Source organism: Streptomyces sp. NPDC107471, from assembly GCF_055582845.1.
On the sequence record NZ_JBVJPC010000006.1, the window covers coordinates 393937 to 451607 of the forward strand.

The 57671-nt window shown below is 72.1% G+C and carries 47 protein-coding genes (2 of these 47 only partly in view); 27 read left to right on the forward strand and 20 right to left on the reverse strand.

Annotated elements, in window-relative coordinates; all coding sequences use genetic code 11:
• From ACZ66S_RS22925 to ACZ66S_RS22945, 5 genes are all read left to right on the forward strand, one after another.
• On the forward strand, positions 1–45 hold the end of the coding sequence (locus ACZ66S_RS22925; protein ID WP_469903372.1) for an ABC transporter permease. It extends 984 nt beyond the left edge of the window; only the last 45 of its 1029 coding nucleotides appear in the window; its start codon lies beyond the left edge, outside the window; it ends in the stop codon at positions 43–45.
• Between the two features lie 79 nt (positions 46–124).
• Positions 125–1792: an ABC transporter substrate-binding protein gene (locus ACZ66S_RS22930; protein WP_469903373.1), complete on the forward strand. Its 1668-nt coding sequence runs from the start codon at positions 125–127 to the stop codon at positions 1790–1792.
• A gap of 88 nt (positions 1793–1880) precedes the next feature.
• Complete coding sequence (locus ACZ66S_RS22935) at positions 1881–2873, forward strand: ABC transporter permease (RefSeq protein ID WP_469903374.1); 993 nt, start codon at positions 1881–1883, stop codon at positions 2871–2873.
• A 26-nt stretch (positions 2874–2899) separates the two neighbouring features.
• Entirely contained in the window at positions 2900–3976 is a 1077-nt protein-coding gene (locus tag ACZ66S_RS22940) for an ABC transporter ATP-binding protein (RefSeq protein ID WP_469903375.1), read from the forward strand.
• The gene (locus tag ACZ66S_RS22945; RefSeq protein WP_469903376.1) at positions 3973–5094 is read left to right on the forward strand and encodes an ABC transporter ATP-binding protein; all 1122 of its coding nucleotides are present in this window, start codon (positions 3973–3975) and stop codon (positions 5092–5094) included. Before ACZ66S_RS22940 ends, ACZ66S_RS22945 begins: the two co-directional genes overlap by 4 nt.
• Here ACZ66S_RS22945 and ACZ66S_RS22950 read toward each other — a convergent pair.
• From ACZ66S_RS22950 to ACZ66S_RS22960, 3 genes are all read right to left on the reverse strand, one after another.
• A complete protein-coding gene (locus ACZ66S_RS22950; protein ID WP_469903377.1) occupies positions 4995–6101 on the reverse strand; it encodes a protein kinase family protein in 1107 nt (368 codons plus the stop codon). The genes ACZ66S_RS22945 and ACZ66S_RS22950 overlap by 100 nt on opposite strands.
• Positions 6047–6748 carry an MBL fold metallo-hydrolase gene (locus ACZ66S_RS22955; protein ID WP_469903378.1) on the reverse strand — a complete coding sequence of 234 codons (702 nt, stop codon included), beginning with the start codon at positions 6746–6748 and terminating at the stop codon, positions 6047–6049. Before ACZ66S_RS22955 ends, ACZ66S_RS22950 begins: the two co-directional genes overlap by 55 nt.
• A gap of 65 nt (positions 6749–6813) precedes the next feature.
• Positions 6814–8169, reverse strand: coding sequence for a M20/M25/M40 family metallo-hydrolase (locus tag ACZ66S_RS22960; protein WP_469903379.1), 1356 nt, complete (start codon positions 8167–8169; stop codon positions 6814–6816).
• 133 nt (positions 8170–8302) lie between these two features.
• Between ACZ66S_RS22960 and ACZ66S_RS22965 the strand changes: the two genes are divergently transcribed.
• Entirely contained in the window at positions 8303–9574 is a 1272-nt protein-coding gene (locus tag ACZ66S_RS22965) for a geranylgeranyl reductase family protein (RefSeq protein ID WP_469903380.1), read from the forward strand.
• 79 nt (positions 9575–9653) lie between these two features.
• On the opposite strand, the gene ACZ66S_RS22970 is transcribed toward ACZ66S_RS22965, so the two are convergent.
• Positions 9654–10103, reverse strand: coding sequence for a nitroreductase family deazaflavin-dependent oxidoreductase (locus ACZ66S_RS22970; protein ID WP_469903381.1), 450 nt, complete (start codon positions 10101–10103; stop codon positions 9654–9656).
• Between the two features lie 132 nt (positions 10104–10235).
• Between ACZ66S_RS22970 and ACZ66S_RS22975 the strand changes: the two genes are divergently transcribed.
• The 3 genes from ACZ66S_RS22975 to ACZ66S_RS22985 all read left to right on the forward strand — a co-directional run bounded on the left by ACZ66S_RS22975 (position 10236) and on the right by ACZ66S_RS22985 (position 12980).
• Positions 10236–10928, forward strand: a complete 693-nt coding sequence (locus ACZ66S_RS22975; RefSeq protein ID WP_469903382.1) for a TetR/AcrR family transcriptional regulator — start codon at positions 10236–10238, stop codon at positions 10926–10928.
• Positions 10929–11079: 151 nt separating this feature from the next.
• Positions 11080–12318: a sensor histidine kinase gene (locus tag ACZ66S_RS22980; protein WP_469903383.1), complete on the forward strand. Its 1239-nt coding sequence runs from the start codon at positions 11080–11082 to the stop codon at positions 12316–12318.
• Positions 12315–12980 carry a response regulator gene (locus ACZ66S_RS22985; RefSeq protein ID WP_469903384.1) on the forward strand — a complete coding sequence of 222 codons (666 nt, stop codon included), beginning with the start codon at positions 12315–12317 and terminating at the stop codon, positions 12978–12980. The genes ACZ66S_RS22980 and ACZ66S_RS22985 overlap by 4 nt, the downstream gene beginning before the upstream one ends.
• Here the strand turns inward: ACZ66S_RS22985 and ACZ66S_RS22990 are convergent.
• Both ACZ66S_RS22990 and ACZ66S_RS22995 read right to left on the reverse strand, forming a co-directional pair.
• Complete coding sequence (locus ACZ66S_RS22990; protein ID WP_469903385.1) at positions 12941–13228, reverse strand: DUF6332 family protein; 288 nt, start codon at positions 13226–13228, stop codon at positions 12941–12943. The two genes, ACZ66S_RS22985 and ACZ66S_RS22990, sit on opposite strands and share 40 nt — an antisense overlap.
• 77 nt (positions 13229–13305) lie before the next feature.
• A complete protein-coding gene (locus ACZ66S_RS22995; RefSeq protein ID WP_469903386.1) occupies positions 13306–14793 on the reverse strand; it encodes an MFS transporter in 1488 nt (495 codons plus the stop codon).
• Positions 14794–14879: 86 nt separating this feature from the next.
• Between ACZ66S_RS22995 and ACZ66S_RS23000 the strand changes: the two genes are divergently transcribed.
• Positions 14880–15263, forward strand: coding sequence for a MarR family winged helix-turn-helix transcriptional regulator (locus ACZ66S_RS23000; RefSeq protein WP_469903387.1), 384 nt, complete (start codon positions 14880–14882; stop codon positions 15261–15263).
• On the opposite strand, the gene ACZ66S_RS23005 is transcribed toward ACZ66S_RS23000, so the two are convergent.
• A complete protein-coding gene (locus ACZ66S_RS23005; RefSeq protein WP_469903388.1) occupies positions 15260–15994 on the reverse strand; it encodes a maleylpyruvate isomerase family mycothiol-dependent enzyme in 735 nt (244 codons plus the stop codon). The two genes, ACZ66S_RS23000 and ACZ66S_RS23005, sit on opposite strands and share 4 nt — an antisense overlap.
• Positions 15995–16039: 45 nt before the next feature.
• Complete coding sequence (locus ACZ66S_RS23010; RefSeq protein WP_469903389.1) at positions 16040–16984, reverse strand: LysR family transcriptional regulator; 945 nt, start codon at positions 16982–16984, stop codon at positions 16040–16042.
• 50 nt (positions 16985–17034) lie between these two features.
• Between ACZ66S_RS23010 and ACZ66S_RS23015 the strand changes: the two genes are divergently transcribed.
• Both ACZ66S_RS23015 and ACZ66S_RS23020 read left to right on the forward strand, forming a co-directional pair.
• Positions 17035–17730 carry a type 1 glutamine amidotransferase domain-containing protein gene (locus ACZ66S_RS23015; RefSeq protein ID WP_469903390.1) on the forward strand — a complete coding sequence of 232 codons (696 nt, stop codon included), beginning with the start codon at positions 17035–17037 and terminating at the stop codon, positions 17728–17730.
• A gap of 91 nt (positions 17731–17821) precedes the next feature.
• Positions 17822–18157: a hypothetical protein gene (locus tag ACZ66S_RS23020; protein WP_469903391.1), complete on the forward strand. Its 336-nt coding sequence runs from the start codon at positions 17822–17824 to the stop codon at positions 18155–18157.
• Between the two features lie 118 nt (positions 18158–18275).
• Here the strand turns inward: ACZ66S_RS23020 and ACZ66S_RS23025 are convergent, their stop codons facing one another.
• A complete protein-coding gene (locus tag ACZ66S_RS23025) occupies positions 18276–19448 on the reverse strand; it encodes an MFS transporter (protein WP_469903392.1) in 1173 nt (390 codons plus the stop codon).
• A gap of 382 nt (positions 19449–19830) precedes the next feature.
• Between ACZ66S_RS23025 and ACZ66S_RS23030 the strand changes: the two genes are divergently transcribed.
• The 6 genes from ACZ66S_RS23030 (at position 19831) to ACZ66S_RS23055 (ending at position 30482) form a co-directional block, all read left to right on the forward strand.
• Positions 19831–20739, forward strand: a complete 909-nt coding sequence (locus ACZ66S_RS23030) for a helix-turn-helix domain-containing protein (RefSeq protein ID WP_469903491.1) — start codon at positions 19831–19833, stop codon at positions 20737–20739.
• Between the two features lie 1074 nt (positions 20740–21813).
• Positions 21814–23151, forward strand: a complete 1338-nt coding sequence (locus ACZ66S_RS23035) for a gluconate:H+ symporter (protein WP_469903393.1) — start codon at positions 21814–21816, stop codon at positions 23149–23151.
• A gap of 68 nt (positions 23152–23219) precedes the next feature.
• On the forward strand, positions 23220–24548 hold the full coding sequence (locus ACZ66S_RS23040; protein ID WP_469903394.1) for an enolase C-terminal domain-like protein: 1329 nt from the start codon (positions 23220–23222) through the stop codon (positions 24546–24548).
• 313 nt (positions 24549–24861) lie between these two features.
• Positions 24862–25461 carry a hypothetical protein gene (locus ACZ66S_RS23045; RefSeq protein WP_469903395.1) on the forward strand — a complete coding sequence of 200 codons (600 nt, stop codon included), beginning with the start codon at positions 24862–24864 and terminating at the stop codon, positions 25459–25461.
• 122 nt (positions 25462–25583) lie between these two features.
• A complete protein-coding gene (locus tag ACZ66S_RS23050; RefSeq protein ID WP_469903396.1) occupies positions 25584–28778 on the forward strand; it encodes an amidohydrolase family protein in 3195 nt (1064 codons plus the stop codon).
• 225 nt (positions 28779–29003) lie between these two features.
• Entirely contained in the window at positions 29004–30482 is a 1479-nt protein-coding gene (locus ACZ66S_RS23055) for a glutamate-cysteine ligase family protein (protein WP_469903397.1), read from the forward strand.
• On the opposite strand, the gene ACZ66S_RS23060 is transcribed toward ACZ66S_RS23055, so the two are convergent.
• Together ACZ66S_RS23060 and ACZ66S_RS23065 are read right to left on the reverse strand one after the other, a co-directional pair.
• On the reverse strand, positions 30483–31580 hold the full coding sequence (locus tag ACZ66S_RS23060) for a Gfo/Idh/MocA family protein (protein WP_469903398.1): 1098 nt from the start codon (positions 31578–31580) through the stop codon (positions 30483–30485).
• Positions 31550–32260 (reverse strand): ThuA domain-containing protein, encoded by a 711-nt coding sequence (locus ACZ66S_RS23065; protein ID WP_469903399.1) that lies wholly within the window; start codon positions 32258–32260, stop codon positions 31550–31552. The genes ACZ66S_RS23060 and ACZ66S_RS23065 overlap by 31 nt, the downstream gene beginning before the upstream one ends.
• Before the next feature lie 239 nt (positions 32261–32499).
• On the opposite strand from ACZ66S_RS23065, the gene ACZ66S_RS23070 reads away from it, so the two are divergent.
• Entirely contained in the window at positions 32500–33642 is a 1143-nt protein-coding gene (locus ACZ66S_RS23070; protein ID WP_469903400.1) for a S1 family peptidase, read from the forward strand.
• Between the two features lie 36 nt (positions 33643–33678).
• Here ACZ66S_RS23070 and ACZ66S_RS23075 read toward each other — a convergent pair whose 3' ends face one another.
• Positions 33679–35847 carry a protein kinase domain-containing protein gene (locus ACZ66S_RS23075; protein WP_469903401.1) on the reverse strand — a complete coding sequence of 723 codons (2169 nt, stop codon included), beginning with the start codon at positions 35845–35847 and terminating at the stop codon, positions 33679–33681.
• Positions 35848–36129: 282 nt separating this feature from the next.
• Between ACZ66S_RS23075 and ACZ66S_RS23080 the strand changes: the two genes are divergently transcribed.
• From ACZ66S_RS23080 to ACZ66S_RS23095, 4 genes are all read left to right on the forward strand, one after another.
• Entirely contained in the window at positions 36130–38889 is a 2760-nt protein-coding gene (locus tag ACZ66S_RS23080) for a tetratricopeptide repeat protein (RefSeq protein WP_469903402.1), read from the forward strand.
• Positions 38877–40010 carry a hypothetical protein gene (locus tag ACZ66S_RS23085; protein ID WP_469903403.1) on the forward strand — a complete coding sequence of 378 codons (1134 nt, stop codon included), beginning with the start codon at positions 38877–38879 and terminating at the stop codon, positions 40008–40010. The genes ACZ66S_RS23080 and ACZ66S_RS23085 overlap by 13 nt, the downstream gene beginning before the upstream one ends.
• Positions 40007–41269: an extracellular solute-binding protein gene (locus ACZ66S_RS23090; protein WP_469903404.1), complete on the forward strand. Its 1263-nt coding sequence runs from the start codon at positions 40007–40009 to the stop codon at positions 41267–41269. The genes ACZ66S_RS23085 and ACZ66S_RS23090 overlap by 4 nt, the downstream gene beginning before the upstream one ends.
• A gap of 72 nt (positions 41270–41341) precedes the next feature.
• Positions 41342–41992, forward strand: coding sequence for a DUF6629 family protein (locus tag ACZ66S_RS23095; protein ID WP_469903405.1), 651 nt, complete (start codon positions 41342–41344; stop codon positions 41990–41992).
• 103 nt (positions 41993–42095) lie between these two features.
• On the opposite strand, the gene ACZ66S_RS23100 is transcribed toward ACZ66S_RS23095, so the two are convergent.
• The 4 genes from ACZ66S_RS23100 to ACZ66S_RS23115 form a co-directional block, all read right to left on the reverse strand.
• Positions 42096–43163 (reverse strand): glycerophosphodiester phosphodiesterase family protein, encoded by a 1068-nt coding sequence (locus tag ACZ66S_RS23100; RefSeq protein WP_469903406.1) that lies wholly within the window; start codon positions 43161–43163, stop codon positions 42096–42098.
• Positions 43164–43279: 116 nt separating this feature from the next.
• Positions 43280–44041, reverse strand: coding sequence for a YqjF family protein (locus tag ACZ66S_RS23105; RefSeq protein WP_469903407.1), 762 nt, complete (start codon positions 44039–44041; stop codon positions 43280–43282).
• A gap of 114 nt (positions 44042–44155) precedes the next feature.
• On the reverse strand, positions 44156–46327 hold the full coding sequence (locus ACZ66S_RS23110) for an MMPL family transporter (RefSeq protein WP_469903408.1): 2172 nt from the start codon (positions 46325–46327) through the stop codon (positions 44156–44158).
• 229 nt (positions 46328–46556) lie between these two features.
• Positions 46557–47759 carry an FAD-dependent monooxygenase gene (locus ACZ66S_RS23115; protein ID WP_469903409.1) on the reverse strand — a complete coding sequence of 401 codons (1203 nt, stop codon included), beginning with the start codon at positions 47757–47759 and terminating at the stop codon, positions 46557–46559.
• A gap of 195 nt (positions 47760–47954) precedes the next feature.
• On the opposite strand from ACZ66S_RS23115, the gene icmF reads away from it, so the two are divergent.
• Positions 47955–51185, forward strand: coding sequence for a fused isobutyryl-CoA mutase/GTPase IcmF (icmF, locus tag ACZ66S_RS23120; protein ID WP_469903410.1), 3231 nt, complete (start codon positions 47955–47957; stop codon positions 51183–51185).
• A gap of 32 nt (positions 51186–51217) precedes the next feature.
• On the opposite strand, the gene ACZ66S_RS23125 is transcribed toward icmF, so the two are convergent.
• From ACZ66S_RS23125 to ACZ66S_RS23135, 3 genes are all read right to left on the reverse strand, one after another.
• Positions 51218–51574: a hypothetical protein gene (locus ACZ66S_RS23125; RefSeq protein ID WP_469903411.1), complete on the reverse strand. Its 357-nt coding sequence runs from the start codon at positions 51572–51574 to the stop codon at positions 51218–51220.
• A gap of 107 nt (positions 51575–51681) precedes the next feature.
• Positions 51682–52980, reverse strand: coding sequence for an MFS transporter (locus ACZ66S_RS23130; protein WP_469903412.1), 1299 nt, complete (start codon positions 52978–52980; stop codon positions 51682–51684).
• 71 nt (positions 52981–53051) lie between these two features.
• Positions 53052–54098 carry a LacI family DNA-binding transcriptional regulator gene (locus tag ACZ66S_RS23135; RefSeq protein ID WP_469903413.1) on the reverse strand — a complete coding sequence of 349 codons (1047 nt, stop codon included), beginning with the start codon at positions 54096–54098 and terminating at the stop codon, positions 53052–53054.
• Positions 54099–54246: 148 nt separating this feature from the next.
• Here ACZ66S_RS23135 and ACZ66S_RS23140 point away from each other — a divergent pair, with 148 nt between their 5' ends.
• The 3 genes from ACZ66S_RS23140 to ACZ66S_RS23150 all read left to right on the forward strand — a co-directional run bounded on the left by ACZ66S_RS23140 (position 54247) and on the right by ACZ66S_RS23150 (position 56731).
• Entirely contained in the window at positions 54247–55302 is a 1056-nt protein-coding gene (locus ACZ66S_RS23140; RefSeq protein WP_469903414.1) for a glycoside hydrolase family 5 protein, read from the forward strand.
• 236 nt (positions 55303–55538) lie between these two features.
• Positions 55539–56162, forward strand: coding sequence for a restriction endonuclease (locus ACZ66S_RS23145; protein WP_469903415.1), 624 nt, complete (start codon positions 55539–55541; stop codon positions 56160–56162).
• Between the two features lie 98 nt (positions 56163–56260).
• Positions 56261–56731, forward strand: coding sequence for a carboxymuconolactone decarboxylase family protein (locus tag ACZ66S_RS23150; RefSeq protein ID WP_469903416.1), 471 nt, complete (start codon positions 56261–56263; stop codon positions 56729–56731).
• 70 nt (positions 56732–56801) lie between these two features.
• Here ACZ66S_RS23150 and ACZ66S_RS23155 read toward each other — a convergent pair whose 3' ends face one another.
• Positions 56802–57671: the 3' portion of an arabinose isomerase gene (locus ACZ66S_RS23155; RefSeq protein ID WP_469903417.1), read on the reverse strand. The gene runs 603 nt beyond the window's last position; 870 of the gene's 1473 nt are visible here — the last part of the coding sequence; its start codon lies off the right edge, out of view; the stop codon is at positions 56802–56804.

A 57671-nucleotide genomic window follows, 5' to 3' on the forward strand; every position in this document is an offset into this window, starting at 1 on the left:
GACGGCGTCCGGGACGCCCTGGATCCCCGCGCGGCCCGCGGCTGACGCGGTCCCCTCAACACCGGTGCGAGCGGCCCCGTTTGAGTCGTCGTCGCCGAGCCGTAGAAGAACGGAGTGTTACCTCATGACGCGCAGAAGGCGCTCGATCGCGCTCGCGGCCACCGCCGTGGCGATCGCCCTGGGGGCCACCGCATGCGGGGGCTCCTCCAGCACCACCGGGAGCGGCTCCCCGACCAAGGGCGGCACACTGACGGTTCTGGATCACGCCGACTTCGACCATCTCGACCCCCAGCGCGTCTACACGACCGAGGGTTCGAGCATGGACCAGGAGCTCGTGCGCACCCTGACCAACTGGGACGAGACCGGCGCGCACCCCAAGCTCGTCGGCGACCTCGCCACCGACACCGGTACGCCCAGCAAGGGCGACACGGTGTGGACCTTCCACCTGCGCAAGGGCATCACCTGGCAGGACGGCAAGCCGGTCACCGCGCAGGACGTCAAGTACGGGGTCGAGCGGTTCTTCTCGCCCGACATCAACGGCGGCCCGCCGTACGCCAGTCAGTGGCTGGTCGGCGGCTCCTCCTACAAGGGGCCCTACTCCGGCAAGGAGCTCGCCTCCGTCCAGACGCCGGACGCGTCCACGATCGTGTTCCATCTCGACCAGCCCGTCGCGGACTTCGACCAGGCGACCGCCATGCCCGGCTGGTCGGCGGTGCCCAAGGCCCACGACACGGGGTCCACGTACGACACGCACGTGTGGTCGGACGGGCCGTACATGATCAAGTCGTACGCCAAGAACAAGGAGCTCGTCCTCGCCCGGAACACCGCCTGGAAGCAGTCGACCGACCCGATCCGGCAGCAGAACGTCAACGAGATCGACGTGAAGCTCGGGCAGGACCAGTCGGCGATCGACCAGCAGATCAAGTCCGACGCCGGCAGCGCCCAGACCTCGATCATGCAGTGGCCGATCGCGGGCTCCGACCTGACGACGATCTCCGGTGACCCGTCCCTGAAGTCGCGGCTCTACAACATCCCCGCTCCGGGCATCAACTACCTGGCCGTCAACACCACCCGGGTCAAGGACCTGAAGGTCCGTCAGGCCATCGAGTACGCCATCGACAAGACCACCGTCCGCGGGGCGTTCGGTGGTGCGGCCTACGGCGACTACGCGAGCACCATGCTCAGCCCCGGCATCGGCGGATACAAGAAGTTCGACCTCTACAGCACCGACCCCGGCGGTGACCTCACCAAGGCCAAGGCCCTGATGAAGCAGGCCGGCGATCCCAGGCCCACCATGTCGCTCGCGGTCGAGAACACCACCACCGAGGAGCACTTCGCGGACGCCGTGAAGACCTCGCTCGGCAGGATCGGCATCACCGTGAACATCACGCCGATCGACGCGGCGAACTACTTCAGCACCATCGACAACGTGAAGAACCAGTACGACCTCACCTGGGGCGACTGGATCGCGGACTGGCCCAACGCCTCCACCGTGCTGCCCGTGCTCTTCGACGGACGGCAGATCGCGAAGCTGCCCCAGTCCAACCAGGACCTGTCGTACCTCGACGACCCCGCGGTCAACACGCAGATCGACAAGATCGCCAAGATGACCGACATCAAGCAGGCCGACGCCGCCTACGGCGCCCTCGACGAGCAGATCATGAAGGACGCCGCCGTGGTCCCGCTGATGTACATGAACTTCAGCGAACTGGCGGGCTCCAAGGTCGGCGGGGTCATCTCGGACCCCATCCTCGCCGAGCCCAGCCTGGTCCACGCCTACGTCAAGAGCTGACCGTCACGAGCTGACGCATCCCTCCCGGTCCCGCCGGCGGCCCCCGGCCGGCGGGCACACCCCCTCTCACGTCAGGGTCCAGCACGACATGCTTCGTTACCTCATCCGGCGCCTGCTGGCAGCGGCGGCGATCCTGCTGGTGATCACCGTGATCACCTTCGTGATCTTCTTCGCGCTGCCGTCCGACCCCGCGCTCCTGGCCTGCGGCAAGACCTGCTCGCCCTCCCGGCTGACCGAGATCAAGCATTCGCTCGGGCTCGACCAAACCTTCCTCAAGCAGTTCTGGGAGTTCTTCAAGGGACTCTTCGTCGGCCGGGACTTCGGCGACCAGAGCGTGCGCGTGCACTGCGGCGCGCCCTGCCTCGGCATTTCCTTCCAGACCGACACCCCCGTCCTCAGCACCCTGCTGGACGACTTCCCCGCGGACCTGTCACTGGGTCTGGGCGCCGCCGTGTTCTTCCTGGTCCTCGGCGTCGGCCTCGGCACCCTCGCCGCGGTTCGCCGGGGCAGGGCGGCCGACAAGGCGGCGGTCGGACTCGCCCTGCTCGGTGTCTCCGTGCAGATCTACTTCGTCGGCCTGCTGCTGCTCTACCTGTTCGTCGACAAGTGGCAGATCCTGCCCGCCTCCGGTTACACCCCGATCACCCAGGACCCGAGCGCCTGGTTCCAGGGACTGATCCTGCCGTGGGCCACCCTCGTCATCGTCTACCTCGCCCTGTACACCCGGCTCACCCGCTCCTCCATGCTGGAGGTCTTCGCCGAGGACTACATGCGCACCGCCCGGGCCAAGGGCCTGTCCGGCAACAAGGTCGTCCTCAAGCACGGCCTGCGGGCCGCGATCACCCCGATCCTCACCATCTTCGGCATGGACGTCGGCTCGCTCATCGGCGGCTCCGCGGTCATCACCGAGTCGGTGTTCGGCATCAACGGCATCGGCAAGCTCGCGGTCGACTCGGTGCAGAACTCCGACTTGCCGGTCATCCTCGGCACCACGCTCTTCGCGGCCACGTTCGTCGTGCTCGCCAACGTGGTGGTCGACGTGGTCTACGGCCTCGTCGACCCCCGCGTCCGCCTCGCCTGAGCCCCTCACCGCAGCAAGGAAACCCCGTGTCCCTCCTGACCTCACCGCAACCGGCGGCCACCGATCCCGCGGCCGCCCCCTTCCTCGACGTACGGGACCTGCGCGTGCACTTCCCGACCGAGGACGGGATCGTCAAGTCCGTCGACGGGGTCTCCTTCACCCTGGAGAAGGGCAGCACCCTCGGCATCGTCGGCGAGTCCGGCTCGGGGAAGTCGGTCACCTCGCTGGCCCTGCTCGGGCTGCACAAGGGCACGCGTGCCGAGGTCTCGGGCGAGATCCGGCTGGACGGCAGGGAGTTGGTCTCCCTTCCCGAGCACGACATGCGTGCCCTGCGCGGCCGGACGGTCTCCATGATCTTCCAGGACCCGCTGTCCGCCCTCCACCCGTACTTCACGGTCGGCGCCCAGATCGCCGAGGCGTACCGGGTGCACCACAGGGTCGCGAAGAAGGAGGCCCGGGACCGGGCCGTGGAGATGCTCCGGCGGGTCGGCATCCCGCAGCCCGAACGCCGGGTGCGGGACTATCCGCACCAGTTCTCCGGCGGCATGCGGCAGCGCGCGATGATCGCGATGGCGCTGGTCTGCGACCCCGAACTGCTCATCGCCGACGAGCCGACGACCGCGCTCGACGTCACCGTGCAGGCCCAGATCCTCGACCTGATCCGCGACCTCCAGGAGGAGTTCGGCTCCGCGGTCATCCTCATCACCCACGACCTCGGCGTGGTCGCCGACATCGCCGACGACATCCTGGTGATGTACGGCGGTCGCCGCATCGAGTACGGCACCGTGCGCGACGTGCTCAAGGAACCCCAGCACCCCTACACCTGGGGCCTGTTGGAGTCGATGCCGCAGATCACCGGGGACGTCGAGCGGAGGCTGAACCCGATCGCCGGGTCCCCGCCGAGCCTCATCAACCCGCCCGGCGGCTGCGCCTTCCACCCCCGCTGCACCTTCAAGGGCTGGGTCTCCGGGGGGCGTTGCGCGACGGAGCGGCCCGAGCTGGTGCCCGTCCCCGGCACCGGCCGGCATCTCGCCGCCTGCCACCTCACCCCGGAGACCAGAACAGAGATCCGCGACCGTACGGCGTCCGGGACCGCGCAGTGAGGGCGGCGGACGAACAGGAGCATGCCGTGAGCACCACTCAGCCCGCCGCCGGGGAGCACCTGCTCGAAGTCAGCGGCCTCAGCAAGCACTTCCCGATCCGGCACGGCATCGTCTTCCAGCGGCAGATCGGGGCCGTGCACGCCGTCGACGGCATCGACTTCACGGTCGGCGCCGGGCAGTCGCTCGGTCTGGTCGGCGAGTCCGGCTGCGGCAAGTCGACGACCGGGCGGCTGATCACCCGGCTGCTGGAACCCACGGCCGGGAAGGTGGTGTTCGACGGCGAGGACATCACCCACACCCCGGAGAGCCGGATGAAGGAGGCCCGCCGGAACCTCCAGATGATCTTCCAGGACCCGTACTCCTCGCTGAACCCCCGGCACACGGTCGGCACGATCGTGGAGACGCCGATGCGGCTCAACGGCATCAACCCGCCGCAGGGTCACAAGAAGCGGGCCCAGGAACTCCTGGAGACGGTCGGCCTCAGTCCCGAGCACTACAACCGCTACCCCAACGAGTTCTCCGGCGGTCAGCGCCAGCGCATCGGGATCGCCCGCGCGCTCGCCCTGCGTCCCAAGCTCATCGTGGCCGACGAACCGGTCTCGGCGCTGGACGTGTCCATCCAGGCGCAGATCGTCAACCTGCTCCAGGACCTCCAGCGGGAGTTCGGCATCGCGTTCGTCTTCATCGCCCACGACCTCGCCGTCGTACGGCACTTCTGCGAGCGGGTCGCGGTGATGTACCTCGGCAAGATCGTCGAGGTCGCCGACCGGCAGACGCTGTACGCCCGCCCCCGGCACCCCTACACCCACGCCCTGCTCTCCGCGGTCCCCGAGGCCGACCCGGACGGCACCCGGCGTCGTGAACGCATCCGGCTCGCCGGGGACGTGCCGTCACCGGTCGATCCGCCCTCCGGCTGCCGCTTCCGCACCCGCTGCTGGAAGGCCCAGGACCGCTGCGCGACCGACGAACCCCCACTGGTCCGCCTGCCCGGCAACCCGCAGGGCCACCTGACCGCCTGTCACTTCCCCGAGGACCCGACGGTCGAGGCCCGCCCCGAGGACATCGTGCTGGACCCGGCGTTGACGGGGATGGGGGAGAGTGCGGCTACTTCTTCGTGAGGGTAGGGGGTGACTCTGCTCTGCTGTTCCAGGCGCCGGTTGAAGTCCCCGACGACGGTTGCCAGTCGGGCATGGCGTGAGACGAGCGCCGCGGCGGGCCCGGGGATCCCCTCGGGGCGCTCGCCGTCGGCGCAGGCGCGGATGAAGTCCTCGCGCTCGTCCCGGGCGAGGCCGTACTGGTCCACGACCAGCCAGTGGACCAGGTAGGAGAGGGCGTAGGCGCGGTCGTAGGCACGGTGGCGGTCGAGGAAGTCGCGCTCTTCCGGACCGAGTGGGAAACGCGTGGACAGGGAGAGCCCGTAGTCGGTGAGGTAGAGCCGGTGTCCGTCCGTGAGGATGTTGCCGAAGTGGACGTCGAAATGGACGAGTTGTTGATCCCGGAGGAACCCGGTCACGGCTTCGAGGCTCTGCTCCACGAACGCGCAGGCCGAGTCGGCGTCGCCGGTGCGCAGTTGTGCGTGGAGCCAGTCGTGGAGGGTGTGCGGCACGTACTCCAGGAACAGGGTCAGGCTCGCGGACGCCGTGCGGAGGGCCGCGAGGCGCTCCCTGAGTCCGGGTGAGCCTCCCCAGTAGGCCACCGCCCGCTCCTCGTCGCGGAGTTCGGGCGGCAGCGGGTGGGGGGTGTCGGGGAGCACCCGCCAGTGGTGCAACAGCGGGAAGCCGGGGAAACGCCCCGAGCGCACCCAGTCGGTCGTCATCTCGTGCACGGCCAGCTCGCGCCAGGCACCGAAGCCCGGGCTGCCGATCGCGCCGATGCCGTAGTGGCAGAAGACCGGCATGCCGAAGAGGTCCGCGGTGGAGCGGACGTTCGTCGGGTGCGACTCGATGTCCGTGAGGGGGATCCGCTTCACGAACACCCGGATGCCGTCCACCGTCACCAGCGTCGCCCGCCCGCCGATGCCGGCGCCCAGAGGGGTGCCCGAAGCCACCAGATCCGCGAGTTCCCGGTCGCTCAGGCGGTCGAGGGCGGCGGCGGTATCGGTGTGAAGGCGGTAGCGGGAGTCCATGGGCCCATGATCGGGGCTCCGTGGCCCACGCAGGTCAGGTTCGGGGTCAGGGATGCCAACTTGGCGTAGGACAGGAGGGTTTGGGGGCGGTCTGTGTTGAAGACGCCGGGGATCGGGGTGCCGTCCGTGGGGGACGCGGCCACCGTGTCGCCGGTGAAGAGCACGCCGTGTCGGGGGAGGTGGAGGGCGATGCTGCCGGGGGTGTGGCCGGGGGCGTGGACGACCCTGGCGCCGTCGCCGAAGTCGAGGGAGTCGCCGTCGGAGAGTTCCGTGAGGTGTGGCGGTCCGGCGAACTCGATCTGCGGCAGGTGCCGTAGAGCCTCCGCGTGCAGGGGGAGTTCCCAGTCCTCGAACGCCGGTGGCGGGCCCGGCGCTTCGCCTCGGACGAAGGGCGCGTCCAGCCGGTGTGCCAGCACCTCCGCACCGGTCAGGGCGGCCAACTCGCCCGCCCCGCCCACGTGGTCCTCGTGGAAGTGGGTGAGCACGATCCGGCGCAGAGGCCCCGAGAGACGGGCGGCGATCGAGGGCGCGGCACCCGGTGGACCGGCGTCGATCAGGGTCGACTCGTCGCCGTCGCGCCAGAGATACGCCTGGCCGACCGGGAAGCGCAGGAGGTGGAGACGGGGGAGGAGTTCGATGACGTCCATGGGACGACCGTAGAAAGGCCCCCGCCCGGGGACGAGGGCCTTCTGCCGACAGCAGAGCCGTCGGATCAGCTCGCCGCGTAGTTGCGCAGGAAGAGGGCCTCGGCCACGGAGAGGCGCTCCAGCTCCTCCGGGGAGACGCTCTCGTTCACGGCATGGATCTGGGCCTCCGGCTCGCTGAGCCCGATGAGGAGGATCTCGGCGTGCGGGTAGAGCGAGGCGAGGGTGTTGCAGAGCGGGATGGAGCCGCCCTGGCCGGCGTACTGCATCTCCTGGCCCGGGTAGGCCACCGCCATCGCGTCGGCCATCGCCGCGTACGCCGGGCTGGTCGTGTCCGCGCGGAACGGCTGGCCCTGGCCGATCTGCTCGGTGCGCACCCGCGCGCCCCACGGCGTGTGCCTCTCCAGGTGCGCCTGGAGCAGCTTGGTCGCCTCGGCCGCGTCGATGCCCGGCGGCACCCGCAGGCTGACCAGCGCGCGGGCGCTCGCCTGCACCGACGGGGTGGCCCCGACGACCGGCGGGCAGTCGATGCCGAGGACGGTGACGGCCGGGCGGGCCCAGATGCGGTCCGCGACCGTGCCGTCGCCGATCAGCTCGACGCCGTCCAGGACCTTGGCGTCCGCACGGAACTGCTCCTCGTCGTACTGGAGGCCGTCCCAGGACGCGTCCGGGGTGAGCCCGTCGATCCTCGTCGTGCCGTCCTTCCCGCGCATCGAGTCCAGGACGCGGATCAGCGCGGCCAGCGCGTCGGGCGCCGCGCCGCCGAACTGGCCCGAGTGCAGGTTGCCCGCCAGGGTGTCGACCTGAACGCGCAGCATGGTCATGCCGCGCAGGGTGGCGGTGACCGTGGGCAGGCCGACGCGGAAGTTGCCCGCGTCGCCGATGACGACGGTGTCCGCCTCCAGGAGCGCGGGGTGGGCCTCGGCGTACCGCTCCAGGCCGCCGGTGCCCTGCTCCTCCGAGCCCTCGGCGATGAACTTGACGTGGACCGGCACGCCGCCGTTCGCCTTCAGCCCGCGCAGCGCGAGCAGGTGCATGATCACACCGCCCTTGCAGTCCGCGGCCCCGCGCCCGTACCAGCGGCCGTCGCGCTCGGTGAGCTCGAAGGGCGGGGTCGTCCAGCCGGCCTCGTCCAAGGGCGGCTGCACGTCGTAGTGGGCGTACAGCAGGACGGTCTTCGCACCCTCCGGGCCGGGCAGGTAGCCGTACACCGACTGGGTGCCGTCCGGGGTGTCGAGCAGGGCCACGTCCTGGAACCCCTCGGCGGTGAGCGCGTCCGCGACCCAGCCGGCGGCGGCCTCGCTCTCGCTCCTCGGGAACTGCTCGAAGTCCGCCACCGACTTGAACGCCACCAGTTCGGTGAGCTCCGCCCGCGCCCTCGGCATCAGCGAGGCGACGGTCTCGGCGACCGGATTCGACGACATGGGCACGCTCCTTGTGGGTGCGACGTTGTACCTGTGAGTGCCGTAGATCCTCCCACAGTGGTCTGTGGGCGGGCCCGCCGTAGGATGCGGGAGACAGGTGCGGCAACGGCTTGATCGGGAGCAGCAGACCATCGTGAGCAGCGAGAACTCTTCGGCGGACGACTCTTCGGCGGACGGCGTGCAGGACGACGCGCAGCGGGTGTGGGACGTCGTCGTGGTGGGCGCGGGCCCCGCGGGCGCCTCGGCGGCCTACGCGGCGGCGGTCGCGGGACGGCGCGTGCTGTTGCTGGAGAAGGCCGAGCTGCCCCGGTACAAGACCTGTGGCGGCGGCATCATCGGTCCCTCGCGGGACTCGCTGCCGCCGGGCTTCGAGCTGCCGTTCCGGGACCGGGTGCACGCGGTGACCTTCTCGAACAACGGCCGCTTCACACGCACCCGGCGCTCCAAGCAGATGCTGTTCGGGCTGATCAACCGGCCCGAGTTCGACCAGCAGCTCGTGGAGCACGCCCAGAAGGCCGGCGCCGAGCTGCGCACGGGCGTCACCGTGCAGCGGGTCGAGCAGCACGGCTCGTCGGTGCCCGACCGGCGTACGGTCGCCGTGGTGCTCCAGGGCGGCGAGACCCTGCTCGCGCGGGCGGTCGTCGGGGCCGACGGCAGCGCCAGCCGGATAGGCGCGCATGTCGGGGTCAAGCTCGACCAGGTCGACCTCGGCCTGGAGGCGGAGATCCCGGTGCCGGAGACCGTCGCCGAGGACTGGAAGGGGCGGGTGCTCATCGACTGGGGCCCGATGCCCGGCAGTTACGGCTGGGTCTTCCCGAAGGGCGACACCCTGACGGTCGGCGTGATCTCCGCGCGCGGGGAAGGCGCGGCCACCAAGCGGTACCTGGAGGACTTCATCGGGCGGCTCGGGCTCGCCGGGTTCGAACCCAGCATCTCCTCGGGGCACTTGACCCGCTGCCGCGCCGACGACTCGCCGCTCTCGCGCGGGCGGGTGCTGGTCTGCGGTGACGCGGCGGGGCTTTTGGAGCCGTGGACCCGCGAGGGCATCTCCTTCGCGCTGCGCTCCGGGCGGCTCGCGGGGGAGTGGGCGGTCAGGATCGCGGAGGCCCACGACGCGGTGGACACCCGGCGCCAGGCGCTGAACTACGCGTTCGCCGTGAAGGCGGGCCTCGGCGTCGAGATGAGCGTCGGCAAGCGGCTGCTGACCGCGTTCGAGCGCCGGCCCGGCCTGTTCCACGCGGCGCTGACGGGCTTCCGGCCCGCGTGGAACGCGTTCAAGGACATCACCCAGGGCGCGACCACACTGGGCGAGCTGGTCCGCGGCCGGCCGATGGCCCAGCGGGCGCTGGCCGCGCTGGACCCGCGCCCGGCCGAGCGGGCCGCGGAGGGCGAGGCCACGTCCTGACCGGTGACCTTAGAACCGGTGGCTTCTCGAACGGTCGCGTCCGCGCCGGTCGCTTCCCGAGCGGTCGCGTCCGCCCCGGTCACTTCCCGACCGTGATCCGGAAGACCGGGTGGTCCGGGGCGGCCGCCACGAGTTCCTCGTCGGAGGACTTGGCGGTCACGCCCTGGAAGTACTGGTTGACCTCCCAGCCCCACTTCTCCAGGTAGGTCCGCAGGATCGGGAGCTTCTCCGCGTCGGGAAGCTCCACCGCGGTGAACCGTCGCACGCGGCGGCCGACCCGCAGCTCCCCGCCGCCGGCGGCGCGCATGTTGCGCACCCACTGGGAGTGACCGCGCGCCGAGACCAGGTACTGCCCGCCCTCGTACGTGTGCGGGTTGACCGGGATGCGCTGCATCTGCCCGCTCTTGCGGCCGCGCACCGACATCTCCGCCGTGCCCGCGAGGCTGAAGCCGTGCCGGGCGAGCCATCCGATGACGCTGTTGAAGCGGACGTTGAGCGGGCTGCCCTTGCGGTAGTAAGGCGATGACATGGTGACCCCCATCGGTTGAGAGAGCGGTGCTCTCGCTTTCGGTGGGATCAGTCTGCACGGTTCGCCGCGCCAAAGCAAGATCACTGCTCTCGATTGTGTGCACTGCTCTGTTCCTGTGCGAGACTGGCCCGTATGAGCACCGCACAAGGGGCCCGGGCCCGTGCCCGGATCGAAGTCACCGCCGCCATCAAGGACGAGGCGCGCCGGCAGCTCGCGGCGGAGGGCGCGGCGAAGCTCTCGCTGCGGGCCGTGGCGCGCGAGCTCGGCATGGTCTCCTCGGCGCTGTACCGCTACTTCCCGAGCCGCGACGACCTGCTCACCGCACTGATCATCGACGCGTACGACTCCCTGGGGGAGGGCGCGGAACGGGCGCACGAGGCCGTCGCGGAGGCGGCCCCACCGGAGCGCTGGGTCGCGGTGTGTGAGGCGGTCCGCCGCTGGTCGCTCGACCATCCCCACGAGTACGCCCTCATCTACGGCTCTCCCGTCCCCGGCTACACCGCGCCGCAGACCACCGTCCCGCCCGCCGCCCGGGTCGGCCTCCTCCTGATCGGCATCGTGCGCGACGCGCACCACGGTCCGCGGGGCCTGGCCGAGCTGCCGCCCGTGCCCGAAGAGCTGCACGCCGAGGCCGACCGCATCACCACCGACCTGGCCCCGGACCTCCCCTCCCCGGTCGTGGCGGCCCTGGTGGTGGCCTGGGCCCAGCTCTTCGGCCTGGTCGGCTTCGAGCTCTTCGGCCAGTTCAACCGCGTGGTCGAGGAGCGCGAGCCGTTCTTCCGGCACGCGGTCCGGCAGCTCGGACGCGGAGTGGGGCTCCGCTAGGGGAGCGAAGCTCGGGCGGGGAGTGGGGCTCCGCTAAGGGGCGGCGCGGCCACGCCGGGGCCCGCCACCGTCGTCGTACTTCGCCGGGAGTAGGCGTGATCACCACGCCCGGGGGACGTCCTGGCCGGCCGGGCCGTCTAGCGTGGCTGTCATGGACGGTGAGCGGGGCGGGCACGGCGGAGGCCGGCCGCGGTGGCGGCGGCACGGGCCGTCGTGGTGGCGGAGCGCCGACGGCGACGCACCGGGCGGCCGGTGGCCCTGGCCGTCCACCCTGCTGCTGACCTTCTTCGTGCTCGGGGGATCGAACTACGCGGCACACCAGCAGGTCGGCGAGCGGGCCGCGCTCGACCCGTTCGCGCGGGCGCTGCTGGTGACCGGCTGCGGGCTGCTGCTGTGGAGGCACCGACGGCCGGTGCTCGTCGCCTTCGGCACGGCGGCCGCCGCGATGCTCTACCTCGGGGCCGGTTATCCGTACGGGCCCGTGTTCCTCACCGTCGCCCTGGCCTGCTTCAGCGCCGTCGTGGCCGGACACCGACGGGCCGCCTGGACCGCGCTCGGGATGCTGTGGGCCGGGCACGTCCTGGTGGCCCACTGGCTCTACCGGTGGCTGCCGCCGTCCGGGGACTCCGCCGCCCCCTGGGGGCAGGAGGGCGTGATCGCCGCCTGGGTCGTCGCCATCGTCGCCGTCTCGGAGCTGGCCCGGACCCGCCGCGACCAGTGGGCCAGGGAACGGGCCGAGCGGGCCCGGGCCGCGCAGCGCCGCGCCGACGAGGAACGCCTGCGGATCGCCCGTGAGCTCCACGACGTCCTCGCGCACAGCATCTCCGTCATCAACGTCCAGGCCGGCGTCGGCCTCGCCCTCCTCGACACCGACCCCGAGCAGGCCCGCACCGCGCTCACCACCATCAAGGCCGCCAGCAAGGAGGCGCTCGGCGAGGTCCGCCAGGTGCTCGACACCCTGCGCACCCCCGGGGACGCGCCGCGCGCCCCCGCGCCCGGCCTCGACCGGCTGCCCGAGCTGGTGTCCCAGGCGGCCGGCGCGGGCCTCACGGTCGAGGTGGCGGGCACGGCACCGGGGCTGCCGCCCGGGGCCGACCTCGCCGCCTTCCGGATCGTGCAGGAGGCGCTCACCAACGTCGTACGGCACTCGGGCTCGCGGCACGCGCGCGTGCGGCTCGACCACGACGCGGACACGCTGCGGCTCCGTGTCGACGACGACGGACCCGCGACCGGCGCCGACGCGGGCGGCAGCGGCAACGGACTGGCCGGAATGCGGGAGCGGGCCGCCGCCCTCGGTGGCACGATCGAGGCGGGCCCGCGTCCCGAGGGCGGGTTCCGGGTGCTCGCCGTACTGCCGCTCAAGGTGAAGGCCAAGGAGGACGACCGGTGATCCGCGTACTGCTCGCCGACGACCAGTCGCTCGTGCGGGCCGGTTTCCGGGCCCTGCTCGACGCACAGCCGGACATCGAGGTGGCCGCGGAGGCCGCCGACGGCGAGGAGGCGGTGCGCACGGTGCGCGAACTGCGCCCGGACATCGTCCTGATGGACATTCGCATGCCGCTGCTCGACGGACTCGCCGCGACCCGGCGCATCACCGAGGACACCGCTCTGCGGGAGGTGAAGGTGGTCATGCTCACCACCTTCGAGCTCGACGAGTACGTCTTCGAGGCGATTCGCTCCGGGGCCTCCGGCTTCCTGGTCAAGGACACCGAACCGGAGGAACTCCTGCGTGCCGTCAGGGCGGTGGTCGACGGTGACGCGCTGCTCTCGCCCGGTGTGACCCGCCGTCTCATCGCCGAGTTCGCCGCCCGCTCCAAGGAGCCCGCGGCCGAGGGTGCCCTCGCCGGGCTCACCGAGCGGGAACGGGAGGTGATGGCCCTGGTGGGCATCGGCCTGTCCAACGAGGAGATCGCCCGGCGCCTGGTCGTCAGCCCGCTCACGGCCAAGACCCACGTCAGCCGCACGATGGTCAAGCTGGGCGCCCGCGACCGGGCCCAACTGGTGGTGCTGGCCTACGAGTCGGGGCTGGTACGGCCCGGCTGGCTGGGCTGAGGGCGCTCCCGCCGGAAGCGCACCAGCACGCTGACCACCCGGGCGACGAAGACGAGGGGGGCGATCGTCATCCCGGTGCGGAGCAGCAACTTCTCGACGGTGACCGGCAGTTCGAACAGCAGCGCCGGTCCGGCCACCGCCCCGAACAGCACCGCCGCCGCGAACAGTGCACTGCACAGCGCGTATCCGGTCTCGACGGTGACCGCGTCCCGCTCCGCCTGGTTCCGGCGTCCCCCGTACGTCTCCATCCTCCGAGTCTCACAGCGGTGTGCCCGGCGGAGCAAGCAGGCTCCGCCGGGCACCCGGGTGGGAGGAGGCGTCCCCCCTAGTCGCGTACGGTGACGCGCTCCGGCTCCCGCGCGGTGGACTTGGCGACCACGACGGAGGGCTGCGGCCGACGTGCGGTGCGTGCTCCCGTGAGGGTGATCAGCAGCCCGGCCGCGGCGATCGCGGTGACCACGACCAGTCCGGGGCGGTAGCTGTCGAGGACGGCCTGCGGGGTGGCGTTCTCAGGGGTGCCCGCGGTCACCACCGCGGTCACGACGGCCAGGAAGATCGCGCCGCCGACCTGGACCGAGGTGTTGAGCAGTCCGGAGACCATGCCCTGCTCGTGGTCCTCGACGCCGTTGGTGGCCTGGATGTTGAGCGAGGGGAAGACCAGCGCGCAGGCGGCGCCGATGAGCAGCATCGACGGCAGGATGGCAACCGCGTACGCGGGGTCGAGATCGACGCCCAGGAACAGTGCGTACCCGACGACCATCAGCGCGAAGCCCGCCGGGATCAGCCGGTGGGTGCCGAACCGGTCGACGATCGAGCCGACCTTCGTCGAGGACACCGCCACCAGCGCGCCCGCGGGCAGGAAGGCGAGCGCGGTGTGCAGCGCCGACCAGCCGAGCAGCGACTGCATGTACAGGGTCACGAGGAACTGGAAGCCGACGTAGGAGCCGAAGAAGGCCATGGCGCCCAGTTGGGCACGGATCTGGGTGCCGGAGCGCAGCACGCCGAGCCGGATCAGCGGGCCCGGCGAGCGCCGCTCGACCGCGACGAACACGCTCAGCAGCACGGCCACGGCGAGGAAGGACAGCAGCGTGCGGGCCGAGGTCCAGCCGGACTCGGGAGCCTGGACGACGGTGAAGACGAGCAGCAGCATCGAGGCGGTGCCGAGGACGGCGCCGGGCACGTCGTAGCCGTTGTGGTCTTTCTCGCGGGCGCTGCGCGGCAGCAGCTTCAGGCCCGCGATCAGGGCGACCAGCGCGATGGGCGCGGGCAGCAGCATGGTCAGGCGCCAACTGGCCTCGGTGAGCAGGCCGGACAGCACCAGGCCCATGGAGAAGCCGGTGGCGGCGCAGGTGGTGTAGATGGAGAGCGCGCGGTTGCGCAGCGGGCCCTCCGGAAACGTCGTGGTGATGATGGACAGGCCCGCGGGCGCGGTGAAGGCGGCGCTGAGGCCCTTGATGAAACGGCTGGCGATCAGCAGCGGGCCCGAGTCGACGAGGCCGCCGAGGAGCGAGGCGACGGCGAAGACGCCGAGGGCCACCAGGAAGACCTGGCGTCGGCCCAGCAGGTCGGCGGCCCGGCCGCCCAGGAGCAGGAGACCGCCGTAGCCGAGGATGTAGCCGCTGACGATCCATTGCAGCGTCGAGGTGGAAAGGCCCAGGTCGGCGCCGATGGACGGGAGCGCGACGCCGACCATCGACACGTCCAGGGCGTCCAGGAACATCGCGGCGCACAGCACCAGCAGGGTGCCCCAGAGCCTGGGTGTCCAGCGGATCGCCGAGGTCGCGTCCGCGGGGGTGGTGAGCGGAGAGGTCATGGCGAAGACACTACATGCGCATGCATCGAATGCAAACGCATTTAATTCCGATGCAATAATTCGTCTTCTCTGCTACGGTGCCGCGCATGGTGGCGAAGAAGCCCGAGCAGGCGCTGGCGGAACAGTGGCGGGACATCCTGGCGCTGCACGCGCGCACGCAGTGCGAACTGGACCGCGCTCTTCAGCAACACGGCCTGTGCGGCAGCGACTTCGAGGTTCTGGACGTCCTGGCCGACGGCGGCTGCGCCTACCGCGTGCAGGAGATCTCCGAGCGGGTCCATCTGAGCCAGAGCGCGCTGTCACGGCTGATCGCCCGGCTGGAGAAGGACGGTCTCGTCGAGCGCGGGATGTGCGCCGAGGACCGGCGGGGCGTACGGGTGTCGCTCACGGCCAGGGGACGCGCGCTGCACCGTGCCGCCCTGCCGGTGCAACGCGCGGTCCTCACCAGGATGTTGGAGCCCTCCGCCTAGCCCACGGCGGACTTCTCCCGCCACAGCGCGGCGACCGACGCGTCCCCGGTCACCCGCGGGAAGGGCAGCCGGTTCCACAGCGCCGGATAGAGCCGGTCGGCCGGCCCGGACACCTCGCAGTCGGCGTCCCCCGCCTCGCCGCGCTCGGTCGCCGGCGGCTCCCCGGTCAGGCGTACGGTCCACACGGCGCCGTCCGTGTCGCTCGCCCGCACCCGCAGCACCCGGGGCTCGGCGCTGCGGACCCGGCTCTTCTCGCGGGCGTGGAAGCCGCGCAGCAGCTCGTCGATGCCGTCGGCCGCGAAGTCCCTTCCGATCTCGTGGGGGGTGCCGCCGCGTGCCGCCTCCGCGTCGACGCGGTGCACGGTCGTCTCGTGGGCCTGCCGCCGGGCCCAGAAGGCGAGGGGCGAGGGAGCGGGGAAGAAGTGCCAGCAGCGGACGTCGGGTGCGGCGGAACCCAGCGTGTCGACCAGGCGACGGTGGCCGGTGCGGTACCAGGCCAGCAACTCCTGCCCGTCGAGGGCGGGTTCGTCGTCCATGGGGCGGAAGTCGGTCCGCTCCTCGGCCACGAACGCCGTCGCCCAGCGGTGCACCACGCCCGTGTGCCGCAGCAGGTCCCGCACCTGCCACTGCGGGCAGGTCGGCACCTTGGCGTCGGTGCCCGCCTGTTCGGCGGCCGACGCGAGCAACTGGCCCTCGCGGTCGAGGATGCGGATGAACTCGGCTGTCTCCATGGGAGGAGTGTGCCTGAGGGTGCCGGATCGCTCACCCCCGTTCGGCTACCAGTCCCGGGCCGCCCGCAGCAGGTGGTCGCGGACCAGCGCGACGTGCGGACTGCCGGAGGTGCCGGGGCGCTGCACCAGGAACGCCGTGTTGATGGGCGGGTCGTCGGGGTCGTGGAGCAGGACCAGCGCGCCCGACGCCAGCTCCCCGGCGCACAGGTAGCGGGGGAGCACCGTGAACCCGGCGCCGGCGACCACCGCGGCCTTGACCGCGTTCAGGTCGGGCACGGTGAGGGCGGGCTGCCGTACCAGGCGTCGGCCGAAGACGTGCCGCCAGTAGCGGCGCACGATGGGCAGGTCCTCGGCGTAGGCGACCAGCGGGACGCCGTGCAGCGCCGCCGCGAGGTGTTCCGGTGCGCCGAGCCGCCGGGCCCACGAGGGGGACGTGACCAGCACGAACTCCTCGTCGTTGAGCGGCACGGCCGTGAGCGTACGGCCGCGGGGCCGGAACGTGGCGATCACCAGGTCGTGGCGGCCTGCGCGCAAATCCTCCAGGAGCGGCTCGGTCAGACCCGGTGTGACCCGCAGCCGTACCCCTTGGTCCACCAGGGGTGCGAGACAGGGTGCGACGGATCGGGACAGCAGCTCCGCCGGGCCGGCGAGATGCACCGGCTCGACCGGCCCGTCCTCCGCGCTCCCGGCCGGCCCCGCCACCGCGGCGAGCGAGTCCAGAGGCTGCACGATGCGGGCCGCGAGCTCGTCCGCGTACGGCGCCGGAGTCACGCCCCGCGCCCGGCGCTCGAACAGCTCACGGCCCAACTGCCGTTCCAGGGAACGGATCTGGGTGGTCACCGTGGGCTGGGACAGACCGAGCAGACGGGCGGCGGCGGTGAAGGAGCCGGTGCGGTGCACGGTCAGGAACGTCCGCAGCAGGTTCAGGTCCAGCGGGGCCCCGACGGTCGGCTCGGCATCCTCGGAGCCATTGGTGTTCCTATCCCTCATATGCATGAGCCTATTGGATTTCTATGGCAGGACGGGACTACGGTTTCGCCATGTCGAAGATCCTCTTTGTGATGACCGGTGCCGACCACTGGACCCTGGCCGACGGCACCCAGCACCCGACCGGCTTCTGGGCCGAGGAGGCCGTCGCCCCGTACGAGGCCTTCAAGGCCGCGGGCCACGAGATCGTCGTGGCGACCCCGGGCGCTGTCGTGCCGACCGTGGACAAGGGCAGCCTCGCCGCCGAGGTCAACGGCGGGCAGGAGAACGCCGACCGGATCGCCGGGGTGCTCGCCTCGGCCCCCGAGCTCCGGGCCCCGGTCCGGCTGGACGAGGTCGACCTCGACGACTACGCGGCCGTCTTCTACCCCGGCGGCCACGGGCCGATGGAGGACCTCGCCGTCGACGCGGACTCCGGCCGGCTGCTCACCCGCGCCCTGGAGAGCGGCAAGCCCCTCGGGGTCGTCTGCCACGCCCCGGCCGCACTGCTCGCCGCCACCAAGGCGGACGGCACCAATGCCTTCGCCGGGCGCCGCGTCGCCGCCTTCACCAACGCAGAGGAGACCCAGGCGGGCCTCGCCGACAAGGCCAGGTGGCTGCTCCAGGACCGGCTCACCGAGGCCGGCGTCCAGGTCGAGGCGGCCGAGCCGTGGGCTCCGCACGTGATCGTCGACGGCAACCTGGTGACGGGGCAGAACCCTGCCTCCTCGGCGCCGCTCGCCGTCGAACTGCTGAAGAAGCTGGGCTGAGGGACGGGTCGGGCTTCCGAGTGGGGCCCGAGTCTCTGAGGCTCCTCAAGTCGCTTGGCGGGGACGGGCCTCCGCCGTCACGATGATCCGCATGTCGGGAATCGCGGGACTGAACAAGAAACACAACTTCGTGCTGGTCCTCCGGGACGCGGAGGTCGTCGGAGCTGCCCTGCGCCAGGCGCTGGCCGAGGCCTCGCCCGAGGAGCGCCCCGGGCTGGAGCGGGCCGTGACGCTCGTCGAGTCCACCGCCGCCGCCACCGAGGCCGGGCTGCGGGCCCGCTGGGTCCGCTCCCGGCTGGCGGCCGTCGGCTTCACGGGTGACCTCACCTCGGTGGCGGCGGTGCGGGCACTGCGCAAGGCGGAGCCGAAGCTGAGCCTGCTGGCGGCGGTGCAGTTGCAGAAGGAGGCGGTGGCTCATCCGGAGTGAACCGGAGCGGGCCTGAGTGGTCCGGACGGGGCGGCGCGTGCGAGTACGTACGGACGCGGACGCGGGGGCGAGTGGTGCGGGCACCGGTGGGAGTCGTACGGGCTGTGTCCGGAGGCGGTCAGACCGCCGCCGCGCGTCGGGTCAGTGCCGCGATGGCCGCGGCGATCGCGGCGAGTGCCGCGACGCTGGTGAGGGCGACCGGCAGGGAGAACCAGTCGGCCATGAACCCGATGGCGGGCGGCCCGAGGAGCATGCCGCCGTACCCCAGGGTGGAAGCGACGGCGACCCCGTCGGGGCCGGCCAGCCGGCCCGCGCGCTCGACGGCGACGGGGAACAGGTTGGCCAGACCGAGCCCCGTGACCATGAACCCGAGCAGTGCCGCCCAGACGGAGGGGGCGAGGGCGCCCAGCAGCATGCCGAGCGCGGCGGTGGTGCCGCCGCCCACGAGCGTGCGGGTCTGGCCGAGTCGTTCGAGCAGCTTGGTGCCGGACAGCCTGCCGATGGTCATGGCGAGCGCGAAACACGAGTAACCGACCGCCGCGACGCCGGGTGCGGCGTCCAGGTCGTGCTCCAGATGCAGTGCGCTCCAGTCGGCCAGCGCGCCCTCGCCGTAGGCCGTGCACAGGGCGATCAGACCGAAGGTGACGACGAGGCCGCGGGTGCGGGTGGGGGCGGTCTCCCGGGGGTGGGGTGGGGACTCTGGGCGCGGTGTGTCCTCGGCGGGTTTCGGGGGCTGGATGCGCAGCAGGGCCCGGCCCGCGACGGCGGTGACGAGCAGGCCGATCACGGTGAGGCCGAAGAGGTGCTTCGTCGGCGAGAGGGCTCCGGCGACCAGGCCACCGAGCCCGGCACCGAGCATGCCGCCCAGGCTGAAGGCGGCGTGGAAGCTCGGCATGATCGGTCGCCGCAGCGCGGCCACGAGATCGACCGCGGCGCTGTTGAACGCGACGTTGATGCTGCCGTACGCGGCCCCGAAGAGCAGCAGTACGGCGCCGAGTGCCGGTGCGGAGTGGGTGAGCGGGGGCAGGGCGACGCTCAGGGAGAGCAGGACGGCGCAGACGACGGTGACCCGGTGGGTGCCGTATCGGCGGCACAGCCGTCCCGTGAGCATCATCGTGATCACCGCCCCGGCCGAGACACCGAGGAGGGCGAGACCGAGGGCGCTGGCGGAGGCGCCGGTCTGCTCCTTGATCGCGGGGATACGGACGACCCACCCGGCGAAGACGAAGCCGTCGAGGGCGAAGAAGACGGTGAGGACGACACGGAGTCGGGTGAGGGAGTTGTCCGGCACGGCGATGCGTGTTCGCGCTTTGTTTATTAGCGGCACAAAGTCAGCGTAGGTGCGCGCTCGATTGTCGGCAAGGGTGTTCGGGTGAGCGGAGGAGGGACGCGTGGGGCGTCGTCATCGGATCTGCACGCGTCTGCATGGCAACTTCACGCGGGACGTGGTGAGTCGGGGGAGGGGGCGTTGGATGCTTGATGTCGTGGAGGTGGTGAGGGGTTGGTGCGGGGTGGTTCTTCTGGCTCCGCCGGGCCCTCTGGGTCGCGCCCTCTGATGCTTCCGTTTTCTCCGGTTTCTCCGGTTTCTCGGGGTGGAAGGAGCGCTCCAGGTGGTTCTCGGCGCACATGATGGCCCGGCGGGGGCGCGTGCGGGGGTGGTCGGTGCGGCCGGTGTGTCGGGTGTGGTCGATGTGACGGGTGCGGTCGAGGTCGTGCGGCTCGGTGGGCTGTGGCGGGTGACCAGGCCCTGGCATCCGGGGTTACGGCCGTACCTGCGCAGCTACGTCGGTTACTGGGAGGCGGTGGCCACACCGTACAAGGCGCGGCTGGTGCCGACCGGGCGTGCGACCTTGTTGATCAGTCTCGCGGAGCCGTTCACGCAGGTGCGGCGGCTGGGTGTGCGGGACGGTGGCAGTGGGCGTATCGGGTCGCTGGTGGTGGGGCTGGAGGACCGGCCCGCGATCTGTACGCATCCCGGCGGCCAGGAGGCGATCCGGGTGGAGTTCACGCCCCTGGGCGCGTACCGGTTGTTCGGCATGCCGATGAGTGAGCTGACGAACCTGACCGTGGAGATCCGTGACGTCCTGGGGCCCGACGCCCGCGAGCTGGTGGAGCGCATGGCGGCCACGCGGGACTGGGCCACCAGGTTCGACCTGCTGGACGCGGCGCTGCTCGCGCGGCTCGAGTACGGTCCGCTTCCCGCGCCCGAGGTGGGGCATGCCTGGCAACTGCTCTCCGGCAGCGCGGGTGTAATGCCGATCGCCCGTATCGCCGACGAAGTGGGCTGGAGTCAGGGGTACTTGACCCGCCGGTTCACCCAGCAGATCGGGCTCACCCCCAAGGCGTCGGCCCGGGTGCTGCGCTTCCGTCACGCCGTGGCGCTGCTCGGGCGTGGGGCGGCGAGCCTGACCGAGATCTCCATGGCCTGCGGGTTCTACGACCAGGCGCACCTCAACCGGGATTTCCGCGCCATCGCCGGGACCACGCCCGGCCGGATGGTGGCCTCGCGCAGGGTGGAGGGGGCGGTGGCGCTCTCCGGCAGTGCAGATTCTTCCAAGACCGCGACGGCGGCGACCCGATAGCGTCCCGCTGGCACAACCGACGGCCGGTCGGATGGCGCGGGGGACCGTCCGACCGGCCCGAGCTCCATCGACGCGGGAACCGTTTTGCCGGGGGACGGCGTACCGCCGCGAGGGAGCTCGTCCGCCGGGCGCAGTGGCGTGTCGGCGGAGCAACGGGCTGGGGGGGAGACGAGGGGTGGGGGCGCGATCGAGTCGGTGCGGCTTGGTGCGGGGGCTGCTCGTCGTCGCCACTTTCGGCAGGTCCAGAGGGCGGTGTGTATGCCGTGGCCTTGGGCTACGGCGTGCTCCGGGTCTTTGCCGGGCTTCGACTCGTGAGGAAGAGTCGTGGGGTGTAGAGGACGGGGGGGGGTAGGGCGGGCGTCCTAGGTGCCCACGGCCGGGGTGTCGTACCGCAAGGTGAGCCCGACGACGCCGGCGACCGTCTGCTCCCGGTTGGCCGAGTGGCCGCGGGCCCGTACTTCCGCGCATGGCGAGCGGGGTGGCCCAGGTTGTGTGTGCATGTGAGCCGTGACTGCCAGCAACGACACGTCGCCGCAGGGGAGTTCGTCGTCATGGAGCTTCGCGGGCAATGCCTGCGCAGGGGCCGGGCTCTCGCGGGCACCGTCGGTCCACACGGCTGATCGTGTGCAGGTAGTTGTGCGGCTCGCGGCGGCCAGGTAGACGATGTCCGACCCGTCCGTCCGGGTTAGCTGGATGACCTCGCCGAGCGCGTCCGGAGCCTCGTCGGGATACGGGGGTGCCGCGCGGACGTGCTTACCTGCTGCTCCAGGGTCCCAGCGCCTCGGTGACTTTCTACAGCCGCACAGGTCGACTCCGCCCCGTGCCCCGCGCAGTTCGCGTATCGCCGTGATGCCGACGCCCGACCTGACCTCGGGTGCGCCACGGCGTCGCGGCGTGGGGCGATCGTGAGGCGATTCTCGTGGACCCATTGACCGTCGGTGATCCATACATCTAGCCTCCGTCCTCATATGTAGACGTTGTCTTTGTATGAGGATCGTGTTCAGCGAGGTGATTTCGCCGGAGGCTTCGGTGGACTCGCCTTGGCGCACCGCCAGTTCAAGGGAGAACTGACACATGCCGCTCGTCGTGGTCGGGATCAGCGTTCTCGTCCTGCTCTTTCTGATGACGAAGCTGAGACTGAACGGCTTCGCCGCACTGCTCCTGGTCGCCGTGGGGGTTGCCCTGGTCCAGGGCATCGGCCTGGAGGACATCCCGGACGTCCTCTCCGAGGGGATCGGGGACCAGATCGGCGACACCATGCTCACCATCGGGCTCGGCGCCATGGTGGGCCGGGTGATGGGGGACTCCGGCGCCGCCCAACGGATCGCCGGCAGACTCCTCGACGTGTGCGGCCCGCGCTGGGTGCAGGTCGCCATGGTGTTGTCCGCCATGCTCATCGGCGTGACCATGTTCTACGAGGTCGCCTTCGTCATCATCGTGCCGGTCGCCTTCACCCTCGTCCGCGTCACCCGGGCCAACCTGCTCTGGGTGGGCCTGCCGATGTCGATCGCCCTGTCCACCATGCACAGCTTCCTGCCGCCCCACCCGGGCCCCACGGCGGTCGCGGCCACCTTCCACGCCTCGGTCGGACTCACCCTGTTCTACGGCCTGTTCATCGCCGTCCCGGTCGGCGCGTTCATCGCGCTGCTCTGGCCGCGTCTGCCGTTCGTCCGACGGATGCACCCCGAGATCCCGAAGGGCCTGGTCAGTGCACGGGTCTTCGAGGAGGAGGAGATGCCCGGCATGGGCTGGTCGCTGGCGGTGGCCCTGCTGCCCGTCGTGCTGATCGCCGGAGCCGCCGTGACCGACCTCGCCACGTCCGGGGACAACGCCGGACTGCACTTCGTCGCCTTCATCGGCTCCGCGCCCATCGCCCTGCTGCTCACCCTGCTCGTCGCCGTGTGGGTGTTCGGGCCGCGGATGGGGCGCAGCCTCGCGGAGGTCAGCACCTCGTGCAAGGAGGCCGCCCAGGCCATGGCGATGATCCTGCTGGTCATCGGAGCGGGCGGTGCCTTCAAGAACGTCCTCGTCGAGGGCGGCATATCCGACTACATCAAGGACGCGACCGACCACTGGTCCGTCTCACCGCTCGTCCTGGCCTGGCTGATCGCAGCCATCCTCCGCATCGCCCTCGGTTCCGCGACCGTCGCCGTCGTCACCGCCTCCGGCGTGGCGCTGCCGCTGCTCGCGGGCGGCGGGGTCCACGCCGAGGTCATGGTGCTCGCCGTCTCCTGCGGGTCCATCGCGTTCTCGCACGTCAACGACCCGGGATTCTGGATGTTCAAGGAGTACTTCAACCTGTCCGTCATCGACGCGATCAAGACCCGCACCACCTACACGACCGTCCTCGCGATCCTGGGCCTCGGCGGTGTACTGGTCCTCGAACAGGTGCTGGACGCCCTGAGCGTCTGACCCTTCCCGGATCCACCGGCCCCTGGTGCCTGAACTCCCCCCGAACCACTGGAAGGACACCGCCCGCAATGAGCCAGCCCGTCGTCACGAAGTTCTCCGTCCACCCGGTGGCCGGCCGGGACTCCATGCTCCTCAACCTCTCCGGCGCCCACGCCCGCTTCTTCACCCGCAACGTCGTCGTCCTGGAGGACTCCGAGGGACGCACCGGCCTCGGCGAGGTGCCGGGCGGCGACGGCATCACCCGGACCCTGCGCGACGCCGAGAGCCTGGTCGTCGGTGCCCGCGTCGGCGACTACAAGCGCGTCCTGCGCGCGATCCACGACACCTTCGCCGACCGCGACTCGGGCGGCCGCGGCGCCCAGACCTTCGATCTCCGCACCACCGTGCACGCGGTCACCGCCGTCGAGTCGGCGCTGCTGGACCTGCTCGGACAGCATCTCGACGTCCCCGTCGCCGCCCTGCTCGGTGACGGCCAACAGCGGGACACCGTCCGGGTCCTGGGCTATCTCTTCTACGTCGGCGACCCGGGCCGCACCGACCTCGACTACCTCCGTGAACCCGGCGCGGACGTCGAGTGGTACCGCGTTCGGCGCGAGGAGGCGCTGAGCCCCGAGGCGATCGTCCGGCAGGCCGAGGCCACCTACGACCACTACGGCTTCCGGGACTTCAAGCTCAAGGGCGGTGTCCTGGCGGGCAGCGAGGAGGTCAAGGCCATACGCGCCCTCAAGGAGCGGTTCCCCGAGGCCAGGATCACCCTCGATCCGAACGGCGCCTGGTCCCTGCGCGAGGCCGTCGAACTGTGCCGCCCACTCGTCGGCACGCTCGCCTACGCCGAGGATCCCTGCGGTGCGGAGGGCGGTTACTCGGGCCGGGAGATCCTCGCGGAGTTCCGCCGGGCCACCGGGCTGCCCACCGCGACCAACATGATCGCCACCGACTGGCGGCAGTTGACCCACGCGCTCGCCCTCCAGTCCGTGTCCATCCCGCTCGCCGACCCGCACTTCTGGACCATGCAGGGCTCGGTCCGGGTCGCCCAGTTGTGCCACGCCATGGGGCTGACCTGGGGCTGCCACTCCAACAACCACTTCGACATCTCGCTTGCGATGATGGCCCACTGCGGTGCCGCCGCCCCGGGTGAGTACAACGCCCTCGACACCCACTGGATCTGGCAGGAGGGCACGGAACGGCTCACCGTCGAACCGCCGCGGATCGTCGGCGGCGAGGTCGCCGTCCCTGACGCGCCCGGTCTCGGCGTCAGGTTGGACATGGACCGGCTCCTCGCGGCGCAGGAACTGCACGAGAAGGTCGCGTCGGCGGGGCGGGACGACGCCGTGGGGATGCGGTACCTGGTCAAGGACTGGGCCTTCGACGCCAAACGGCCCTGTCTCGTGCGTTGATCGTGGGGCGGGGAGAGAGGGCGCGTTGATCCTGGGTGCCTGGGTGCCTGGGTGCCTGTCTCAGACGCCCCAACACCCAGTGCTCCCAGCCCTCCCAGCACGCCCAACGCTCCCCGCCTCCCGGCCCAGCCCCCAGCCCCCTGCCCAACCCCCCGTCGTTGACATGACCAAGACACTTCACTAGCATCCGGCACACCTCGGAAAGCGCTTTCCAGTTCATGCCTCGACTTCCCCCCACGGGATCCACCACCCCCAGGGGATCCCCCCACGGGATCCCCCCCACGGATCCACCCCCCCACAAGAGGACCCCCACATGAACGCAAGAAAGGCCGCGGTCACAGCCGCGCTAGCCGCCGCCCTCTTGGCCGGCCCCGGCATCGCCCAGGCCGCCCCGGCCGCCGCGACCGCACCCCACGAACAGGTCGCGGCGGCCACCATCACCTGGACCCTGGAGCGGGCGAGCAACCCCACCGCGGACCAGCAGTCGGCGTACGCCCTGATCACCTCGGCCATGAACGCCGCGGTGGCCCGCTACAACAACCTCAGCGACCTGGGCAAATCCATCACGGTCCGCTACGACACCGGCGTTCCCACCGCGGACGGCAACATCAACGGGACCATCCGCTTCGGCGCCAACCGCGGCTACATGACCGAGCGGACCGCGCTGCACGAGATCGCCCACACCATCGGCGTCGGCACCAGTTCGGGCTGGTCCGCCCTGGGCGGCAGCGGCACCTGGACCGGCGCGCAGGCCACCGCCCTCGTCCGTCAGTACGACGGTTCCTCGGCCAAGTTGTCCACCGGTGGTGGCCACTTCTGGCCCTACGGCCTCAACTACGAGAACGAGTTCTCCGGTACGGCGGCCGACCGCCACGTGCGGATCGTCGCCGCGATGGTGCGTGACGGACTGTGAGCTGAGGGGTTGATGTCCGGGGGCGAAAAACCGCTCCCGGACCCGGTGTTCGGGCGCAGGACCGGCCCCCGCGGGGAAGGGCCCATGTCGTCCGGCACCCCACCCGCGCACTGGAGGCTCCCTTGGACGTCCACGGCACACCCGACACTTCCCGGTCCGGTCCGCTCTCCCGGCGCAGATTCCTCCAGGCCGCCGGCGTCACCGCCACCGCCGTCACGACCGTCGGCCCACCCGCCTCGGCCGCCTCCTCCCACCCGGCCACCCTCACCCTGACCGCCACCACCGGCGGTTCCGCGACCCTCTCCCCGGCCGGCGACCGGCTCGTCGCCGAGGTGCAGAACGTCCTCTGGTCGATTCCGCGCGACGGCGGCGCCGCCGTCGCGCTCACCACGCCCGGCCTCGAACCCACCCGCCCGCAGTTCTCGCCCGACGGCAGCCGCCTCGTCGTCTGCGCCTACCGCGGCGGCGGCTTCCACCTGTGGACGCTGCGTTCCGACGGCGGTGATGTGCGCCGGCTCACCGACGGGCCCTGGGACCACCGCGGCCCCGCCTGGTCGCCGGACGGCACCCGGATCGCGTTCGCCTCCGAGCGCGGCGGCGACACCGTGACCGGCAGCCCGTACCGCGTCTGGGTCGTGGACGTGCGCACCGGAGCGCTGACCCGGCTCACCGGGCCCCCGGGACCGCAGGGCCCGGCGCAGGGCGGCGCCTGGGAGGACTTCGACCCCACCTGGTCGGCGGACGGCGAGCGCGTGCTGTTCGTGCGCGCGGCCGTCACCGCCACGGGCACCCTGCGCGCCGACACCCTCGCCTCGGTCGCCGCCGACGGCACGGGACCGGTCACCGTCGAGCACACCGACGACTCCGGCGCCCAGCTCATGACCCCGGCCGTCTCGCCCGCCGGCCGCCTCGCCCACCTGCGCACCACGCCCGCGCCCACCGCCTCCTGCACCCTCGTCGTGGACGGCACGCCCGTCCCCGTCGACGGCGACGTCCTGCCCGCCCCGCCCCGCTGGACCGACGGCGGACGGCTCCTGCTCGCGGTGGACGGCCACTTCCGCCTGATCGACCCCGCGGCACCCGCGGCGGGGGAGGAGATCCCTTTCACGGCCGCGATGCCCGTCGAACGGCCCCGCTACCGCGGCAAGGCGTACGACTTCGAGGGCACCGGCGTCCGGCGCGTGCGCTCCCTGCACCTGCCCGCCCTCTCGCCCGACGGCCGCAGCCTCGCCTTCGCCGCCCTCAACTCCCTGTGGACCGCCGGGACTTCGGGCGGGCGTCGGCCTCGTAAGATTCTCCAGGTCCCGCCCACCCGCTATGTGTCCGGGCCGACCTGGACGCCCGACGGCACCGGTCTCCTCTACGCGGACGACCGCGACGGACTGTTCACCGTGCGGCGCCGCGACCTCGACTCCGGCGAGGAGAGCGTGCTCGCCGACGGCGGCCGGGTCTTCCCCGCGCTCTCGCCCGACGGGACCCGCCTCGCCTGCCTGGACATGACCGGAAACCTCGTCGTGCGCGCCCTGCCCGACGGCGCGGAACGCACCCTCGCCGCCCCGCTCGGCGCGGGCGGGCTGCCCGGCCGCCCGAGCTGGTCCCCCGACGGACGGTACGTCGCCCTGTGCGACCGCAACCGGCTCAACCAGCGCTTCCGGGAGGGCTACAACCTCATCCGGGTCGTCGACACCGCCACCGGCACCGCCGCCCTGCACGCCCTCGCCCCGCACACCTCGCTGTCCGACCGCTACGACTCCGGCCCGGTCTGGTCGCCGGACGGCCGCTGGATGGCGGTCGTCGCCGAGTCCGCCCTCTGGCTGCTCCCGGTCCGCGCGGACGGCACGCCCGCCGGGGAGCCGCGCCGCCTCACCACCGAGCCCGCCGACCACCCCTCATGGTCCGCCGACGCCCGCACCCTGCTCTACCTCTCCGCCGGCACCCCCCGCCTGCTCGACGTCCGCACCGGAAAGGCCCGTACCGTCAAGGTGCCGTTGGACTACCGGCGGCCCCGCCCCGCGGACACCCTCGTGCACGCCGGCCGGTTCTGGGACGGCACCGGACCCGGCGTCCGCGAGGACGTCGACCTGCTGATCCGTGACGCCAGGATCGCGGAGGTCGCCCCGCGCCGCGCCGGACGCCCTGCCGTACGCCGGGTCGACGCGAGCGAGCGCACCGTGCTCCCGGGCCTGTGGGACGCCCACACCCACCCCTGGCAGAGCACCTACGGCGGACGGCAGACCGCGCTCCAGCTCGCCTACGGCATCACCACCGCCGTCTCCCTCGGCGGTTTCGCCTACGAGCAGGCCCGCATCCGCGAGGCGGTCGCCGCGGGCGCGCTCGCCGGACCGCGGCTGCTGGCCACCGGCGAACTGCTCGACGGGGCCCGCGTCGCCTACAGCATGGGCCGCGCCCACCGCACCCCCGAGGGACTGCGGCGCTCACTGGCACGCGGGGCGGCGCTGGACTGGGACTTCGTGAAGACGTACGTCCGCGCCCCGGGCTGGGTGATGAAGGAGGCCGCGGACTTCGCGCACGAGAGGCTCGGAGTGCGCAGCGGCAGCCATCTCTGCACGCCGGGGGTGCAGCTCGGACAGGACCTGACGACCCATCTGCAGGCCACGCAGCGGCTGGAGTTCGGGCACGCGACCTCCGCCACGGGCCGCGCCTACCAGGACGTCCAGGAGATCTACACCGAGGCGGGCTTCCATCTGGTCGCCACCCCGTTCACGGCGCTCGCCCTGCTCGGCGCGGACCCCGATCTCGCCGAGGACCGCCGGGTCACCACGCTGATGCCGCCCTGGGACACCGCGCTGGTCCGTCAGCAGGCCGGACAGTCACCCACGGCCGCGCAACTCGACACGCTGGACCGCGAGTTGGTCGTCTACCGGCGCATCCTGGCCGACGGCGGGCTGGTCGCGCTCGGCACCGACCAGCCGCTCGTGCCGGTCGGACTGCATCTGCACCTCGCCCTGCGGGCGCTGCACCGCGGCGGCCTCTCGCCGGCGGAGGCACTGCGCACCGCCACCCTGCTGCCCGCCCGCGTGTTCGGAGCGGACGGCGACCTCGGCACCCTGGAGGAGGGCAAGCTCGCCGACCTCACGGTCGTGGACGGCGATCCTTTCACCGACTTCGACACCCTGATCCGCACGGTGGCGGTACTGCGCGGGGGCGTGCCCTTCGAGCAGGCGGACCTCGTGGCCGCCTTCGACTCCGGCCCGCGCTCCGACACGTCCTCCGGGGTGTCGTCCGACGCGGACTGGCTCGGGGTGAGCCGGCAGCTACGGCGTGAGGGGTGCTGCGATCCGGGGACCGCGCTGTGAGAGAGGCGCGGTGACACCGGTCCCCTCCCTGGACGTCCAGGGAGGGGGACACCCGGCCCGCGGCGGCACCCGACCTGCCGGCAGGACGGTCTCGCACCGGGGCGTACGTTCCGTGAGCGGCGCGTCGCGTACCGCCCCGGTGCTGTGCGCCGACTGTCCGGGACGTCCCGGAAGTGGGACTCTGGGACGGGAGAGGCATCCGCCGAGGGGACCCGGGAGGCCCCGATGGGACGTGACGTGCCGGCCCTGGTGTTCACGCGGGAGGACCGCCGACGGTACCGGGACAAGATGCACACCTGTCTCGACGTCCTCGCGCAGATGCTGCGCGAGTCCGGGTTCGAGAGCGAGCGGCCGCAGGTCGGGCTGGAGATCGAGCTCAACCTGGTCGGCGAGGACGGGCTCCCGGTGATGCGGAACACCGAGGTGCTCCAGGCCATCGCCGACCCCGCCTGGTCGACCGAGCTGGGCCGCTTCAACCTGGAGATCAACATTCCGCCCCGCCGTCTCCTGTCCGGCGGGCCCGGCTCCTGGGAGCAGGAGATCCGGGACGCGCTCAACCACGCCGAGCAGCGCGCCTCGGCGGTCGGCGCCCACCTCATCATGGTCGGCATCCTGCCGACGCTGAGCGAGTCGGACGTCGGCGAGACCGCCCTGTCCGGCGATCCGCGCTACCGGCTGCTCAACGAGCAGATCTTCGCGGCCCGTGGCGAGGACCTGCGCATCAAGGTGGACGGCGTGGAACGCCTCGCGATGTACGCCGACGCCATCACCCCCGAGGCCGCCTGCACCAGCACGCAGTTCCATCTCCAGGTCGCCCCCAAGGAGTTCGCCGCCTACTGGAACGCGGCCCAGGCCGTCGCGGGCGTGCAGGTCGCCCTCGCGGCCAACTCGCCCTTCCTCTTCGGCAAGGAGCTGTGGCGCGAGACCCGTGTCCCCCTCTTCGAGCAGGCCACCGACACCCGTCCCCAGGAGATCAAGGCACAGGGCGTACGGCCCCGGGTGTGGTTCGGGGAGCGCTGGATCACCAGCGTCTTCGACCTGTTCGAGGAGAACGTCCGCTACTTCCCGGCCCTCCTGCCGATCTGCGACGAGGAGGACCCGCAACAGGCCCTCGACGGCGGCGGAGTCCCGGAACTCGGCGAACTCACCCTGCACAACGGCACGATCTACCGCTGGAACCGCCCGATCTACGCCGTCACCGACAGCGGCCCGCACCTGCGCATCGAGAACCGGGTGCTGCCCGCCGGACCCACGGTGTCCGACACCATCGCCAACGGCGCCTTCTACTACGGCCTCACCCGCGCCCTCGTCGACGAGGACCGGCCGGTGTGGACGCGGATGTCCTTCTCGGTGGCCGAGGAGAACCTGCACACCGCCGCGCGCGACGGCATCGACGCCCGTCTGTACTGGCCCGGCGTGGGCGAAGTGCCGGTCACCGAGCTGGTGTTGCGGCGACTGCTGCCCCTCGCCCACCAGGGCCTGGAGCTGGCCGGCATGGACGCGCAGTGGCGGGAGCCGCTGCTCGGGGTCGTCGAGCAGCGGTGCGTCACCGCCCGCAACGGCGCGCTGTGGCAGGCGGACATGGTCCACCACCTGGAGAAGTCGGGCGTCGGCGACCGCCAGGAGGCGCTGCGGCGGATGACGATGACGTACATGGACTACATGCACCTCAACGCACCCGCGCACACCTGGCCCGTGGACTGATCAGCGCCACTCCTCCGCGGGCGTCAACGGCACCGGATCCGGCCGCTCGACCGACGTCGACAGCTCGATCCGCCGCCCCTCGGCCGACGAGCGGAGCAGCGCGGTCATCGTCTCCAGTACGTGCAGGGCGAGTTCACCGCTCGCGCGCGGTGCCCGCCGCCCGTCCGCCGCGACGAAGTCGAGCAGGCCGACACCCCGGGCGGCACCGACGTAGCCGGCCGAGGGCGGGAGCGCGCGCCACTCGGCCGCGCCGAGTTCGAGGAGCCGTACCTCGCCGTCGAAGTGGTTGGGGTCCGGGACCGTCAGGGTGCCGCGTTCGCCGTGGACCTCGATCGGCGCGGCCGTGGTGGCGACCCCGTCGAAGCTCGTCGTGATCGTCGTCAGGGCCCCGCCCTCGTGTTCGAGGACCCCGGACACATGGCTGTCCACCTCGACCGGTATCCGCTCGCCCGCGCGCGGGCCCGACCCGATGACCCGTTCGGTGCGGAGCCGGCTGGACGCCCCGGTCACGGCACGCACCGGACCCAGCAGGTGCACCAGGGAGGACAGGTAGTAGGGCCCCATGTCCAGGAGGGGGCCGCCACCGGCCGTGTAGTAGAAGTCCGGGTGCGGATGCCATCGTTCGTGGCCCGGGGTGACCATGACGGCCGTGGCGAACAGCGGGCGGCCGACGGCTCCGGCCTCCACCGCCGCCCGTGCCGTCTGGACGCCGGTGCCCAGGACGGTGTCCGGCGCGCACCCCACCCCGACCGACGCCTTGTCCGCCGCCTCCAGCAGGGCGCGGGCGTCGGCCAGTTCGGCGGCCAGCGGCTTCTCGCCGTAGACGTGCTTGCCCTGGCCGATGGCGCCGAGGGCGATCTCGGCGTGCGCGGCCGGCACGGTGAGGTTCAGTACCGTGTCGACGTCCGGGCAGCTCAGCAGTTCCTCGACGGACAGCGCGCGTACGCCCGGCAGTTCGGCGGCGACGGCGGCCGAGCGGGAGGCGTCCAGGTCGGCGACGGCCGTGACCCGCACGGCGGAGCGGCCGACGAGCGTGTCCAGATAGGCGCGGGAGATGAAACCGAGACCTATGACGCCGATGCGGTGCGGGTCGCCCACAGCATGCCCCTCTCTATGACGGTACGGACGGCGGGGTGTTCCAGGACGTCGAGGCTGTGTCCGGGAGTCGTCACCACGACCCGTCCGGCGCCCCAGTGGCGGGTCCAGACCGCCGGCGAGGTGACCGGACGGTGCCAGGGCTGCCAGGGCCGGGCGGGATGGGTGGTGGTGGCGAGGACGTCGATCAGGTCGTCGTGGAGCACCCAGTACTGCTCGGTGTGCAGCTCGAAGTCCTCGACGCCCGCGGTGACGGGGTGCTCGCGGCCGAGGCCGGTGACGGTGACGGTGTGCGGCAGGAAGTTGTCCTCCTCGCCGCCCCGCCGCTCGCACGGCTCCTTGCCGGGATGGGTGGCGAACTGGCCGCCCACCAGGTGGAGATAGTCGGCACAGGCGCGGAACGAGTCGGCGATCCCGCCGTGCCAGCCGGTGAGACCGGTACCGGCCTCCACGGCCGCGCTCAGTCCCGCCGCCTGCTCGGCGGTGATCTCGGACATGGTCACGCACTGCACGACGAGGTCGGTGGCGGCCATCGCGTCGGCGTCGGCGTAGACGGCGGGCGACTCCTCGATCCGGACGTGGTAGCCGTTGCTCTCCAGAAAGGGCAGGAACAGCTCCGTGGCCTTGACCGGCTGGTGTCCCTCCCAGCCGCCTCGGACCACCAGGGCTTTCTTCCGTGTCATCTTGTTCCTTCGCGCGGCGGGACAGGGCTCCTGGGAGAGATCCCCCGGGCGGGTCGGAGGAAATCCCCGTTCCGGCACCCGGTCCCCGGCCGCCTGAACGACCGGAAGGGGGACGGGATTTCGACAATCCCGACGTTGGTATGGACCTGTCAATAGTCAGTGGCTAGGCTCTGCCGGACCATCCTGAGAGCGCTCTCACAGACCACTGCCACCCCGTTGAACGACGAAGGGCAACCTCCATGAGACGCACCCGAATCATGCGCGCGGGCCTCGCCGTGCTGCTCCTGCTCGGCGCCGGCGCGGCCGCGGGCACGGTACCCGCCACCGCCGACGAGAAGGCGCCCGCCTCCGCCGGAATCCTCACCGCGATGCAGCACGACCTCGGCCTCTCGCCCCAGGAGGCCGTGTCGAGGCTCGCCGCCGAACGGAAGGCCACGGCGCTCGAACCCAAGGTCCGCCGGGCCGCGGGCAGCTCCTACGGCGGCTCCTGGTTCGACGCCGCCAAGGGCACCCTGACCGTCGCCGTCACCCCGGGCACCTCCGCCACCGCCCTCCGTGAGATACGCGACTCCGGCGCCACGGTCCGCACCGTCGCCCACAGCGCCCGTGAACTCTCCGCCACCCAGGCCCGCCTGGACGCGCTCCCCGCACCGGACGCCGTGAGCAGTTGGCACGTCGACCCCAGGGCCAGCACGGTCGTGGTGAACGTCGTCAGCGGACGGCAGGCTGACAACGATGTCCGAGCGTTCGTCGCGCGGGCCCGCAAGGCGGGCCCGGTGACCGTGCGGGAGGTGGCCGCCGCGCCGACCACCTTCGCCGCCGGAACCGTCGGCGGCGACCCGTACTACACCGGCAACGTCCGCTGTTCCATCGGCTTCTCGGTGTACGGCGGCTTCGTCACCGCGGGCCACTGCGACCAGCACACCGGCAGCGTCTACGGCTGGGACCGCAGCTACGTCGGCAACTTCCAGGGCTCGTCGTTCCCGGACAACGACTACGCCTGGGTCAACGTGGGCAGCGGCTGGTGGACCGTCCCCGTCGTGCTCGGCTGGGGCACCGTCTCCGACCAGCTCGTGCGCGGCTCGAACGTGGCCCCCGTCGGCGCCTCGATCTGCCGCTCGGGCTCGACCACACACTGGCACTGCGGCACGGTCCTCGCCATGAACGAGACCGTCAACTACAGCCAGGGCGCGGTGCACCAGATGACCAAGACCAGCGTCTGCGCCGAACCCGGAGACTCCGGCGGCTCGTTCATCAGCGGCGACCAGGCCCAGGGCGTCACCTCCGGCGGCTGGGGCAACTGCTCCAGCGGCGGCGAGACCTGGTTCCAGCCCGTCAACGAGATCCTGAACCGGTACGGCCTGACCCTGCACACCGCCTGACCGCCCGTGCGGGCCCGGCTTCGGGGCCGGGCCCGTTCAGGTGACGTCGGCCACCGAGAAGATCCCCGGGCCGCTGACGCCGTACAGCACGCTCCCCGCCAGGAGCGGTGGCACCCCGCTCGGCGACAGTTCCTCGAACGAGCGGCCGGCCGTGTCGAAGGACGGCTTGGTGCGGCCGATCTCCTTGCCGGTCCTCGGGTCGAGGGCCAGGACGCTGGTGTCCGGCATCGTCACGTACAACCGGCCCGCGTGGTACGAGGGTTCGCTGAAGACGCGCAGGTCGCGGGAGCTGGACCACAGCGGCTTGCCGCGCTTGACGTCGAGGGCGAGCAGGGTCTCGTTGCCGTAGTCGAAGATGTACATGGTGTCGCCCCGCACCAGCGGCGGCGCCTCGGGTTCCACGCTCCAGGGGAAGTCGATCCGGCGGGTCCTGCCGCTGCTGAGGTCCTGCACGAAGAAGGCGGCGGACACACCGGAGCCGTCCTCCCAGCGCGCGTAGTACGCCGTGCCGTCGTGGACCGTCGCCAGCCACAGGTCGCCCTTCGGCGCGTCGACACTGCCCAGCGTCCTGCCGGTGCGCGCGTCGAGGTGGGCGATGCCGCCCTCGCCGCCGCGCAGATCGGCGTAGAGCGTGTCCTCGGGGCCCTCGTGGAGGGGGCTCGGCGAGGTGGCCGTCAGCTCGCGCCGCCACAACTCCCTGCCCGTGCGCGGCTCGTAGGCCGCGAAGCGAGCCGTGTCGGAGGGGCCCAGCTCGTCCAGTCGGACCACGAGCACACCGCTCAGGAAGTCGAACTCGCCCAGCGGCCCCTTCAGTTGCCACAGCCGCTTGCCGGACCTGCCGTCGTAGGCGTCGACGCCCTGCGAGCGGTCCGCGCTGTACACGAACACCACCCCGTCGTGGACCAGGGGCTCGCGGATCGAGAAACTGCTGACCTGCTTGCGGCTCATGGGCTTCGTCCAGGCGACGTTGCCCGTCGCCGGGTCGAGCCGCATCAGGGCGACCTGTTCGGAGGCGCAGAAGACGCCCAGCGCGTCCGGGGTGCACGAGGGGCCGAGGCCCGTCGGCGCGTCCTTCCCGTCCGAGCCCAGCGCGTGGTGCCAGGGGCGCCAGCCCGCCGGTGCCGCGGCGCCGGGTGCCGTGGTCCGCGGCGCGAGGGCGTCGAACTCGCCGACGGAGCTCGCCGGTTCCTCGCCCACCACGGCGACCGCGGCAGCCCCGGCCCCGCCGAGGAGAGCCACGGCGGCCACCGCGGCCCACAGCCTCCTGCCGCGGCGCTGGCGCCGGACCGGTCCGGCGGCGCCGGCGAGCGGCGAGGTCACCGCGTCCGTCGGCGGCATCGGCGGGGCCGGGGCCACCTCCCGGGCCGGCCGCCCCTCGGCGAGTCCCTCCGGGAGCGCCGCCAGCAGCTCCAGGACCTCGCCGGACGTCGGCCGGTCCGCGGGCTCCTTCGCCAGACAGAGCGAGACCAACGGGCGCAACGGCGCGGGCAGTCCACCGAGCCGCGGCTCGCCGTGCACGGTGTTGTACGCGGCCAGGTAGGCGTTCTCCGCCTCGAAGGGACTGTGCCCGGTCGCCGCGTACACGAGCACCGCGCCCAGCGAGAAGACGTCCACCGCGGAGCCGACCTCGTGCGGGCGGCTGAACTGCTCCGGTGCCATGAAGGGCGGCGACCCCATCACCATCCCGGTCTGGGTGCGCACGTCGCTGTCGGCCGCGCGCGAGATGCCGAAGTCGATGACGCGTACGGCGCCGTCGTCGCCCTCGGTCTCCAGGAGCAGCACATTGCTGGGCTTGAGGTCCCGGTGCACGACCTCCGCGCGGTGGATCTCCCGCAGGGCCTCGGCGAGTTCGGTACCGAGACGGCGCAGGGCGGGCCACTCCAACGGGCCCGACCCGTCGACCCGTTCGGCGAGGGTGCGGCCCGGGACGAACACGGTCGCCATCCACGGCCGTACCGCCTCCGGGTCCGCGTCCACGACCGGTGCGGTGAACGCTCCGCTGACCCGGCGCGCGGCGGCGATCTCCTGCCGGAACCTGGCCCGGAACTCGGGGTTGTCCGCGTACCGGGTGTGCACGACCTTCACCGCGACGGCCCGACCCGACGCCGACCGGCCGAGATAGACGACACCCATGCCGCCGGTCCCGATCCGCGATTCGATCCGGTAGCCGCCGACGGACTCCGGGTCGTTCTCGCGCAGGGTCACCGTGTCTCCTTCACCGCTCCTGGCCAGGACGGCTGCGGTCCGGACGCTTCTGACAGGGATTCCTCACTCTAGAGGGGGCGCGGTCCGCGGGGGACGCCGATCGCGGCCCCGCCGGCCGGTCCGACCCCGCGACATCAGGGTTCTCGGGGGAACGCACGGGGTCGATCCCGGCACGTGGCCCTATTCTGAGGAGGCATGGAGGGGGCTCGGGGCGGGAGTGCGTTCGGTGAAACACCGGGATCCGAGGGGTCGTTCGGCCCGCTTGTCGTCGCCGGACAGCCGATGTACCTGAGGGCCGCGCAGGTCGAGCTTCCCGCGGAGAACCCCGATCCGACCGTGCTGCCCACGATCACGCTGCTGGGCCGCGGCTGGGGCCCCGGCGGCGATCACGGGGAACTGCCGCTGCCCCACGGCCAGTTGCTGGCGGGCCAGTACCGGCTGATTCGGCCGCTCGGCTACGGCGGCATGGGCGAGGTGTACCTCGCGCTCGACACCAAGGTCGACAACCGCGAGGTCGCGATCAAGATGCTGCACCCCGACCAGGCGGCGGCCGCGGCGGGTGCGCTGGCCCGGGAGCGGCGGGCCCTCGTCGACCTCGGCCACGACGACATCATCCGCGTCTTCAACTACGGCCACCACCCCGGGGTCGGTGACTTCCTCGTCCTGCAGTACGTGGACGGGCTGACGCTGGAGGAGGTGCGGGCACGGGCGGAGCTGAACCCCGGGGAGTTCGGTGACCAGCGCTTCCACGAGTTCGTGCTCGCCTACGGCGTGCGGATCCTGTCCGCCCTCGCGTATCTGCACGCCGACCGGCCCGGCAAGGTCTACGGCGACCTGAAGCCGGACAACGTCATGCACGACGGCACCACGACGAAGATCATCGACGTGGGCAGCGTACGTCCGGCCGGGGCGCCGGGGATGACCACGCCGGGCTTCAGCGCCCCGACGGTGGGCCCGAACGGGGAGTCCAGGCAGCAGGACGACCTCTTCAGCCTGGGCGAGACCCTGCGCCGCCTGAGCGGACTGGGCACGTCGGCGGAGGACCTGGCCCGGTTGGGGGACCTTGGGGTGTTGGGGGAGGGAGCCGGGGAGAGCGCCGGGAGGTCGGCGGGGGAAGCCGGTGGTGAGGGGGTGGGCGCGTCGACAGGGGGTGGATCCGGAAGGGTGGCCGCAGTGGACGGTGGAGGGGGCGCGCGGGAGGGTGCCGGCCGACCGGCCGGGGCGGGCGCCGGAGGGACGACCGGGGTGGAAGCCGGGAAGGCCGCAGGGGGCGATCCCGGCACGCCGTCGGCCGGCGCGGTGGTGCGGGCCGCCGGGAGTGCCCTGTCCGCCGCCGAACAGGCGCGGGCCGTCCGGACGGCCTTGGCCACGCGTGGGACGCCGGCCGGCCGGAAGGAGCGGACCGGTGAGGAGTCGCCCGGTGGCGAGGCAGTGGGGGGTGCCGTCCCGGGACCGGCCGCTGAGGGGCTGCTGGACGTCGCCGAGGCATCGGGGGCGCCCCCGGCCCAGGGTGCTCCCGAGGCGTCGGGGAGGGAGCAGGAACCCGGCGCCGGACGAGTCCCCCGTTCCAGGCCCGCCCGGGGCGACGCGACGGAACCCGGACCGCCGTCGGGGACGCCCCCCAAGGAGCCCTGGCGGCCCGCCGACGCCACCGCCCCCGTCCCCCGTGGCCTCGGGCTGCTCTCGCTCGCCCGAGTGCTGCACCGGGCCACGTCGAGCCGGCCCGCCGGACGGTTCGCCGACGCGCGCGAGATGGAGCAGCAACTGCGCGGTGTGTTCCGGGAGTTGCGGTCCCTGCGGACCGGTGCCGAGACCTTCGAGCCCTCGCCGCTCTTCCTCCAGTCCGCCTACGCCCTCGACGGCGCCCTCGGCTCCGCGCCGCCCCTCGCGCACTGGGCCGCCCCCGAAGCGCCCTCCCCCTTCGCGCCGCCCTCGCCCGCCGAGGTCGCCCAGCGCCTGCCCGTGCCGCGCCCCGACCCCCACGACGAGCACCACGCCGAGCTGAGCAGGCTCGCCGACGCCGCCCCGGAGGCCCTGCTCCAGCACATCGGTGACTGGCGGGACTCCACGGAGGTCCACCTCCTGCGCTGCCGGCTGCGGTTGCGCAACCCGGCCGACGGACCCGATGCCGCCGAACGCGAACTGCGGGCGGCCGAGGCACGGATCGGCCCCCGCCGCGCCCCGTACGACTGGCGGCTGGACTGGCACCACGGGCTCCTCGCCCTCGCCCGCGACCAAGTCGCCGCGGCCCGGCGCCACTTCGACCGGGTCTACGCGGCGATCCCCGGCGAGTACGCGCCCAAGCTGGCCCTCGGACACTGCGCGGAACGCCTCGGACGCCGACACGAGGCCCTGACCTTCTACGAGGCGGTCCGGCTGCGCAACCCGTCCCTCGGCAGCGCGGCCTTCGGCGCCGCACGGTCCCGCCTCGCGCTGGACGGCGAGAGGGCGCGCGAGGAGGCCGTACGCGAACTGGACGCCGTACCGCAGCACTCGCGGCACCGGACCGCCGCGCGTACCGCGGCCGTGCGGATCGGCATCGAGTACGTGCGCCGGGCCGGACGCGACGACGAGGTCCCGCGGCGGCTGCACGAGGTGGTCGGGCGCCTCGCCCTGCTCTTCCACGCGCACGGCCTGACCGACGAGGAGGCCAGGGTCCGGATGACCGTGGAGGTCTGGGAGGCCGTCCAGGGCGCCCTCGACCGCGGTGCCCTCGATGCGGCCGGCCTCGCGGCCCTGTCCGCCGGCGCGGACCCGCGGCTCGGCCTCCCGCCCGACGAACACGGCCTGCGGGAGGACCTGTCCCGCCGCTGTGTCACCCTCGCCCACCAGGCCGCCCGCTCCGCCGCCCCCGAGGACGCGGCCGTGGCCGAGATCCTCCTGGACCGCGCCTACGAGGTCCGCCCGCTCGCCTTCCGACACCACAGGGACAGCCCATGGCTCGGCAAGAGAGTCGCCGACTGGCTCCGGACGGCCGCTTACGGACCGTCGCACAGGACACCCTCCGCCTCACGCGGGCCGTGGCCGCCGTGGCCGCCGTAACCGCCGAACTCGGCCGTCGCGTCCACCGCTACGCCTGGCCCTCCGACGCCGGCCACCGCAACCGCGCCTATCTGCGGGACCGGCTCGTCGCGCTGCCGCTGCTCGCCGTGGTGGCCTTCGGCGCGCTCGGCTGGGCGTACGGGGACGTGCGCGGCGACTCTGCGTACATCCGGCAGCGCGCGGCACCCGCGCTGGTCGACCTCGCGGACGCCCGGGCCTCGCTGCTCATCGCGCACGGCGAGGCCGAGCGGAACCTCGCCGAAGGCCGGGCGGCCGAGCTCAGCGGTCTCAGCGAGCGGTACCGGACCCGGATCGCCCGCGCCACCCAGAGCCTGAACCAGGTCACCCGCAGCGGAGCCCTCACCGTCGCCGAGGAACAGGAGCTCCGGGTCGTGTCCGCGCTGGTCGTCGACTACACCGGCTGGATCGGCCGGGCCCAGGGCCACGCCACCGACCCGGTCCTGCGCGACGCCGAACTCACCTACGCGCGCAGCATGCTCTGCTCGCAGTCCGCCGCGGTGACCGCCGAGAACCCCTACCCGGACTGTCCGGCCGCGACCGGCTCCGCCGCGACCTCGATCGTCGACCGGGTGACCGGCCTCGAGGGGCGGCTGCGCGCACGCCTCGCCGACCGGGCCGCCTGGGGCACGGCCACGATCGCCGCGACGGCGACCGGCGCGCTCGCCCTCGTCCTGCTCGCCACCGGGCTGTGGCGGACGGTGTCCTTCCTGCGCCGCCGCTTCCGGATCCGGCTGAGCATCCCCCTCGCGGCCGCCGCCCTGCCGTTGCTCGCCGTGCCGTTCCTGACGGCCGACGCCCTGCTCGCCCTGCACGCCCAGCACGAGACGGTGCCCGTCGCGGACGCGCTGGCCGAGCGGACCTCGCCCGGGACGGAGACGGTCGCCGAGGAACGGCCCTTCGCCGGACCGGAACCGCGGGCCATCGAGGCGCTCCGGGCCCGGATGGACGAGGACCTGGCGGACGGACGGCTCGCCTTCCTCGACGGCATCGCCCCGTTCGTGTTCCCCACGGGCCTCGTCGGCGCGGCCGTGATCGCCGGCACCCTGCACGCCTACCGCCGCGAGTACCTCGTCGTCGCCCGGCCGGGAGCCGTCGCATGAGCCGTGCCCTGCGCGTCCTGCTCGTGGCGTGTCTGCTCGCCCTCGTCCCGGGCTGCGGCTCGGACACCCGCGACCCGCTGGTGGTCCTCGGCCCCTGGACCGGCGAGGAGGGCAAGGCCTTCGAGGCCGTCCTCGACAAACTGGACGACGGGACCGGACGGACGTACACCTACGAGGGCACCCGTTCGCTGCGCGAGACGCTCGTCTCACAACTGGAGGCCGACGACCCGCCGGACGTGGCGGTCCTCAACAGCATCGGCGAACTCACCGAGTACGCCCGCCGCGACAAGCTGCGGCCGCTCGACACGGAGACCGCCCAGCGTGCCTTCCCGCCCTGGGTGCCGGTGCTGATCGTGGACAACAAGGCACGCCCGTACTGGGTGCCGCTGAAGGCCGACCTCAAGAGCCTGGTGTGGAGCAAACGGGACGCGCCCGACGAACGGCCCGCCTGGTGCGTGGGGCTCGCCTCCCAGGCCACCTCCGGCTGGCCCGGCACCGACTGGATCGAGGACCTGGTGCTCCACCAGGCGGGCCCCACCCGCTACGACGAGTGGGCCAGGGGCCGCCTCGACTGGCGCGACCCGGCCGTCGAGCGCGCCTGGACCACCTGGGCGCAACTGCTCGGCAAGCGCTCCCCGGAGTCGGTGGAACGCTCCCTGACCACCTCGTTCGAGGGCGTGGCGGGAGCCGGCGGACAGCCGCGCGGCCTGCTCGACTCACCCGGCTTCGCCTGCACGCACGAGCACCAGAGCGCCTTCATCCGGTACGTCTACGCGGGCGACGACGTGAAGGTGGAACCGTCGGCCCGATATCTGGACGGACCGCCCGCGTACCGGGACGCCTTCGAGGTGGCGGGAGACATGGCCGCCGTATTCAGCGACGACCCGGACGCCCAGCAGCTCGTGGAGCGGCTGTCGAGCCCGGCCGGGCGAGAGCTGTGGTGGGCGGAGGCGGACCCCGCGGTACGGCCGCTGTTCCCGGCCACGGCCGGACTGTCGCCGCCGGTTTCCGCGACCCCCGTCGAGCGCAGGATCGGCTCCCTGCTCTCCGGCGCCGGCGTCCTGTGCTTCGACGCCTCCGACGTGATGCCGCCCGAACTCCGGGACGCCTTCCACCGGGCGGTCCTGGAGTTCTTCCGCGACCCGACGCAACGGCAACTCCACTCGCTGCTCCAGCAGTTGGAGACGGTGCGCGTCCAGGTGAACCGGGACACCGGCACCGACCCCACGTTCCGGCCACCGCAGCACATCTGCGAGTGAGCGGTCCGCGCCGGACACGTCCACGTCGTGGCGGAACGCGTGCGGGACGGCCCGGCCTGACATGGTGGTGTCATGTGCTGGAGTGCGACAGCGGATCTCGTGGCCGGTGCGGCCATCGCCTCCGTCGGGGCGGCCTGTCTGATCCGGACCCGCCGCGCCGAGGACCTGCCCCTCGCCGCGCTGCCCCTGCTGCTCGGCGCCCACCAACTCGTCGAGGCCCGGATCTGGCACCTGGGGGGCGGGACCGGCGCGGCCACGGTCGCCTGGGCCGTCATCGCCCTGCCGGTGCTGGCCGTGTGGGTGCCGGTGGGCGTGTGGTGCGCCGCCGGCCGCCGGGCCGTACGCCGCCGGGTGACGGTGCTGGTGGCGGTGGGCGCGCTGACCGCGGCCCTCCTCGTCCACGGCCTCGCCACCCGGCCTGTCCGGGCCGAGATCCGCGGCCACACGATGGCCTATGTCATCGGACTGCCCCGGGCGGAACTGCTCGTCGCGGGCTACCTGGTCGCCACGGTCGGCGCACTGCTGCTCTCCGGCGACCGTTGGCTGACCGCGCTCGGCGTCCTGGCCGGGGCGGGCGCCCTGGTGTGCTGGCTGCTGTGGAGGCTGGAGTTCGTGTCGACCTGGTGCGCGCTGGCGGCGGTCTGCTCGGTGGTCCTGTACGGATGGGCGAGCAGGCGTCCGGTTCCCACGCGGAACTCCCCGGCGGAGGTCCGCCAGTCGTAGACGGCGGGTGCCGGTGCCGGGGCCGCGCACGGTTTTTGCTGAAGGCACGCGGCCCACGGACGGTGGCCACCGACACCCCGGACACGGGCCCGGGTCGACGGCCTCAGCGGGGCCGGTACGCCTTCGGCAGGGGCATGCCGCGCTCGGCCATGATCTGCCGTACGCGGTTCGGGTAGTCGGTGATGACACCGTCGACGCCCATGTCCATGAGCGCCTCCAAGGTGGCCGGGTCGTCGCAGGTCCACGGGACGACCTTCAGGCCCCGGGCGTGGGCCGCCTCGACCATCGCCCGGTCGGCGTAGAAGCGGAAGTCGGGGTCGCCGACCTTGCCGCTCTGCGGGAAGCCGTAGTTGGGGGAGAGGGCCTTGACGCCGGGGATCGTCGCGGCTGCCCTGACGAAGTCGCCGCCGTAGTCGTCGGCGTCGATCCCGCCGAGCCACGGGGACGCGCCCGGCTTGCCGACCTGGAGGAAGTCGTAGTTGGTGAGGGCGACGAGCGGCCACTTCGGCGCCAGCCGGTGCATCTCCCTGAGCGCGCCCCAGTCGAAGGACTGGATGGTGACCTGGTCCTCGATGCCCGACCGGTGGATCTCCTCGTGGACGCGCCGCACGAACAACGCACGCGGCGCGGTCTGTTCGGGCGCCCCGGCCTCGACCTTGGTCTCGATGTTGAGCTTGACCCGCTTGGCGCGGTAGCTCTTCACCAGGTTCAGCACGTCCTTCAGCTCGACGATCCGGAAGCCCTTGACCACCTCCTGCTCGGGGAAGCCCGGCAGTTGCTGGTAACCGCAGTCCATCGTCCTGATCTGAGCCAGCGTCAGATCCTTGATGTACTTGCCGACGTACGGGTACATCGGGTCCCCGGCCGTCACCGGACCGGTGTCACGGCACTTGACCGCGCTGATCTGCCGGTCGTGGTTGACGACGACCTTCAGGTCCTTGGTGACATGGGTGTCCAGCTCCAGCGTGGACACCCCGAGGCGCATCGCCTTCCCGAAACCCTCCAGGGACTCCTCGGTGGTCAAGCCGAGTCCGCCGCGGTGCGCCTGGAGATCGAAGTGCGGCTTCCCCTTGGGAAGTTGGTGGCCGTCGTACGCCGTCGCGGGCGCGGCGGCCGACAGGGCGAGCACCGGCGCCAGCGCCAGGCCGGCGAGGACATGTCTTGCGGACATCGACACCTCATTCGGGTGGGTCGGGACGCCCACAGACGCTAGCGAGGTCACGGACCGGTTCAACCCCCCGGACGTGATCCCGCCGTGAATGTCCGAGGAACGCCGTCCCTTCGCCGTCAGGGCGTGGGGATGCCCGCGGGGCGGGCCGGGCGGCCGAGGCGGACCGGGACACCGGGGGAGTACAGGACGCTGACCGGGGCGCCGGCCGGGGCGGGCAGGCCGGCCGCGGTGACCAGGTCCTGCTCGCAGGTGAGGAGGTCGGCGCGGTGCAGCGGCCAGCGCGGATGGTCGTTGGGCAGGTAGGCCAGCGCCTCGGGGCCGCCGAAGAAGGCGTTGTGCATGCCCCAGCGGGCGGTCAGGAAGTGCTCGAGCGCGGTCGGCTCCCCGATGCGTTCGCCGATCCGTACCGTGATGAGGCTGCGGGCGCCCCGCGGCCCGGGCCAGCGGCGTGAACTGCTGTAGGTGACGGTGTCACCGGCCGTACGGACGCTCATCCGGGACCAGAGGTACGGCAGCCGGAAGCCGACGCGTCCCATCACCACCGGGATCAGCCGGGAGGCGTCCATCGAGCGGAACACCACCCCGCGCCGCCCGTGCCCGTCCACCGAGTACAGGCGCACATTGGTCTCCGGGAAGGTCCCGAGATACGGCACCCCCGGCAGCCCCAGCCAGCCGACCCGGTGCATCCGGAACGCGACCAGCCCCACGTAGGTGAGCCCGTCGTGGGTGTCGGGGACCGTGCCGCGCGGCAACAGCCCCGCCACGACCGCCGGTTCGACGGCCCAGTGGACGAAGGCGAGGTCGAGCCACTGCTGGGTGAGCAGCGGGGCCCCTGTCAGGGAGGGGGCGTCCGGGGTGACGGGAGGGAGGCTCTGCACGGGGTCCAGGGTGGCAGAGACCGGGCGCGTCCCGCCCGGCGGAGGGGTGCCGGGACGAACGACGGCGTCCGCCGGGCCGCACGGCCCGGCGGACGCCGTCTTGTTCCGGTGGTGTCAGGTGCGGGGGCCGGCCGCGTCCTGCACCGCGGTCTCCCGGTCACCGTCGGAGACCGGAGCGGGAGCGGCGGGGGTCTCCTTCGCCCGGTCCGCGTGCCCCGGCCACCAGGCCGCGTGGCCGATCAGGGCGGTGAGGCTGGGGGTGAAGAACATCGCCATGACGAAGGCGGCGACGGCGATGCCGAAGGAGACCGCGAAGCCCATCTCCGTCAGCAGGGCGTTGCCGGCCAGCATCATCGTGGCGAAGGTCGCCGCCAGGATGAAGCCCGCCGCGGCCACCGTGGGACCGGCGTGCCGCAGAGCCATACCGGCCGCCTCGCGGGGTTCGCGGCCCTCGCGGGCCTCCTCCCGGAGCCGGGCGATCATGAGGATGTTGTAGTCCGTGCCGATGGCGACCACGAACAGATACATGATCACCGGGAGCATGAACATCAGGCCCGAGTGTCCCTGACCGTCCTGGAAGATCCAGACCGTGGCGCCGAGCGTGGCACCGAAGCCGAGACCCACCGACGCCATCAGGTACAGGGGGGCGACCACACTGCGCAGCAGCAGCCCCAGGATGAGCATGATGAGCGCGGCGGCGACCGGGAAGACCGTCCGGTAGTCGTGGTTGACCGCCGTGTCGATGTCCTTGAAGATCGAGGACATGCCGCCGACCAGGGCCTCGGTACCGGCCGGGGCCTCGCCGTGCGCGACCTCGCGGACCCGGCCCACCGTCTCGATGGCCTTGTCCGTCGACGCCTCGTACTTCAGGGTGACGGTGAAGTCGACCGTGGTGCCGTCCTTGTTCGACTGCGACAGACGGGCGTTCGCCACGCCGTCCACGGCCCCGAGCTTCTGCACGTACCCGTCGAAGACCGTCTTGTCGATCGGCTTGCCGTCGGTGCTGGACAGATAGACGTCGGTCGGCGCGGCGGCACCCGCCGAGTACGCCTTCTGCATCTCGTCCTGGACGACCATCGACTCCTTGGTCTTGGGCATGGAGCCGGACGCCAGGTCGAAGGTGGCGTTGTAGCCGAACGTCCCGAGCGAGAGCACCACCAGGACGAGTCCGGAGAGCGCGGCCGTGAGCGCCGGGCGGTTGCGCACCCCGCGGCCCAGGGCGGCGAACCGGGCGTTCTCCGGCTCGCGCTGCCAGGACTTCGACGGCCAGAAGACCTTCGGACCGATGAGGGAGACGACGGCCGGGATCAGGGTCAGGCCCGCGATCAGGGTGACGGTGACCGCGATCGCGAGCGCCGGGCCCATCTGCTTGAGGAAGCCCAGCGTCGACAGGACCAGGGCGAGGAACGCGATGATGACCGCTCCGGCGGCGGAGGCGATGGCCTCGCCGACCCGGTCGACCGCGTTGATCATGGCCTGCTTCGGTTCGTCGCCGAGGCGCAGGCGTTCGCGGTAGCGGAACATCAGGAACAGGAAGTAGTCCGTGCCCACGCCGAACAGCACGACGATCAGGATCGACGAGATCGAGCTGTTGGCCTGGAGGTCGAACAGCTTGGTGGCGTACGCGATCAGCCCGTTGGCGATCGCCGACACCAGCCCGATCGTGATCAGCGGCAGGAAGGCCAGGATCGGCGCCCGGAAGATGATCAGCAGGGTCACCAGGATGATGACGAAGGTGCCGATGCCGATCAGCGCCTCACCGCGCTTGGACGAGTCCTGCTGGTCGAGCGCCTGAGCGGCCGAACCGCCGAGCTTGACCTCGAGGTTCGTGCCCTTGGCGAGTTGCTTGACGTCGTCGCGCAACACCTTGGCCGCGTCGGCCTGTTCGGGCTGGCCGGCCTTCTTGCTGTCCATCTGGACCAGGGTCAGGGCGTACCTGCCGTCCGAGGACGGCTGGCCGGGGATGACCTTCTGCACCTGGTCGATCTTCTTCTTGCCCAGCTCGGAGGTGATCCGGGCGACGTCCTTCTGGTCGGCGGCGGTCAGCTTGCCGCCGTCGGTGCGCTGGTACAGCGCGATCGCGGAGGGGGTGAAGGCGCTGGGGAACGCCCTCTCCTGAACCTGTGCCGCTTTGATGGACTCGTAACTCTTGGGGAGAAAGCTGCTCTCGTCGCTGTTCGAGGGCAGGCTCGGAGCGCTGGCCACGATCGCCACAGCGGCGATCAACCACGCAACGATCGTCCAGACAGGATGTCTGACGACAGCGTTGCCAATACGTCGGAACATGCGGAAGGTCCTCCTGGGAAGGAAGATCACCGCAGCCCGGGGAGCGGACCCTGGCATCGGCGACCCCCGGCGGCCCCTCTGGGTCCCCCCGTCGGACCGGCCGGAATGGTTGTCTTGAGCTCTCATCCTAGAGATCACCGATCAAGATCGCTTGACCGGGAGTCAGTCTCCCCGGACGGGCCCCCGGCTCGGCCGCGGGCGGCACCCGGTCCGCCGGTGTCCGGCCGGGTCAGTCGGGCTCGGTGAGTGCCGCCTCGGCGTCGTAGCCGTAGATCCAGCCGCTGCCCACCAGCGGGTCGGCGTCGGCGAGCGCGGCGTCCCGGGCCCGCTGCTCGGGACCGTCGGGCAGGTGGTTGACGTCCTGGCGGGCGTGGCTGGCGTGCTGGAGGCGGGCGGTGCGGGCGAGGCGCGCGGACTCGTAGCGGCGCAGGGCGTATGGGGGGTCGTCGAGGGAGTCGGCCAGGCACCGGGCCAGCACCGCGGCGTCCTCGACCGCCTGAGCCGCGCCCTGCCCGAGGAACGGGTACATCGGGTGGGCGGCGTCGCCCAACAGGGTGATCCCGCCGCGGCTCCACCGCCGCAGCGGCGCCCGGTCCAGCAGTGCCCAGCGGCCGGGGACGCCGCCGGCCGCTATCAGACCGGTCACCCGCGGGTCCCAGCCGGCGAACTCGGAGCGGAACTCCTCGACGGGGGCCGTCGCGCTCCAGGACTCGGCGGTGCGGTCACCGGCCGGGACGATACCGACGACGTTGACCGCCTCGCCGGCGGCGACCGGATAGTGCACGAAGTGCCGTCCGGGTCCGAGCCAGATGGTGTGCACGGACCGCCGGGCGAAGTCCGGCACGGCCGCGGCGGGCACCAGGGCGCGGAAGGCGCAGAGCCCGGAGTGCTCCGGCGGCGCGGGCTCGGTGACCGCGCCCCGCACGACCGAGTGCACCCCGTCGGCGCCGATCACCACGTCGGCCTCCGCCCTGCCGCCGTCGGCGAAGCGCAGCACCACACCGTCCCGGTCCGTCTGTTCGACCGACGTGCACCGGGCGCCCAGCCGGATCCACTCGCCCGGCACGGCCGACCTGAGGGTGTCGAGCAGGTCGGCCCGGTGGACGACACAGCTCCGCTCGCCGTAGAGCCGCTCGCAGACGCCGGTGAGCTCCTCCACCGAGAGCACCGAACCGTCCGCCCAGCGCCGCAGCTCCCAGGCCCGCTCCAGCGCCACGGCCCGGCGCAGGAAGCGCTCCAGTACGCCCAGGCGACGCAGCAGTCGTACGACATTGGGGGCCGCCACCAGGCCGGCGCCGACCTCGGTGAGGACGGGCGCCTGCTCGTGGACGGTGGCCGTCAGGCCCGCGCGCCGCAGGAAGCCGGCGGCCGCCAGACCGCCGATGCCACCGCCGACGACGGCGATCCGCAAACCGTGCGCGAGCTCGGGCATCCCCCCAATGTAAGGGGCCGCCCGGTACCTCCGCAGCGGGGCGGACGCCTCGCCGGCCACCCGCGCGGGGCCTCACGGGGTCGGTCGCCGGACGACCCGTTGTGCTTCTCCTCACTAGGCGCCCCCTATATTTACTAGGACGTCCTAGTATTTTCTCAGCCCGCGTTCCTCGACGTGTCCAGGGAAGGCCCCGCCATGAGCGATCTGCATCGCCCCGTCCACCCCGTCCGCCTGGTCACCGCCTCGGCACTGTTCGACGGGCACGACGCCTCGATCAACATCATGCGGCGGATCTTCCAGTCGCAGGGTGCCGAGGTCATCCACCTCGGCCACAACCGGTCCGTGCGGGAGGTCGTGGACGCGGCGCTCGAGGAGGACGCGCACGGCGTGGCGGTCTCGTCCTACCAGGGCGGGCACGTGGAGTACTTCGAGTACCTGGTGGCCTCGCTCCGCAAGCAGGGCGCGGAGCACATCCGGGTGGTGGGCGGCGGGGGCGGGGTGATCGTGCCCGAGGAGATCGCCCGGCTCCGGGAGAGCGGGGTGACGATCTTCTCGCCCGAGGACGGCCAGCGGCTGGGCCTGGCCGGGATGGTGAACACCGTCGTCAAGGACTGCGACTTCGACCTCTGGGACGGCAAACCGGCCGACCTCACCGCGGTCCTGGCCGGCGACCGGTTCGCGATCGCCCGTGCCCTCACCGGAGCCGAACTCGGCAAACTGCCGACGGAGTTCCTGCGGGAGCTGCGGACCACGGCGGCGGCGCGGCACGTGCCGGTGCTCGGCATCACCGGCACCGGCGGCTCCGGGAAGTCGTCGCTGACCGACGAGCTGGTGCGCCGCTTCCGGGTCGACCGGCGGGACGCCCTGCGCATCGCCGTGATCGCGGTCGACCCGACCCGTCGGCGGGGCGGCGGAGCGCTGCTCGGCGACCGGATCCGGATGAACTCCCTGGACGGCGAGCGGGTGTTCTTCCGCAGCCTCGCCACCCGCGGCAGCCGTGAGCTGCCCGAGCACCTGTCCGACGTGATCGACGTGGTGAAGGCCGCCGGGTTCGACCTGGTGATCGTGGAGACGCCCGGCATCGGCCAGGGCGACGCGGCGATCGTGCCGTTCGTCGACGCCTCCCTGTACGTGATGACCCCCGAGTTCGGCGCCGCCTCGCAGCTCGAGAAGATCGACATGCTCGACTTCGCCGATGTCGTGGCGATCAACAAGTTCGAGCGGCGCGGCGCCAAGGACGCCCTGCGGGACGTGGGCCGCCAACTGGTCCGCAACCGCGAGGCGTTCGGCAAGCGGCCCGAGGACATGCCGGTCTACGGCACCTCCGCGGCCACCTTCAACGACGACGGGGTGACCGCGCTCCACCAGCACCTGACGGCCGTCCTCGCCGAGAAGGGACTGCCGCCGGCCGAGGGCGCGCTGCCCCGGGTCGACGTACGCCACTCCTCCGGGATCCGGCAGGTGGTCCCGCCGGGCCGGGTGCGCTATCTCGCCGAGATCACCGACACCGTCCGCGACTACCACGCCGACACCGCGCGACTGGCCGAGGCGGCCCGGCGGGTGCAGCGGCTGGAGCTGGTCGGGGCCGAGCTCGCCGACGCCGGCTCCGACCCGGCGAACGTCCACGCGCTGCTGGAGGACGCTCGCACCCGCCTCCCGCACGACCTCGTGCGGCAGATCGAGAACTGGCCCTCGGTCATCGCCTCCTACTCCGGCGACGAGCAGGTCGTGAAGGTCCGGGACCGGGAGATCCGCACCAAGCTGACCCGCGAGTCCCTGTCGGGCAACAAGATCCCCCGCGTGGCCCTGCCCCGCTTCACCGACCACGGCGAACTGGTCCGGTTCTGGCGCGGCGAGAACCTCCCCGGCCACTTCCCGTTCACGGCGGGCGTGTTCCCCTTCAAGCGCGACGGCGAGGACCCGGCCCGGATGTTCGCCGGCGAGGGCGACCCGTTCCGCACCAACCGGCGCTTCAAGCTCCTGTCGGAGGGCCAGCCGGCGACCCGCCTGTCCACCGCGTTCGACTCCGTCACCCTCTACGGCCGCGACCCCGACGAGCGTCCCGACATCTACGGCAAGGTCGGCACCTCCGGCGTCTCGGTCGCCACCCTGGAGGACATGAAGGCGCTCTACGACGGCTTCGACCTCGTGGCGCCCACGACCTCCGTCTCCATGACGATCAACGGACCGGCACCGGCCGTCCTGGCGTTCTTCCTCAACACCGCGATCGACCAGCAGACCGAGCGGTTCCGCGCCGAGGAGGGGCGTGACCCCTCGCCGGAGGAGGCGGCCCACCTGCGCGCGCACGCGCTGGCCAACGTGCGCGGCACCGTGCAGGCCGACATCCTCAAGGAGGACCAGGGCCAGAACACCTGCCTGTTCTCCACCGAGTTCAGCCTGCGGATGATGGCCGACATCCAGGAGTGGTTCATCGCGCACCAGGTCCGCAACTTCTACTCGGTGTCCATCTCCGGCTACCACATCGCCGAAGCCGGGGCGAACCCGATCAGCCAGCTCGCCTTCACCCTGGCCAACGGCTTCACCTACGTCGAGGCCTACCTCGCCCGCGGCATGCGCGTCGACGACTTCGCCCCCAACCTGTCGTTCTTCTTCTCCAACGGCATGGACCCCGAGTACTCGGTCCTCGGCCGGGTCGCCCGCCGCATCTGGGCCGTCGCGATGAAGGAGAAGTACGGCGCCGGGGAGCGCAGCCAGAAGCTGAAGTACCACGTCCAGACCTCCGGACGCTCCCTGCACGCGCAGGAGATGGACTTCAACGACATCCGCACCACGCTCCAGGCGCTCATCGCCATCTACGACAACTGCAACAGCCTGCACACCAACGCCTACGACGAGGCCGTGACGACTCCCACCGAGGAGTCCGTGCGCCGGGCCCTGGCCATCCAGTTGATCATCAACCGGGAGTGGGGCCTGGCGATGAACGAGAACCCCCTTCAGGGCTCGTTCGTCATCGACGAACTCACCGACCTGGTCGAGGAGGCCGTGCTCCAGGAGTTCGAGCGGATCAGCGAACGCGGCGGGGTGCTCGGGGCGATGGAGACCGGCTACCAGCGCGGCCGTATCCAGGACGAGTCGATGCTCTACGAGCAGCGCAAGCACGACGGCACGCTGCCCCTGATCGGCGTCAACACCTTCCGCAACCCGCACGCCGACACCGCCGAACCCGGCGTCGTCGAACTGGCCCGCGCCACCGAGGAGGAGAAGCAGTCCCAACTGGAGCGCGTACGCGACTTCCACGCCCGCCACCACGAGGAGGCCCAGGTCGCCCTGGACGCCCTCAAAGACGCGGCGGTACGCGGCGAGAACGTGTTCGCGGTGCTCATGGACGCCACCCGGGTCTGCTCCCTCCAGCAGATCACCGAGGCCTTCTTCGAGGTCGGCGGCCAGTACCGGCGCAACGTCTGAGACCTGCCGGGAGGGGAGCCTCCCGGCAGCACTCAGCTCTTGATCGCGGCGAGGATCAGCGCCCGTAGCTGTTCCTCGGTGCGGTCGAGCGGCTGGGTGCTGCGCTTGGCGCGGCACATCGTCACGGCCCCCTCGACCGCTCCCGCTCGGCGCCGTGCTCGCGCAGGGAGTCGGCCGGCGGGCCCTCCCAGGCGTCGAAGGCCCCGGCCGCGGCCGCCGGCGGGTCTCTCCTCGATGGACACCGCGTCCACGACGATGCCGCGCCACAGCGCGAGGAACGCCCGCGGACTCTCGACCCGGCCGGCCCGCAACTCCTCGCGCAGGATGCGCCCGGTCCACTCGCCCGTGTGCCGGACCGCCTCCGTCGCCAACTGCCGTGGAGTTGCCAAGGGCGCCGCCGCCCGCGACGGTTCACCGTGACACCCGACGACCCGGAGGCGCGGGCGGAACACCAGGAGTACGAGTGCGGCGACGACTTTCAGGGCGGCGCCGCCGGTCACGTTCCACCGTGACGCCCGACTGACCCGCCTGCTCGGCCGGTTGCCGGTACCGGCGTCTCCTGCGCACCCCCGTCCGGCGCCCGATGGTGTCGGAAGCGTGGGAAGAGCAGGAGGAGTGCGAGCGCCGCGACGACGGTCAGGGCGCCGCCTCCCGTCACGGTCCACGTGACACCGGCCGCGGTGCCGATCGTGCCGTGCAGGAGGTCGCCCAGTCGTGGCCCTCCGACGGCCACCACCGTGTCGATGCCCTGGAGCCGGCCGCGCATCCCGTCGGGTACGGCCGTCTGCAGCACCGTCTTGCGGAAGACGCCCAGCGCGAGGAGCGCACCCCCGGCCGGCAGCAGCCACGCCATCGCGGCGGGCAGCGAGCCGGCCGTGCCGAACCCCGCCACCGCCAGGCCCCACGCCCCGGCCGACACCGCCACTCCGTGACGCCGGACGCGGGTGAAGGCCCCGGAGAAGAACAGCCCCGCCAGCACACCACCGGCCGAGAGCGCCGCGTACAGCACCCCGATGTCCGACGGGTCGAAGGTCTCCGCAGCCAGTTGCGGGAAGAGTGCCGTGGGCAGACCGAGGGACAGGGCGGCGAAGTCGGCGAGATAGACCGTCAGCAGCACCTGACGTCGCGTCACGAACCGTACGCCGTCCGCGATCTGCCGCGGCACCGAGCCCTGCCGGCGCTCACCGCCGCCGGCCGCGGGGAGGGCGGGCAGCCGCCACACCGCCCACACCGTCGCGCAGACGGCGACGGCGTCCGCGAGGTACAGCTCGGCGGCCCCGACGACCGGCAGCAGCGCACCGGCGAGCAGCGGCCCGGCGATCCCGGCCGACAGGAGGACCGTCGACTGCAACGCGTTGGCCGCGGGGAGCAGTTCGGGCGGTACCAGACGCGGTGTCACGGCCCTGCTCACCGTGGAGTTGGCGCCGAACAGGGCCTGCTGGACACCCACCAGTACGAACAGCACCCCGACCGACCGCAGATCCGCCCACGCCTGCGCCCACAGCAGCAAGGACGTCACCCCGATCCCCACCGTGGTCGTCAGCAGCACCCGCCGCCGGTCCCGTACGTCCGCGAGCGCCCCGCCCCACAGCGCCGCCGCGGCCATCGGGGCGAGACCCACCAGCCCCGCCAGACCCACACAGGCCGACGAACCGGAGACCTCGTAGATCTGCAACGGCACCACGACAGCCGTGAGTTGGGCCCCCAGTGCGGACACGATCCCCGCGACCCACAATCGCCGGAACCCGTCCACCCGCAGTGGCCCGACCTCGACCAACAGCCGTTTCCGCACCATGGCCCGATGCTGCGGCCTGCCCCTGGGGCAAGGTCAACCGACGTGGGCACCCGCCCGGCGGGGCGACCGCCTCACCCCCGCGGCCCCGCCGTGCTCCCTCTCACCACCAGCCGCGTCGGGACGAGGTCGGTGCCGGGGGCGCCGCCCGCGCCCGCGCGGATCTGCTGGAGCGCCTTCTGCACGCAACGGTGCCCCACCTCCGCGAAGTCCTGGTGGACGGTGGTGAGCGGCGGCACGAAGTACGCCGCGTCGGGGATGTCGTCGAACCCGACCACACTGACGTCGTGCGGCACGGACAGCCCCCGCTCGTGGAACGCGCGCAGCAGCCCCAGCGCCATCTGGTCGTTGGCGGCGAACACGGCCGTGCAGTCCGGCTGTTCGGCGAGCGCGAGCCCGGCCGCGTAACCGGACTCCGCCGACCAGTCCCCGTACCGCGCGGGCGGCACCGGCCGCTCGGCCTCCTCCAGCACCGCCCGCCACGCCTGGGCCCGCCGCTGCCCCGCGAAGGACGCCTGCGGACCGGTCACGTGCCACACGGTCCGGTGACCCAGGTCGAGCAGATGCCGTACGGCCTGCCGGGCGCCGTCCGCCTGATCGGTGTCGACCACGCTGTAGCGGTCGCCGGCGTCGGAGTCCACCACGACGACATGCACCCCGGGCGGGAGCTGCACGGTCCCGGCGTCGAGGAGATGGACCTCCATGATGACGATGACCGCGTCCACCGCCAGCTCGCCCATGCGTGTGAAGGCGCCCAGGACGTTGTCCTGCGTCGGGACGTCGATGGGGATCAGGGTGATCGCGTACCCCTCCGCCGCCGCGTGCGTGGCGATCGCCTCCACCGTCCGGCTGTTGCCCGTGGAGGAGAGGCTGAACAGGATCACGCCGATGGTGTTGAACTGGCCGTACCGCAGGGCCCGGGCGGCACTGTTGGGCCGGTACCCCAGCTCCCGCATCGCCGCCAGGACCTGCTCGCGCGTCGAACTGATCACCCCGGGGTGGCCGTTGGAGACGCGCGAGACGGTCTGCGAGGAGACGCCCGCGCGCTTGGCGACGTCCGCCATGGACACGCGCTGCTTGCGCCGGCCTCCGGGGACACCGGAACCTCCCCGCTCCACCACTGCTGCCTCCTCCGCCCGCCCACGAACGTGGTGCGTGTCGCACCGGATGGTACGTGTGCGGAGCCTTGACGGTCGCCGAGGCGGATGCCACGATTCCGGCGCCGTCATGTTTACGTAAACATGCTGTCGCTCCGAAAGGGTTTGGTCGATGCGCAAGACCCCCGTCAGCTCCCGTCGCGCCCCGAGGCTGCGTGCCTTTCTCGTCACCGTCGCGATCGCCGCGGTCAGCGGCGCCACCCTCACCGGCAGCCCCGCCTCGGCCGCGCCGACCACCGACACGACCCAGTTCAAGGGGGTCAACTGGGCCGATCCGCGCGACAACTTCGCCGACGACGAGCTCCAGCTCTCGGGCCTGTCGACCTCCGACACCTACGCGCAGACGTACACCAAGGCGAGCCGCGTCATCTCGGCGTTCCGCGCCAACCTCGGCGCCAACACGGTCCGGCTGCCGATCAACCCGTACACCGTCGACGGCTCCTACTGGAAGTCGTACCGGGGCGTCATCGACGCCGCGACCGCCCACGGCTTCAAGGTCATCGTGTCCTACTGGGAGGGCACCGGTGACCGCAAGGACGGCTTCATCGACGACGAGGCCACCTACTGGCCGATGTGGAACACCGTCGTCAAGGCCTACAAGGGCAACTCCCGGGTCTACTTCGAGCCCATGAACGAGCCGCACGGCTACACCGACACCCAGTGGGCCGACCTCGCCGCCCAGTGGCTGGACACCTACAGGTCCGTGCCGCGCAACCGCGTCTTCGTCAGCGGCGCCGGCTACAACGACCACGTCACCACGGTGTGCGCCGACCCGCGCCTGAAGGGCACCTACCTGTCCCTGCACCACTACGGCTTCTGGAAGTCGTACGCCACCTACGACGAGTGGGTGGCCGACCTGAAGGTGCGTATCGGCGACTGCGCGAACCGGACCGTGGCGGACGAGTTCGGCGCCCCGATGACGACCGGGCTGAACTACGACGTGAAGACCCCGGACGACAACTTCGTCAACTACGTGCAGGCCGTCACCGACACCTTCCGCGAGCTGAGGATGGGCTCGGTGTACTGGCCGGGCCTGCGCACCGACGACACCTACTCGATGCAGAAGCTCGTCGGCCCGGCCGACCGCCCCTGGCTGGAGACCACCAACCAGTCCGGCGCCGACCGCCTCGCCTGGGCCTGGGGACGCGGCAGGCCCGTCCAGGGCTGACCCCTCGACCCCTCCCGCCCCGGCCGGCCGCGGTGCCTTTGTGCTGCCGCGGCCGGCCGGCGTCCGGGGCCCCGCTTCGGACTTGGCCGACTCACGCCCTACCCGCACCCGGCTGAACTGCCCAGACTCCTGGACAGGGACACCGGGGGGAGGCCGTCGTGACCAGGCGCCGACGGGGTACGGCCGCTCGCAGAAGGCGGGCGCGGAGGATCGGGTGGGGCGCGGGAGCCGGCGCGGTGGCGCCGGCCCTCCTGGTGGCGTACTGGACGAGCGTGTGGCCGTATCCGACGGGCGCCCTGCTGGTCGGGGGCGCCGGGGCGGCCGGATGGTGGCTGTGGCGCACGGACCGGCTGCTGCGCGGCCGGGACCGGCGTCGGCGCCATGAGGACGCGGTGGCGGCGGGCCGGCGGACCCTCGCCGAGGTGGACGTCATGACGGGCACCGAGTTCGAGGAACTGGTCGCGGGGCTGTGCCGGCGGGACGGGTGCACCGAGGTCCGACGGGTGGGCGGCGCGGGCGACAACGGCGCCGACGTCCGCGGACGGCTGCCGGACGGCCGGACCATGGTCGTCCAGTGCAAGCGGTACGCGCCGAGCAGGGCCGTCCCGAACCGTGAACTGCGTGATCTGCTGGGCGCCCGGGTGCACTTCCGCGCCGACGTGGCCGTGTTCGTGACCACCTCCCGCTTCACCGGCCCCTCCGAGAAATTCGCGGTGGAGCACGACATCCTCGCCGTGCACCGCGACCTCCTCGGCCTGTGGCACAACGGGACTTCGCTGCTGTCACTGACCGGCGTCAACGGCCGCGGTCAGGGCGACGCCCGGCACCGGGCCCGCTGGAAGCAGGCGTACGGCGGCTGAAGTACCGGGAGACGCAGGTCACATCGGAGCGTGTCACATTCCGCCGCGCCGTTCGGTCATAAGTGTGTAGCCATCGACAACGGCCGAAGGAGCACACCATGGAAGCCCGACTCAACGTCTTCACCAGCCCGCTGGCCGGCAAGCTGCTGAAGCACTTCGCCTCCGCGGGCAAGGTGGTCACGGACTCGGGACTGCCGATGACGACCCAGGAACTGGTGAAGATCCGCGCCAGCCAGATCAACGGCTGCGGATTCTGCCTCGACATGCACACCAAGGAGGCGGCCGCCGCGGGCGAGACCGCTCAGCGCCTCCACATGGTCGCCGCGTGGCGTGAGGCCAAGGTCTTCACCGAGGCAGAGCGTGCCGCGCTGGAACTGGCGGAGCAGGGCACCCGCCTCGCCGACGGAACCGGCGTGGCCGACGAGGTCTGGGAGAACGCGGCCAAGCACTACGACGAGGAGCAGCTCCTCGCCCTGGTCTCCCTGATCGCCGTCATCAACGCGTTCAACCGGCTCAACGTCCTCACCCAGCAGCCGGCCGGCGACTACGTGGTCGGCCAGTTCGGCTGAGCCGGACGGCCGGGCGGCCGGCCCGGGGGCTGCAGACCCCGGACCCGACCCCTTCCGCACCCGCCCCGGGTCACACCTCCCGGTGCTCGATCCCCAGCAGACTCGCCGCGGCCCGGAAGTCGGCGCCGTGGTGGCCCACCGCCAGCGACCAGTGGTGCCCGACCCCCGTCGCGCTCCACGCGTCGACCCATTCGCCGGGATCGAGGCCGAAGTCGACCCTGCTGGTGGTGTTTCCGATCTCCAGCAGCGGACCCGGTACGACGGCGCCCTCCGACGTGATGAACGACAGGCTGCCGTCCGCGTCCTGGCCGAGGCCCAGCAGGGTCACGGGACCGTGCCGGACGTCGAACTCCACGCTGACACCCCAGCCGCGCTTGCCGTGGTAGACACCGAGACCGCGCAGCAGCGGATCGCGGGCGCTCAGCGCCAGGTGGGCGGGGCCGTCGTGGCCCATCTCCACCACCCCGTCCTCGAAGTTCAGCGCCTGGATCTCCGTGAAGGAGCCTCCGGCACCGACACTCTGCGAGGCCAACTGCGCCAGACTGGTGCGCAGTTCGAACTCACCGGCCGCGGGCACACCCCGCGCGGTGAGCAGCGAGGCCCCCAGGATCATGCCGGCGCCGAGCCGCTCGTGCTGCTCGCCGTCGAGCCCCCGGTGGTAGTAGGCGAGGGTGTCGAGACCGAAATCCGCCACCAGCCGGTCGAGCGCCACCGACACCGTCGCACCCCAGGCGAAGTCCTCGTCGACCACGCTCTCGTCGACGGTGAAGATCCGCCGGGCGAGTTCCACCCGCTCCCGGGTCTCCGCCTCGGTCACCTTCTCCACCCGGTGCCGCAGATCGTCGAACTCCAGCACCTCGACGTGCGAGCCGAAGGTCGCCGACAGCAGCGTCGGATCGGTCTGCACGTCCAGCATCCCGGGATACACGTGCCCCATGAG

Bases quoted from the DNA above. Each gene is read 5' to 3' on its own strand.
- ACZ66S_RS22930 (WP_469903373.1), top strand. From the start codon at position 125: ATGACGCGCAGAAGGCGCTCGATCGCGCTCGCGGCCACCGCCGTGGCG.
- ACZ66S_RS22935 (WP_469903374.1), top strand. From the start codon at position 1,881: ATGCTTCGTTACCTCATCCGGCGCCTGCTGGCAGCGGCGGCGATCCTG.
- ACZ66S_RS22950 (WP_469903377.1), bottom strand. From the start codon at position 6,101: ATGGACTCCCGCTACCGCCTTCACACCGATACCGCCGCCGCCCTCGAC.
- ACZ66S_RS22955 (WP_469903378.1), bottom strand. From the start codon at position 6,748: ATGGACGTCATCGAACTCCTCCCCCGTCTCCACCTCCTGCGCTTCCCG.
- ACZ66S_RS22960 (WP_469903379.1), bottom strand. From the start codon at position 8,169: ATGTCGTCGAATCCGGTCGCCGAGACCGTCGCCTCGCTGATGCCGAGG.
- ACZ66S_RS22970 (WP_469903381.1), bottom strand. From the start codon at position 10,103: ATGTCATCGCCTTACTACCGCAAGGGCAGCCCGCTCAACGTCCGCTTC.
- ACZ66S_RS22975 (WP_469903382.1), top strand. From the start codon at position 10,236: ATGAGCACCGCACAAGGGGCCCGGGCCCGTGCCCGGATCGAAGTCACC.
- ACZ66S_RS22980 (WP_469903383.1), top strand. From the start codon at position 11,080: ATGGACGGTGAGCGGGGCGGGCACGGCGGAGGCCGGCCGCGGTGGCGG.
- ACZ66S_RS22990 (WP_469903385.1), bottom strand. From the start codon at position 13,228: ATGGAGACGTACGGGGGACGCCGGAACCAGGCGGAGCGGGACGCGGTC.
- ACZ66S_RS22995 (WP_469903386.1), bottom strand. From the start codon at position 14,793: ATGACCTCTCCGCTCACCACCCCCGCGGACGCGACCTCGGCGATCCGC.
- ACZ66S_RS23000 (WP_469903387.1), top strand. From the start codon at position 14,880: ATGGTGGCGAAGAAGCCCGAGCAGGCGCTGGCGGAACAGTGGCGGGAC.
- ACZ66S_RS23005 (WP_469903388.1), bottom strand. From the start codon at position 15,994: ATGGAGACAGCCGAGTTCATCCGCATCCTCGACCGCGAGGGCCAGTTG.
- ACZ66S_RS23010 (WP_469903389.1), bottom strand. From the start codon at position 16,984: ATGAGGGATAGGAACACCAATGGCTCCGAGGATGCCGAGCCGACCGTC.
- ACZ66S_RS23015 (WP_469903390.1), top strand. From the start codon at position 17,035: ATGTCGAAGATCCTCTTTGTGATGACCGGTGCCGACCACTGGACCCTG.
- ACZ66S_RS23020 (WP_469903391.1), top strand. From the start codon at position 17,822: ATGTCGGGAATCGCGGGACTGAACAAGAAACACAACTTCGTGCTGGTC.
- ACZ66S_RS23035 (WP_469903393.1), top strand. From the start codon at position 21,814: ATGCCGCTCGTCGTGGTCGGGATCAGCGTTCTCGTCCTGCTCTTTCTG.
- ACZ66S_RS23040 (WP_469903394.1), top strand. From the start codon at position 23,220: ATGAGCCAGCCCGTCGTCACGAAGTTCTCCGTCCACCCGGTGGCCGGC.
- ACZ66S_RS23045 (WP_469903395.1), top strand. From the start codon at position 24,862: ATGAACGCAAGAAAGGCCGCGGTCACAGCCGCGCTAGCCGCCGCCCTC.
- ACZ66S_RS23055 (WP_469903397.1), top strand. From the start codon at position 29,004: ATGGGACGTGACGTGCCGGCCCTGGTGTTCACGCGGGAGGACCGCCGA.
- ACZ66S_RS23065 (WP_469903399.1), bottom strand. From the start codon at position 32,260: ATGACACGGAAGAAAGCCCTGGTGGTCCGAGGCGGCTGGGAGGGACAC.
- ACZ66S_RS23070 (WP_469903400.1), top strand. From the start codon at position 32,500: ATGAGACGCACCCGAATCATGCGCGCGGGCCTCGCCGTGCTGCTCCTG.
- ACZ66S_RS23080 (WP_469903402.1), top strand. From the start codon at position 36,130: ATGTACCTGAGGGCCGCGCAGGTCGAGCTTCCCGCGGAGAACCCCGAT.
- ACZ66S_RS23090 (WP_469903404.1), top strand. From the start codon at position 40,007: ATGAGCCGTGCCCTGCGCGTCCTGCTCGTGGCGTGTCTGCTCGCCCTC.
- ACZ66S_RS23095 (WP_469903405.1), top strand. From the start codon at position 41,342: ATGTGCTGGAGTGCGACAGCGGATCTCGTGGCCGGTGCGGCCATCGCC.
- ACZ66S_RS23100 (WP_469903406.1), bottom strand. From the start codon at position 43,163: ATGTCCGCAAGACATGTCCTCGCCGGCCTGGCGCTGGCGCCGGTGCTC.
- ACZ66S_RS23110 (WP_469903408.1), bottom strand. From the start codon at position 46,327: ATGTTCCGACGTATTGGCAACGCTGTCGTCAGACATCCTGTCTGGACG.
- ACZ66S_RS23115 (WP_469903409.1), bottom strand. From the start codon at position 47,759: ATGCCCGAGCTCGCGCACGGTTTGCGGATCGCCGTCGTCGGCGGTGGC.
- icmF (WP_469903410.1), top strand. From the start codon at position 47,955: ATGAGCGATCTGCATCGCCCCGTCCACCCCGTCCGCCTGGTCACCGCC.
- ACZ66S_RS23130 (WP_469903412.1), bottom strand. From the start codon at position 52,980: ATGGTGCGGAAACGGCTGTTGGTCGAGGTCGGGCCACTGCGGGTGGAC.
- ACZ66S_RS23140 (WP_469903414.1), top strand. From the start codon at position 54,247: ATGCGCAAGACCCCCGTCAGCTCCCGTCGCGCCCCGAGGCTGCGTGCC.
- ACZ66S_RS23150 (WP_469903416.1), top strand. From the start codon at position 56,261: ATGGAAGCCCGACTCAACGTCTTCACCAGCCCGCTGGCCGGCAAGCTG.